Source organism: Variovorax sp. J31P179 (genome assembly GCF_030316985.1).
Taxonomy (GTDB): domain Bacteria; phylum Pseudomonadota; class Gammaproteobacteria; order Burkholderiales; family Burkholderiaceae_C; genus Variovorax; species Variovorax ginsengisoli_B.
The window spans coordinates 165,591-221,977 of the sequence record NZ_JASZYL010000010.1 but is presented as its reverse complement, the minus strand read 5'-3'; the positions used below and the strand labels follow the sequence as shown (position 1 = coordinate 221,977).

51 protein-coding genes (2 of these 51 cut by a window edge) are annotated in these 56,387 nt (G+C 67.9%); 37 read left to right on the top strand and 14 right to left on the bottom strand.

Annotated elements, in window-relative coordinates:
- From QTI17_RS25000 to QTI17_RS24975, 6 genes are all read left to right on the top strand, one after another.
- A protein-coding gene (locus tag QTI17_RS25000) for an ABC transporter permease (protein WP_286523577.1) crosses the window boundary here: on the top strand, positions 1-801 show its 3' portion. Its footprint begins 180 nt before the window's first position; only the last 801 of its 981 coding nucleotides appear in the window; its start codon lies beyond the left edge, outside the window; the stop codon is at positions 799-801.
- On the top strand, positions 802-2,055 hold the full coding sequence (locus tag QTI17_RS24995) for a M20 aminoacylase family protein (RefSeq protein WP_286536361.1): 1,254 nt from the start codon (positions 802-804) through the stop codon (positions 2,053-2,055). It begins immediately after the preceding gene.
- Positions 2,056-2,082: 27 nt separating this feature from the next.
- Positions 2,083-3,666, top strand: a complete 1,584-nt coding sequence (locus QTI17_RS24990) for an ABC transporter substrate-binding protein (protein WP_286536360.1) — start codon at positions 2,083-2,085, stop codon at positions 3,664-3,666.
- A 68-nt stretch (positions 3,667-3,734) separates the two neighbouring features.
- A complete protein-coding gene (locus tag QTI17_RS24985; protein ID WP_286536359.1) occupies positions 3,735-4,646 on the top strand; it encodes an ABC transporter permease in 912 nt (303 codons plus the stop codon).
- A gap of 16 nt (positions 4,647-4,662) precedes the next feature.
- A complete protein-coding gene (locus QTI17_RS24980; protein ID WP_286523571.1) occupies positions 4,663-5,655 on the top strand; it encodes an ABC transporter ATP-binding protein in 993 nt (330 codons plus the stop codon).
- Entirely contained in the window at positions 5,652-6,644 is a 993-nt protein-coding gene (locus tag QTI17_RS24975) for an ABC transporter ATP-binding protein (RefSeq protein ID WP_286536358.1), read from the top strand. Before QTI17_RS24980 ends, QTI17_RS24975 begins: the two co-directional genes overlap by 4 nt.
- An 18-nt stretch (positions 6,645-6,662) precedes the next feature.
- Here QTI17_RS24975 and zwf read toward each other — a convergent pair whose 3' ends face one another.
- The gene (gene zwf, locus QTI17_RS24970; protein WP_286536357.1) at positions 6,663-8,132 is read right to left on the bottom strand and encodes a glucose-6-phosphate dehydrogenase; all 1,470 of its coding nucleotides are present in this window, start codon (positions 8,130-8,132) and stop codon (positions 6,663-6,665) included.
- A gap of 154 nt (positions 8,133-8,286) precedes the next feature.
- On the opposite strand from zwf, the gene QTI17_RS24965 reads away from it, so the two are divergent.
- The 4 genes from QTI17_RS24965 to QTI17_RS24950 are packed head-to-tail and all read left to right on the top strand — an operon-like array spanning position 8,287 to position 13,222.
- Positions 8,287-9,288: an ABC transporter substrate-binding protein gene (locus QTI17_RS24965; protein ID WP_503011103.1), complete on the top strand. Its 1,002-nt coding sequence runs from the start codon at positions 8,287-8,289 to the stop codon at positions 9,286-9,288.
- 4 nt (positions 9,289-9,292) lie between these two features.
- Positions 9,293-11,503 (top strand): ABC transporter permease, encoded by a 2,211-nt coding sequence (locus QTI17_RS24960; protein WP_286536355.1) that lies wholly within the window; start codon positions 9,293-9,295, stop codon positions 11,501-11,503.
- A gap of 13 nt (positions 11,504-11,516) precedes the next feature.
- Positions 11,517-12,563 (top strand): ABC transporter ATP-binding protein, encoded by a 1,047-nt coding sequence (locus QTI17_RS24955; RefSeq protein ID WP_286536354.1) that lies wholly within the window; start codon positions 11,517-11,519, stop codon positions 12,561-12,563.
- Positions 12,564-12,586: 23 nt separating this feature from the next.
- The gene (locus tag QTI17_RS24950; protein ID WP_353506727.1) at positions 12,587-13,222 is read left to right on the top strand and encodes an HAD family hydrolase; all 636 of its coding nucleotides are present in this window, start codon (positions 12,587-12,589) and stop codon (positions 13,220-13,222) included.
- On the opposite strand, the gene QTI17_RS24945 is transcribed toward QTI17_RS24950, so the two are convergent.
- Positions 13,168-13,836 (bottom strand): lipocalin family protein, encoded by a 669-nt coding sequence (locus tag QTI17_RS24945; RefSeq protein ID WP_286536352.1) that lies wholly within the window; start codon positions 13,834-13,836, stop codon positions 13,168-13,170. The genes QTI17_RS24950 and QTI17_RS24945 overlap by 55 nt on opposite strands.
- 112 nt (positions 13,837-13,948) lie before the next feature.
- Between QTI17_RS24945 and tal the strand changes: the two genes are divergently transcribed.
- The 3 genes from tal to QTI17_RS24930 all read left to right on the top strand — a co-directional run bounded on the left by tal (position 13,949) and on the right by QTI17_RS24930 (position 16,884).
- Positions 13,949-14,896, top strand: coding sequence for a transaldolase (gene tal, locus QTI17_RS24940; protein ID WP_286536350.1), 948 nt, complete (start codon positions 13,949-13,951; stop codon positions 14,894-14,896).
- A complete protein-coding gene (pgi, locus tag QTI17_RS24935; RefSeq protein ID WP_286536349.1) occupies positions 14,896-16,452 on the top strand; it encodes a glucose-6-phosphate isomerase in 1,557 nt (518 codons plus the stop codon). Before tal ends, pgi begins: the two co-directional genes overlap by 1 nt.
- An 81-nt stretch (positions 16,453-16,533) precedes the next feature.
- A complete protein-coding gene (locus tag QTI17_RS24930; RefSeq protein WP_286523555.1) occupies positions 16,534-16,884 on the top strand; it encodes a DUF805 domain-containing protein in 351 nt (116 codons plus the stop codon).
- Positions 16,885-16,965: 81 nt separating this feature from the next.
- Here the strand turns inward: QTI17_RS24930 and groL are convergent, their stop codons facing one another.
- The 6 genes from groL to QTI17_RS24900 all read right to left on the bottom strand — a co-directional run bounded on the left by groL (position 16,966) and on the right by QTI17_RS24900 (position 23,503).
- Entirely contained in the window at positions 16,966-18,621 is a 1,656-nt protein-coding gene (gene groL / locus QTI17_RS24925; RefSeq protein ID WP_286523554.1) for a chaperonin GroEL, read from the bottom strand.
- Between the two features lie 47 nt (positions 18,622-18,668).
- A complete protein-coding gene (gene groES / locus QTI17_RS24920) occupies positions 18,669-18,959 on the bottom strand; it encodes a co-chaperone GroES (RefSeq protein ID WP_286536348.1) in 291 nt (96 codons plus the stop codon).
- A 275-nt stretch (positions 18,960-19,234) separates the two neighbouring features.
- Entirely contained in the window at positions 19,235-19,483 is a 249-nt protein-coding gene (locus QTI17_RS24915; protein ID WP_286536347.1) for a hypothetical protein, read from the bottom strand.
- 91 nt (positions 19,484-19,574) lie between these two features.
- Positions 19,575-21,230, bottom strand: a complete 1,656-nt coding sequence (gene pgm, locus QTI17_RS24910) for a phosphoglucomutase (alpha-D-glucose-1,6-bisphosphate-dependent) (RefSeq protein WP_286536346.1) — start codon at positions 21,228-21,230, stop codon at positions 19,575-19,577.
- Positions 21,231-21,258: 28 nt separating this feature from the next.
- Entirely contained in the window at positions 21,259-21,921 is a 663-nt protein-coding gene (locus QTI17_RS24905; protein ID WP_286536345.1) for an HAD family hydrolase, read from the bottom strand.
- A 10-nt stretch (positions 21,922-21,931) separates the two neighbouring features.
- Positions 21,932-23,503 (bottom strand): phospholipase D family protein, encoded by a 1,572-nt coding sequence (locus QTI17_RS24900; protein WP_286536344.1) that lies wholly within the window; start codon positions 23,501-23,503, stop codon positions 21,932-21,934.
- A 168-nt stretch (positions 23,504-23,671) separates the two neighbouring features.
- Here QTI17_RS24900 and QTI17_RS24895 point away from each other — a divergent pair, with 168 nt between their 5' ends.
- Both QTI17_RS24895 and QTI17_RS24890 read left to right on the top strand, forming a co-directional pair.
- Positions 23,672-25,807 (top strand): TonB-dependent receptor domain-containing protein, encoded by a 2,136-nt coding sequence (locus QTI17_RS24895; protein WP_286536343.1) that lies wholly within the window; start codon positions 23,672-23,674, stop codon positions 25,805-25,807.
- Positions 25,808-25,830: 23 nt separating this feature from the next.
- Positions 25,831-26,454, top strand: coding sequence for a phosphoribosyltransferase (locus QTI17_RS24890; RefSeq protein WP_286536342.1), 624 nt, complete (start codon positions 25,831-25,833; stop codon positions 26,452-26,454).
- A gap of 220 nt (positions 26,455-26,674) precedes the next feature.
- Here QTI17_RS24890 and metK read toward each other — a convergent pair whose 3' ends face one another.
- Entirely contained in the window at positions 26,675-27,856 is a 1,182-nt protein-coding gene (gene metK / locus QTI17_RS24885) for a methionine adenosyltransferase (protein ID WP_286523542.1), read from the bottom strand.
- Between the two features lie 183 nt (positions 27,857-28,039).
- Between metK and QTI17_RS24880 the strand changes: the two genes are divergently transcribed.
- A complete protein-coding gene (locus QTI17_RS24880; RefSeq protein WP_286536341.1) occupies positions 28,040-28,918 on the top strand; it encodes a lysophospholipid acyltransferase family protein in 879 nt (292 codons plus the stop codon).
- Complete coding sequence (locus tag QTI17_RS24875) at positions 28,915-29,802, top strand: LpxL/LpxP family acyltransferase (RefSeq protein ID WP_286536340.1); 888 nt, start codon at positions 28,915-28,917, stop codon at positions 29,800-29,802. Before QTI17_RS24880 ends, QTI17_RS24875 begins: the two co-directional genes overlap by 4 nt.
- Here the strand turns inward: QTI17_RS24875 and QTI17_RS24870 are convergent.
- Positions 29,796-30,710 (bottom strand): alpha/beta fold hydrolase, encoded by a 915-nt coding sequence (locus tag QTI17_RS24870; RefSeq protein ID WP_286536339.1) that lies wholly within the window; start codon positions 30,708-30,710, stop codon positions 29,796-29,798. The genes QTI17_RS24875 and QTI17_RS24870 overlap by 7 nt on opposite strands.
- Before the next feature lie 47 nt (positions 30,711-30,757).
- Positions 30,758-31,516 carry a ribosome biogenesis GTP-binding protein YihA/YsxC gene (yihA, locus tag QTI17_RS24865; protein WP_286536338.1) on the bottom strand — a complete coding sequence of 253 codons (759 nt, stop codon included), beginning with the start codon at positions 31,514-31,516 and terminating at the stop codon, positions 30,758-30,760.
- A 70-nt stretch (positions 31,517-31,586) separates the two neighbouring features.
- Between yihA and QTI17_RS24860 the strand changes: the two genes are divergently transcribed.
- The 5 genes from QTI17_RS24860 (at position 31,587) to msrQ (ending at position 37,666) form a co-directional block, all read left to right on the top strand.
- On the top strand, positions 31,587-32,261 hold the full coding sequence (locus tag QTI17_RS24860) for a c-type cytochrome (RefSeq protein WP_286536337.1): 675 nt from the start codon (positions 31,587-31,589) through the stop codon (positions 32,259-32,261).
- A 105-nt stretch (positions 32,262-32,366) separates the two neighbouring features.
- Positions 32,367-34,517 (top strand): cytochrome c biogenesis protein ResB, encoded by a 2,151-nt coding sequence (locus tag QTI17_RS24855; protein WP_286536336.1) that lies wholly within the window; start codon positions 32,367-32,369, stop codon positions 34,515-34,517.
- Complete coding sequence (gene ccsB / locus QTI17_RS24850) at positions 34,514-35,830, top strand: c-type cytochrome biogenesis protein CcsB (RefSeq protein ID WP_286523531.1); 1,317 nt, start codon at positions 34,514-34,516, stop codon at positions 35,828-35,830. The genes QTI17_RS24855 and ccsB overlap by 4 nt, the downstream gene beginning before the upstream one ends.
- A 107-nt stretch (positions 35,831-35,937) precedes the next feature.
- Complete coding sequence (gene msrP / locus QTI17_RS24845) at positions 35,938-36,936, top strand: protein-methionine-sulfoxide reductase catalytic subunit MsrP (protein ID WP_286536335.1); 999 nt, start codon at positions 35,938-35,940, stop codon at positions 36,934-36,936.
- A gap of 70 nt (positions 36,937-37,006) precedes the next feature.
- Positions 37,007-37,666, top strand: a complete 660-nt coding sequence (gene msrQ / locus QTI17_RS24840; protein ID WP_286536334.1) for a protein-methionine-sulfoxide reductase heme-binding subunit MsrQ — start codon at positions 37,007-37,009, stop codon at positions 37,664-37,666.
- On the opposite strand, the gene lysA is transcribed toward msrQ, so the two are convergent.
- Both lysA and lptM read right to left on the bottom strand, forming a co-directional pair.
- Positions 37,656-38,936 (bottom strand): diaminopimelate decarboxylase, encoded by a 1,281-nt coding sequence (lysA, locus tag QTI17_RS24835; RefSeq protein ID WP_286536333.1) that lies wholly within the window; start codon positions 38,934-38,936, stop codon positions 37,656-37,658. The genes msrQ and lysA overlap by 11 nt on opposite strands.
- Positions 38,933-39,142 carry an LPS translocon maturation chaperone LptM gene (gene lptM, locus QTI17_RS24830; protein ID WP_286536332.1) on the bottom strand — a complete coding sequence of 70 codons (210 nt, stop codon included), beginning with the start codon at positions 39,140-39,142 and terminating at the stop codon, positions 38,933-38,935. Before lptM ends, lysA begins: the two co-directional genes overlap by 4 nt.
- Before the next feature lie 86 nt (positions 39,143-39,228).
- On the opposite strand from lptM, the gene QTI17_RS24825 reads away from it, so the two are divergent.
- Together QTI17_RS24825 and cyaY are read left to right on the top strand one after the other, a co-directional pair.
- Entirely contained in the window at positions 39,229-41,127 is a 1,899-nt protein-coding gene (locus QTI17_RS24825; protein ID WP_286536331.1) for an acyltransferase family protein, read from the top strand.
- A 46-nt stretch (positions 41,128-41,173) separates the two neighbouring features.
- Positions 41,174-41,506, top strand: a complete 333-nt coding sequence (cyaY, locus tag QTI17_RS24820) for an iron donor protein CyaY (RefSeq protein WP_286536330.1) — start codon at positions 41,174-41,176, stop codon at positions 41,504-41,506.
- Between the two features lie 145 nt (positions 41,507-41,651).
- Here the strand turns inward: cyaY and QTI17_RS24815 are convergent, their stop codons facing one another.
- Positions 41,652-44,054, bottom strand: coding sequence for a penicillin-binding protein 1A (locus QTI17_RS24815; RefSeq protein WP_286536329.1), 2,403 nt, complete (start codon positions 44,052-44,054; stop codon positions 41,652-41,654).
- Between the two features lie 241 nt (positions 44,055-44,295).
- Between QTI17_RS24815 and QTI17_RS24810 the strand changes: the two genes are divergently transcribed.
- From QTI17_RS24810 to QTI17_RS24750, 13 genes are all read left to right on the top strand, one after another.
- Entirely contained in the window at positions 44,296-45,375 is a 1,080-nt protein-coding gene (locus tag QTI17_RS24810) for a pilus assembly protein PilM (RefSeq protein WP_286523516.1), read from the top strand.
- The gene (locus tag QTI17_RS24805) at positions 45,372-45,986 is read left to right on the top strand and encodes a PilN domain-containing protein (RefSeq protein WP_286523515.1); all 615 of its coding nucleotides are present in this window, start codon (positions 45,372-45,374) and stop codon (positions 45,984-45,986) included. The genes QTI17_RS24810 and QTI17_RS24805 overlap by 4 nt, the downstream gene beginning before the upstream one ends.
- Positions 45,987-45,992: 6 nt before the next feature.
- The gene (locus QTI17_RS24800; protein WP_286536328.1) at positions 45,993-46,676 is read left to right on the top strand and encodes a type IV pilus inner membrane component PilO; all 684 of its coding nucleotides are present in this window, start codon (positions 45,993-45,995) and stop codon (positions 46,674-46,676) included.
- On the top strand, positions 46,673-47,212 hold the full coding sequence (locus tag QTI17_RS24795; protein ID WP_286536327.1) for a pilus assembly protein PilP: 540 nt from the start codon (positions 46,673-46,675) through the stop codon (positions 47,210-47,212). The genes QTI17_RS24800 and QTI17_RS24795 overlap by 4 nt, the downstream gene beginning before the upstream one ends.
- Positions 47,209-49,323 carry a type IV pilus secretin PilQ gene (locus tag QTI17_RS24790; RefSeq protein WP_286536325.1) on the top strand — a complete coding sequence of 705 codons (2,115 nt, stop codon included), beginning with the start codon at positions 47,209-47,211 and terminating at the stop codon, positions 49,321-49,323. Before QTI17_RS24795 ends, QTI17_RS24790 begins: the two co-directional genes overlap by 4 nt.
- A 22-nt stretch (positions 49,324-49,345) precedes the next feature.
- A complete protein-coding gene (locus tag QTI17_RS24785; RefSeq protein ID WP_286536324.1) occupies positions 49,346-49,891 on the top strand; it encodes a shikimate kinase in 546 nt (181 codons plus the stop codon).
- A gap of 55 nt (positions 49,892-49,946) precedes the next feature.
- Complete coding sequence (aroB, locus tag QTI17_RS24780) at positions 49,947-51,047, top strand: 3-dehydroquinate synthase (RefSeq protein ID WP_286536323.1); 1,101 nt, start codon at positions 49,947-49,949, stop codon at positions 51,045-51,047.
- Between the two features lie 19 nt (positions 51,048-51,066).
- On the top strand, positions 51,067-52,197 hold the full coding sequence (locus QTI17_RS24775) for a deoxyguanosinetriphosphate triphosphohydrolase (protein WP_286536322.1): 1,131 nt from the start codon (positions 51,067-51,069) through the stop codon (positions 52,195-52,197).
- The gene (locus QTI17_RS24770; RefSeq protein WP_286536321.1) at positions 52,194-53,456 is read left to right on the top strand and encodes an MFS transporter; all 1,263 of its coding nucleotides are present in this window, start codon (positions 52,194-52,196) and stop codon (positions 53,454-53,456) included. The genes QTI17_RS24775 and QTI17_RS24770 overlap by 4 nt, the downstream gene beginning before the upstream one ends.
- A complete protein-coding gene (locus QTI17_RS24765) occupies positions 53,453-54,025 on the top strand; it encodes a DUF1415 domain-containing protein (protein WP_286536320.1) in 573 nt (190 codons plus the stop codon). The genes QTI17_RS24770 and QTI17_RS24765 overlap by 4 nt, the downstream gene beginning before the upstream one ends.
- The gene (locus QTI17_RS24760) at positions 54,022-54,882 is read left to right on the top strand and encodes a class I SAM-dependent methyltransferase (protein ID WP_286536319.1); all 861 of its coding nucleotides are present in this window, start codon (positions 54,022-54,024) and stop codon (positions 54,880-54,882) included. Before QTI17_RS24765 ends, QTI17_RS24760 begins: the two co-directional genes overlap by 4 nt.
- Before the next feature lie 41 nt (positions 54,883-54,923).
- Entirely contained in the window at positions 54,924-55,619 is a 696-nt protein-coding gene (locus QTI17_RS24755) for a transposase (RefSeq protein WP_286536318.1), read from the top strand.
- A gap of 182 nt (positions 55,620-55,801) precedes the next feature.
- Positions 55,802-56,387 carry the beginning of a glutamate synthase-related protein gene (locus QTI17_RS24750; RefSeq protein WP_286536317.1) on the top strand. The gene runs 4,157 nt beyond the window's last position, so only the first 586 of its 4,743 coding nucleotides appear in the window; the start codon lies at positions 55,802-55,804; its stop codon lies off the right edge, out of view.

Here is a 56,387-nt window from a genome sequence, read left to right as displayed (position 1 = left end):
TTCGTGCAGTTCTGGCACTTCCTGGTCAATGCGGCGCAAGGCGAGTTCGGCCTCAGCCTGCGGCAGGGCGCCAAGGTCTCGCGGCTGATCGGCGAGCGCTTCCCCGCGACGCTCGAACTGTCGCTGGTGGCTGCGGTGCTGGCGTTGGTCATCGGCATCCCGATGGGCGTCTACACGGCGCTGCGGCGCGGCAGCGTCACCAGCCAGGTCTTCATGACGCTGTCGCTGCTCGGCGTCTCGCTGCCGACCTTCCTGATCGGCATCCTGCTGATCCTGGTGTTCGCGGTGCACCTGGGCTGGTTCCCGAGCTTCGGCCGCGGCGAGACGGTGCAGATGGGCTGGTGGAGCACCGGCCTGCTGAAGTCCGATGGCTGGATGCACATCGTGCTGCCCGCGATCACGCTGGCGATCTTCCAGCTGACGCTCATCATGCGGCTGGTGCGCGCCGAGATGCTCGAAGTGCTGCGCGCCGACTACATCAAGTTCGCGCGGGCACGGGGCCTGTCCGACCGCGCGATCCATTTCGGTCATGCGCTCAAGAACACGCTGGTGCCGGTGATGACCATCACCGGGCTGCAGCTCGGCGGCCTGATCGCGTTCTCGATCATCACCGAGTCGGTATTCCAGTGGCCCGGCATGGGGCTGCTGTTCATCCAGGCAGTGACCTTCGCCGACATCCCCGTGATGGCCGCGTACCTCTGCCTGATCGCCCTCATCTTCGTCGTCATCAATCTCGTGGTCGATCTGCTCTATTTCGTGGTCGATCCGAGGTTGAGGATCAGCAACGCCGGAGGCCACTGAATGACTGAACCCCGACTGCAGGCGGCCGGCAGGCCCTTTGCGCACATCGCGCGCCTCCATCCCGAACTGACCGCGTTCCGGCGCGACCTGCACGCGCATCCCGAACTCGGCTTCGAAGAGGTCTACACCTCGGGCCGCGTCCACGAGGCGCTGAAGGCCTGCGGCGTGGACGAGATCCACACCGGCATCGGCAAGACCGGCGTGGTGGGCGTGATCCGTGGCCGCAGCACGGCCAGCGGCCGCATGCTGGGCTTGCGCGCCGACATGGATGCGCTGCCGATGGCCGAGGACAACGACTTCGAGTGGCGCTCGGGCAAGCAGGGCCTGATGCATGGCTGCGGCCACGACGGCCATACCGCGATGCTGGTTGGCGCCGCGCGCTACCTGGCCGAGACGCGCAACTTCGACGGCACCGCGGTGCTCATCTTCCAGCCCGGCGAGGAAGGTTTCGCGGGCGCCCGGGTGATGATCGAGGACGGACTGTTCGACCGCTTTCCGGTCGACTCGGTCTATGCCATGCACAACTGGCCCGGCATGCCGGCCGGCACGGTCGGCATCAATCGCGGCGCGATGATGGCGGCGGCCGATCGCATCACCATCGAAGTCACGGGCAAGGGCGGCCACGGGGCTCATGCCTATCTGACGGTCGACCCGGTGGTGGTGTCGGCCCACATCATCACGGCGGTGCAGAGCATCGTGTCGCGCAATGTGCGGCCGATCGATGCCGCGGTGGTCAGCATCTGCGCCGTGCACGCCGGCGACCTGGGCGCGATGAGCGTGGTGCCGGGCAAGGCGACGCTGGTCGGCACCGTGCGCACCTTCAGTTCGCGCGTGCAGGAGCAGGTCGAGCGGCGCCTGGTCGAACTCAGCAGCGCGGTGGCCGCGGGCTTCGGCGCCACCGCCCAGGTGAAGTTCGAGCGCATCTATCCGGCCACCATCAACACGGCCCCCGAGGCCCAGTTCGCTGGCGACGTCGCGCAGGCCCTGGTGGGCGCGCACAACGTCGAGCGCAACATGGAGCCCAGCATGGGCGCCGAAGATTTCTCCTTCATGCTGCAGAAGAAAGCCGGCGCCTACCTGCGCATCGGTCAGGACGCCCGCGGCGGCGCTTTTCTGCACAACAGCCAGTACGACTTCAACGACGAGATTCTGCCGTTGGGCGCCGCCTTGCACGCGGGCCTGGTCGAGCAGGGCATGCCGCTGGCCGCCAAGGCCGGCACCACAAAAAACAGGACCGTCTCGACGGCCGCCTGAATCTTTCCAACCCGAGGAGTGCTTCCCATGAGTCTGAAGAAAAGCGTGGTCGCGGCCGCGATCCTGTCCGTGCTGGCGACCGCGAGCCTGATGGCCGGTGCCCAGACGATCCGCATCGCCAACCAGGGCGACGCGTTGTCGCTCGATCCGCATTCGCTCAACGAATCGCTGCAGCTCAGCGTCGCGGCCAATGTCTACGAGACCCTGACCGGCCGCAACAAGGACCTGAGCCTGGCGCCGCTCCTGGCCACCAGCTGGAAGCAGACCTCGCCCAACGTCTGGCGCTTCGAATTGCGCAAGGGCGTGCAGTTCCACGACGGCACGCCGTTCACCGCCGACGACGTGGTCTTCAGCTTCGCCCGCGCCAAGGGCGACGGCTCCGACATGAAGGCCACGCTGAGCGACATCAAGGAAGTGCGCAAGGTGGGCGACCTGGCGGTCGAGATCGAGACCAATGGCGCCTTCCCGATCCTGCCCGACGTGATCTCGCTGACCATGATCATGAGCAAGAAGTGGTGTGAGGAGAACGGCGCCGCCAAGCCGGTCGACAAGCGCAAGGGCATCGAGAACACCGCGTCGTTCAAGGCCAACGGCACCGGTCCGTTCCGCGTCCGCGAGCGCCAGCCCGATGTCCGCACCGTGTTCACGCGCAACGCCAACTACTGGGGCAAGATCGAAGGCAACGCGCAGGAGATCATCTTCACGCCGATCGCCAATCCGGCGACCCGCGTCGCCGCGCTGGTGTCGGGCCAGGTCGACGTGATGGAGCCCGTGCCGGTGCAGGACATCGCACGCATCACGGCCAGCCCCAATGCCCGCGTGATCACCGGCCCCGAGCTGCGCACCATCTTCATGGGCATGGACCAGAAGCGCGACGAGCTGCTCTATTCGAGCGTCAAGGGCAAGAACCCGTTCAAGGACAAGCGCGTGCGCCAGGCCTTCTTCCAGGCCATCGACATCGTCGGCATCCAGAAGACCGTGATGCGCGGCGCCTCGCGCCCGACCGCCTTGCTGGTCGGCCCGGGTGTCAACGGCTGGAGCGAGCAGCAGGACAAGCGCCTGCCCTTCGACGTCGACGCCGCCAAGAAGCTGCTCACCGATGCGGGCTACCCGAACGGCTTCGAAGTCACGCTGAACTGCCCGAACGACCGCTACGTGAACGACGGCCAGATCTGCCAGAGCGTGGCCTCCAACCTCGCGAAGATCGGCGTCAAGATCAACCTCGCGACCGAGACCAAGGGCACGTACTTCCCGAAGATCCTGCGCCGCGACACCAGCTTCTACCTGCTGGGCTGGACCCCGACCACCTATGACGCGCACAACGCGCTGTCGTCGCTCACCGCCTGCCCGGACGACAAGGGCACGGGCCAGTTCAACCTGGGCGCCTACTGCAATCCCAAGCTCGACGAGCTGACCAAGAAGATCCAGTCGGAAAGCGACAAGGGCAAGCGCGACGCGATGATCAAGGAAGCCTTCACGATCCACATGGACGACGTCGGCCACCTGCCGCTGCACCAGCAGTCGCTGGCCTGGGGCGTGAGCAAGAAGGTCGAGCTGACGCAGCTGGCCGACAACTTCATGTACTTCAAGTGGATGAGCATCAAGCCGTAATGCCATGGCGGGCCGCCTTCGGGCGGCCCGCTCGCTTCCGGCCATAGACGCCATCTTTTCGCTCCCCGATGAAAAAAACCCTAGCGCGCTGGCTCGACAGCGATGTCGGACACAGCTTCCGCAACTCGCCGGTCGCGATGATCGCCGCCGTCATCGCGTTCCTGTGCCTGTTCTGCGCCGTCTTCGCCGGCTGGGTGACGCCCCACAATCCCTTCGACCTGGCCACGCTCGAACTCGGCGATGCCCGCCTGCCGCCAGCCTGGAGCGCCGAGGGCTCCACCAAATACCTGTTTGGCACCGACGACCAGGGCCGGGACATTCTCTCGGCCGTGATCTACGGCGCCCGCATCTCGCTGGTCGTCGGCATCGTCTCGGTGGTGCTGTCGGTCCTGGTCGGCGTGATGCTCGGCCTGCTCGCCGGCTTCTGGGGCGGCTGGCTCGATGCCTTCCTGATGCGGGTCTGCGACGTGATGCTGTCGTTCCCGCCGATCCTGATCGCGCTGCTGATGGCCGGCGTCGGCCGGGCGCTGTTTCCCGACGCGCCGACCTCGGTCGCCTTCGGCGTGCTGATCGTCGCCATCTCGCTGACCGGCTGGGTGCAGTACGCCCGCACCGTGCGCGGCTCGACGCTGGTCGAGCGCAGCAAGGAGTACGTGCAGGCGGCGCGCGTGACCGGCGTTTCGCGCTGGCGCATCATGATGCGCCACGTGCTGCCGAACGTCATGGGGCCGGTGATGGTGCTGGCCACGATCCAGGTCGCGACCGCGATCATCACCGAAGCCACCTTGTCGTTCCTGGGCGTCGGCGTGCCGCCGACCTCGCCCTCGCTGGGCACCTTGATCCGGACCGGCAACGACTACCTGTTCTCGGGCGAATGGTGGATCACGGTGTTCCCGGGCGCGATGCTGGTGCTGATCTCTCTCAGCGTCAACCTGCTGGGCGACTGGCTGCGCGATGCCTTGAACCCGCGCTTGCGCTGAAGCTGGAGCCCCGCACATGAGTCTTCTGCAAGTTCGGAACCTGGTCGTCGAGTTCCCGCACCGCCGCGGCACGCTGCGCGCGCTCGACGACATTTCCTTCGAGATCGCGCCGGGGGAGATCCTCGGCGTGGTGGGTGAGTCCGGTGCCGGCAAGTCGCTCACCGGCGCCGCCATCATCGGCCTGCTCGAGCCGCCGGGCCGCGTGGCCGGCGGCGAGATCCTTCTTGAAGGGCAGCGCATCGACAACCTCGGCCACGAGGCGATGCGCCACATCCGCGGGCGCAAGATCGGCGCGATCTTCCAGGATCCGCTGACCTCGCTGAATCCGCTGTACACCGTGGGCCGGCAGCTGGTGGAGACCATCCGCGCGCACCTGCCGGTGAGCGAGAGCGAGGCGCGGCGGCGCGCCATCGGCCTGCTGCAGGACACGGGCATCCCGGCGGCGGAACAGCGCATCGACCACTTTCCGCACCAGTTCTCGGGCGGCATGCGGCAGCGCGTGGTGATCGCACTGGCGCTGGCGGCCGAGCCGAAGCTGATCGTCGCCGACGAGCCGACCACGGCCCTCGACGTCTCGATCCAGGCGCAGATCATCGAACTGCTCAAGGGCATCTGCAAGGATCGCGGCGCTGCGGTGATGCTGATCACCCACGACATGGGCGTGATCGCCGAGACCTGCGACCGCGTGGCCGTGATGTATGCGGGCCGGGTGGCCGAGATCGGGCCGGTGCACGAGGTGATCCACCAGCCCGCCCACCCCTACACCGCGGGCCTGATGGCCGCCATTCCAGACATGACGATGGACCGCGAACGCCTGAACCAGATCGATGGCGCGATGCCGCGCCTCAACGCGATCCCGCGCGGCTGCGCCTACAACCCGCGTTGCCCGCGCGTGTTCGACCATTGCATGACCGAGCGCCCGGACCTGTTTAACGCCGGCGCGACCCGCGCCGCCTGCTGGCTGCACGAGGTGCACACCGCGTCGCCGGCCTATGGGGGCTTGGCATGACGGCGCTGGTCCAGGCGCACGACCTGGCGAAGAGCTTCGATGTCTCGCCGCCCTGGCTCAACCGGGTGCTCGAGCGCAAGCCGCGCGTGCAGCTGAAGGCGGTCGACGGCGTGAGCTTCTCGATCGAGCGCGGCAAGACGCTGGCGCTGGTGGGCGAGTCCGGTTGCGGCAAGAGCACGGTGGCGCGCCTGCTGGTCGGCCTCTACGAGCCGACCCGTGGCGGCATGCAGTTCGACGGCCAGGACGCGCACGCCGCCTTCAAGACTCCCGCGGGGCGCATCCTGCGCCGGCGCGTGCAGATGATCTTCCAGGACCCGTACGCGAGCCTCAATCCGCGCTGGATCGTCGAGGACATCGTCGGCGAGCCGCTGCGCGAGCACGGTATCCTGAAGGAAGGCCCGGCACTCAAGGCGCGCGTGGGAGAGCTGCTGCAGTCGGTCGGCCTGAGCCCGCTCGACATGGTGAAGTACCCGCACCAGTTCTCCGGTGGCCAGCGGCAGCGGATCTCGATCGCGCGGGCGCTGGCGACCCAGCCCGAGTTCCTGGTCTGCGACGAACCGACCTCGGCGCTCGACGTCAGCGTGCAGGCGCAGGTGCTCAACATCATGAAGGACCTGCAGCGCGCGCAGGGCCTGACCTATCTCTTCATCTCGCACAACCTGGCGGTGGTGCGGCATGTGGCCGACCAGGTCGGCGTGATGTATCTGGGTCGGCTGGTGGAGGTGGCGGACAAGGCGCAGCTGTTCGCGACGCCGCAGCATCCCTACACCCGGATGCTGCTCGATGCGATCCCGCAGATGAAGCACACCGGCCGCCGCCGAACGCCGGTGCAGGGCGAAGTGCCCAATCCCCTGAACCCGCCGAGCGGCTGCACCTTCCATCCGCGCTGCCCGCTGGCCAACGAGCGCTGCAAGACCGAGCGGCCGCCGCTGCAGATGCTGCGCGGCGTGCAAGTCGCCTGCCACGCGGTGGAAGAAGGCCGAGACTGAGACCTTGCGGGACTGGGGCTACTGCTCTTCGCCCCAGGCGTAGCCGTCTCTGGCGATCATCGCGCTCGACGCGCTCGGCCCCCAGGTGCCGGCCGCATACGGGCGCGGCGCGCCTTCGGCGGCCCAGCTGTCGATCAGCGGCTCGACCCAGCGCCAGGCTTCTTCCTGCTCGTCGCTGCGCACGAACAGGTTCAGCCGGCCGTCGATGACGTCGAGCAGCAGCCGCTCGTAGGCACCGACGCGCTCGGTGCCGAAGCGCTTGTCGAAGTCGAGGTCGAGCTGCACCGGCGCCAACTGCGGGCCGGCATGGCGGTCGCCGTTGCGTTGCCGCTTGTCCTGCGCCTGGGCCAGCAGGTGCAGTTCGAGCCCGTCCTTGGGCTGCAGGTTGATCACCAGCTTGTTGGCCGCGTTGAGGGGCGCCCGATAGATCGCGTGCGGGGTCTCGCGGAAGCTGACCTCGATGCGCGCATCGCGCGAGCCCAGCCGCTTGCCGGTGCGGATGTAGAGCGGCACGCCGGCCCAGCGCCAGTTGGCGATCTCGGTGCGCAGCGCGACGAAGGTCTCGGTGCGGCTCTCGGGGTCGACGCCGGGCTCGTCGCGGTAGCCCTGGACGCGCTCGCCGTAGGCGGTGCCGGCTGTGTACTGGCCGCGGATCGCGTGCATCCCGATCGATTCGGCGGTCCAGGGCTTGAGCGCCCGCAGCACCTTGAGCTTCTCGTCGCGGATGGCGTCGGCGTGGGCGTTGATCGGCGGCTCCATGCCGAGCGCGCAGACCAGCTGCAGCGCATGGTTCTGCACCATGTCGCGCAGGGCGCCGGTCTGGTCGTAGAAGGCGCCGCGCTTCTCGACGCCGAGGTCTTCGCCGATCGTGATCTGGATGTTGGCGATGTATTCGCGGCGCCAGATCGGCTCGAACAGCGCGTTGCCGAAGCGCATCGCGAACAGGTTCTGCACCGAGGGCTTGCCCAGGTAGTGGTCGATGCGGAACACCTGCTGCTCGGTCAGCACCTTGCGCACCGCACTGTTGATCTCGCGGTTCGATGCCAGGTCATGGCCGAGCGGCTTCTCGAGCACCAGCCGCACGTGCGGGCCGTTGAGCCCGGCGACGGCCAGCTGCTCGACCGCCTGCGTGAAGAGCCCGGGCGCGGTCGCAAGGTACATCACGACGGTGTCGGCATTGCGCTGCTTCAGCAGTTCGCCGAGCTTGGCGTAGTCCTCGGGCTTCGAGAGGTCCATGCGCTGGAAGTACAGCATCGAGGCGAACTGCTTGAACTCCTCGGGCGAGGGCCGCTTGGCGCCCTCGACCGCCGCGAAGCGCGACTGGATCAGTTCGCGGTAGGCGTCGTCGGTGAGGTTGTCGCGCGCCACGCCGATGATGCGCCCGCCTTCGGGCAGGCTGCCGTGGCGGAAGGCCTGGAACAGCGCCGGCATCAGCTTGCGCCATGCGAGGTCACCGGTGCCGCCAAAGAGGACGAGGTCGAAACTCATGGATACATCCGTGGTGTTGTTGAGGGCCGAGCATGCACTTTCAGCGAATGGTACTTGTACCGATCGTTGCGACGATGACTACACGCTAAGCTGAAACGAAACAGGGAGGACCTTATTACTCTGGAGCAGGGTCCTGATGAAGAAAATTATTGCGATGACCGCGGCGGCTGCGCTGCTGGGCGCCACGGGCGCCGCTTCGGCCCAGACCGTCAACGTCATCTGCTCGGTGCAGGCCGAATGGTGCAACATGATCGCCACGGTCTACGCACGCACCACCGGCGTCAAGCTCAACATGTCGCTCAAGGGCTCGGGCGAGGCGCTGGCGCAGCTGATCGCCGAGAAAGAGAACCCCAAGACCGACGTCTGGTTTGGCGGCACCGGCGACCCGCATCTGCAGGCGGCCGAATCGGGCCTGACGCTCGAATACAAGTCGCCCAGCCTGCCGCAGCTCTATCCGTGGGCGCAGCAGCAGGCCCAGCAGTCGGGCTGGAAGACCGTCGGCATCTACTCGGGGCCGCTGGGCTTCGGCTACAACACCGAACTGCTGCAGAAGAAGAAGCTGGCCGTGCCGCGCAGCTGGGCCGACCTGCTCAAGCCCGAGTACAAGGGCGACATCCAGGTCGCCAACCCGGCCTCCAGCGGCACCGCCTACACGATGATCGCGACCCTGGTCCAGCTGATGGGCGAGGACAAGGCCTTCGAGTACCTCAAGGGCCTGCACAAGAACGTCGGCCAGTACACGCGCTCGGGCACCGGACCGATCAAGGCGGTGGCGCGCGGCGAGACCGCGGTGTCGATCAGCTTCGTCCACGATGCGCCGCAGGAGCGGATGCAGGGCTTCCCGGTCCAGACCGTGACGCCGTCCGAAGGCACCGGCGCCGAGATCGGCTCGATGAGCATCGTCAAGGGTGCGCGCAACCTGGCCGAGGCCAAGAAGTTCTACGAATGGGCGCTGACGCCGCAGGCCCAGACCTTCGGCGCCGCGGCCAAGCAGTTCCAGCTGCCGTCGAACAAGGCGACGCCGGTCGACGCCAACGTGCCGGACTTCAAGAAGATCAAGATGATCGACTACGACTACGCCAAGTACGGCGCCAGCGCCGAACGCAAACGCCTGATCGCGCGCTGGGAGAAGGACGTCAATTCGCTGCCGCGCTGAGAGCATGTCTTCTCGGCGCCCCAATGCCCCGGTCTGGACCTGCGTCGCGGCGGGGCTGCTGGCCTACTTCGTGCTGCCCTGGTATGCGATCCAGGACACCAGCTGGTGGGAGGCGCTGCCGCAGGTCTTCGGTTCCGCCGAAGGCGCCAGCGGCGTCATGCAGGCGCTGCTGCAAGCCCGCAGCTGGCTCTGGATCGGGTTGATCGGGCTGGCGATCTGCGCGCTCGGCGCCCTGTTGCCCGCGGGGCGCACCCAGGGCCGGTTGCTGCTGGTGGGCGGCGCGGTCGGGGCGATCGGCCTGGCGCTCAGCGCCTTCCTGATCGGCGCTCGCGGCTGGACCCTGCCCGTTCTCAACGCCCGGCTCGGCGAGCTGCCGGTCAATCAGTTCGGCATCGGCGCCGGCGGCTTCATCGCGCTCTCGGCGCTGATCCTGCTCGCCGCTTTCGGGCTGGCGCGGCTCGGCTTCTTCAAGGGCGACCTGTTCGTCGCCGGCGCGGTGGTCGGCTGCGGCGTGCTGATGGCGCTGTTCATCGCCTACCCGGTCAGCAAGGCGCTGGCCGGTGCCTTCCTGGACGAGGACGGCCGCGCGTCCTTCGCGGCCTTCGTGGCGCGCATCGGCACCGAGCGGGTCTGGGGCCTGGGCTGCCTGGCCGGCGGCGTGCGCTGCGGCGTGGCCTGGAACACGCTGGTGCTGGCCTTGCTGACGGCCGCCGGCACCACCTTCCTCGGCACGCTGATGGCGCTGATGGCCGAGCGCGGCAGCCGGCGCTGGCAGGCGCCGCTGCGGGTGCTGGCGCTGCTGCCGATCATCACGCCGCCGTTCGTGGTCGGGCTCGGCCTGATCCTGCTGTTCGGACGCGCCGGGGTCGTCAACCAGCTGCTCGAGAGCGCCTTCGGCATCGAGCCCACGCGCTGGTTCTACGGCATGCCGGGCGTGCTGGTGGCACAGCTCTTCGCCTTCACGCCGATCGCCTTCATGATCATGCGCGGCGTGGTGCAGGGTGTCTCGCCCAGCCTCGAGGAGGCGGCGCAGATGCTGCGCGCCGACCGCCGCCGCACCTTCTTCACCGTCACCTTGCCGCTGCTCAAGCCCGGGCTCGCGAACGCCTTCCTGGTCGGCTTCATCGAGAGCATCGCGGACTTCGGCAATCCGGTGGTGGTGGGCGGCCAGTTCTCGGTGCTGTCGACCGACATCTTCTTTGCCATCGTCGGTGCCCAGTACGACCAGGGCCGCGCCGCCTCGCTGGCGTGGGTGCTGACGCTCTTCGCGCTCGGCGTGTTCGCGCTCCAGCGCGCCGTGCTCGGCAAGCAGAACTACACCACGGTCAGCGGCAAGGGCGACGCCGGCATCGCGATGGCGCTGCCGGCCGGCGTGCGCCGCACCATCTACGGCATCGCGCTGCCATGGATCGCCTTCACGGTGGTGGTCTACCTGTTCGCCTTCGCGGGCGGCTTCGTCCAGACCTGGGGCCGCGACTACACCTTCACGCTGAACCATTTCAAGACCGCGTTCGCGCTCGAATGGGGGCAGTTCGGCATCGTCTGGGCCGGCACCGCATGGAACTCGCTGATCACCACGGTCAAGCTGGCCGGCATCTCGGCGCCGCTCACCGCGGGGCTCGGCCTGCTGATCGCCTGGCTGCTGGCGCGCAACGAGTTCAAGGGGCAGGGCGCGTTCGAATTCGCGGCGCTGCTGGCCTTCGCGATTCCGGGCACGGTGCTCGGCGTGAGCTACATCCTGGCCTTCAACGTGCCGCCGCTGGAGCTCACCGGAACCGGCCTGATCATCGTGCTGTGCTTCATGTTCCGGAACCTGCCGGTCGGCGTGCGGGCGGGCACGGCGGCCTTCAAGCAGCTCGACCGCTCGCTCGACGAGGCCTCGCTGATGCTGCGGGCCTCGACCTCGCAGACGCTGTTCAAGGTGGTGCTGCCGCTGCTGAAGCCGGCCCTCGTGGCGGCGCTGGTCTACAGCTTCGTGCGGGCGATGACCACGGTGAGCGCGGTGATCTTCCTGGTCACGGCCGAGAACGAACTGGCGACCACCTACATCATCGGTCGGGTCGGCAATGGCGACTACGGCATCGCGCTGGCCTACTGCACGGTGCTGATGATCCTGATGTCGGTCGCGATCGCGGCGGTGCAGCTGCTGGTCGGCGAACGCAAGCTGGGGCGGCGCAAGCAGGGCGTGCCGAGCATCGCGGTGGCCGCCCATTGAACACGGAGGACCCATGAGCCACGGCATCGAACTGCGCAACATCACCAAGCGCTACGGCAGCAATGCGCGCGCGCCGCTGGCCGTCAAGGGCATCAGCTTCGAGGTGCCCGCGGGCACCCTGACCACCATCCTCGGACCGTCGGGCTGCGGCAAGACCACCACGCTGCGCATGATCGCCGGGCTCGAGTCGCCGACCTCGGGCACGATCCTCATGGGTGGGCGCGACGTGACCACGCTGGGGCCGGCCGAGCGCAACGTCAGCATGATGTTCCAGAGCTACGCCCTGTTCCCGCACATGAACGTGATCGAGAACGTCGGCTACGGCCTGCGCATGAGCGGCCTGCGCAAGCCCGAGGCGGCGGCGCGGGCCCGAGAGGCGCTCCGGGGCGTCGGGCTGGTCGACTTCGACCAGCGGCTGCCGAGCGAACTGTCGGGCGGGCAGCAGCAGCGTGTCGCGCTGGCGCGGGCGCTGGTGCTGGAACCGGCCGTGCTGCTGTTCGACGAGCCGTTGTCCAACCTCGACGCCCGGCTGCGCCGCGAGATGCGCGAGGAGATCCGCAACCTGCAGCAAAGATTGCAACTGACGGTCGCCTATGTCACCCACGACCAGAGCGAGGCGCTCGCGGTCAGCGACCAGATCATCGTGATGGACCACGGCGTGATCGCGCAGCAGGGCACGCCGGAGCAGCTCTACGGCCACCCGACGAGCGAATTCGTGGCCGGGTTCATGGGCGAGGCGATGGTGTTCCCGGCGCTGGCCCAGCCCGACGGCCGGGTCGAGCTCGGCCCCTTGACCCTGACGCCGCGCTACGACGTCGCGCCGGGCTTCGTCAAGGTCGCGGTGCGTCCCGAGGCCTGGCTGATCGGCGCCGCCATCGGCCTGCCGGCGACCTTGCGCAAGGCGGCCTACCTGGGCAGCTTTTACGAATATGCTTTCGACACCGCGCTGGGCCCGGTGTTCGTGGTGTCGTCCGACCTCACGCGGCCGCTGGCCGCCGGTGCGCAGACCACCCTGTCCCTCGCCAGCCATGGCGTTTCCGTCGTCCCCGTTGCCTTATGAATGTCGTTTTCGATCTCGGAGCCGTGCTTCTGACCTGGGAGCCTGTCGCGCTCGTCCAGAACCAGCTGGCGCCCCACGCGCCCACGGCGGAGGCCGCGCACGCGCTCGCGCGCAAGATGTTCCATCACGAGGACTGGCTGGGTTTCGACCGCGGCACCCACAGCCTGGACGATGCCATCGGCCGGATGGCATTGCGGCTGGCGCTGCCGGCCGACCGCTTGAGCGAAGTCCTGGCGCCCATGGGCGAGCGGCTCGAGCCGATCCCGGTCACGGTCGAATTGCTGGCAAGCCTGCGGGCGCGCCGGGATGCCGGGGAGGATCTGCGGCTGTACTACCTGTCGAACATGCCGTCGCCGTACGCCCGGGTGCTCGAGTACCGGCATCCCTTCTTCCAATGGTTCGATGGCGGCATTTTTTCGGGCGATGTCCAGATGATCAAGCCGCAGCGCGAGATCTATGAACTGCTCGCCGCCCAGTACCGGCTGGCGGCCGCCGAAACCGTGTTCATCGACGACTCGCTGGCCAACGTGCTCGCGGCGCGCGAACTCGGCTGGCAAGCCATCCATTGCGAGCGGCCCAGCGCCTTGCCGGGCCAACTGGCCGGCTACCTGCCGGTCAGCTCGACCTTGTCGACATCGAAGCCCAGCGTGCGGGCGTAGTCCAGCTCGGCCTGCAGCGCGGCGTCGTCGAGCCGCGGCACCCGCGAGAGCACCCACAGGTACTTGCGGTTCGGCGTGCCGACCAGGGCCACCTGGTAGTCGCGGTCGAGCTTGAGGATCCAGTAGTCGCCCCAGACCAGCGGCAGCCAGCCCAGCCACTCGGGTGCGAAGCGCACCTCGAGGCGCCCGGCGCCGGGCTGGCCGGCGACCGGCACCTGCCGTGCCGAACCGACGGATTCGTCGAAGCTGCCGTCGGCCAGGATGCAGCGGTTGCGCACCTCGACGCTGCCGTCCTCCAGGGGTGTGTACTCGGCCGAGACGGCGCCGGTACATTGTTTCTGGAACCGGTTGGGGAGCCGCGCCTGCTCGTGCCACAGCCCTGCATAGCGCTTGAGATCCACCGGCGCCACCACCTGCAGCGGCGCGCGCATCAGGGGCGCGCCATCGGCCGGGCCGGCGACGGTCTGCGCCCTTGCCGTGCGCGAGTTGGTGAGGGCCAGCAGGGTCAGCGCGCCGCCGACGCAGAAGGCCGCCGCAAGGGTTCCGATCGAAGCGCTGTGGGCGCGGTCGTCGAAGGCGGCGGGCGGCGTTGCACGAGGGGGGCGGTAGGGCATGGGCTTCTCCGGAAAGGCGATCAATCGAAAGTCGAGCCTAGCGGGCGGCGAGTGGCCGCCGCGTCAGTCGCGGACCACACGCCATGTAGTGCTGCGGCGGGATAATGGCCGCATGAACCAACTCGATGCCCTCCGCCAATGGACCACCGTGGTCGCAGACACCGGTGATTTCCGCCAGCTCGCCCAGTTCAAGCCGCAGGATGCGACCACCAATCCGTCGCTGATCCTGAAGGCGGTCCAGAAGGCGGACTACCGTCCTCTGCTGGACGAGGTGGTCGGGAAACACAAGGGGGCACCGGTCGACGAGGTCATCGACCGCCTGCTGGTGCGTTTCGGCACCGAAATCCTGTCGATCATCCCGGGCCGGGTGTCGACCGAGGTCGATGCGCGCCTGAGTTTCGACACGCAGGCGACCATCGATCGGGCCGAGCGCATCGTCGCGCTCTATCGGGCCGAGGGCATCGATGTGCCCAAGCGCCTGCTGATCAAGATCGCCTCGACCTGGGAAGGCATCGAGGCGGCGCGGCAGCTCGAACAGAAGGGCATCCACTGCAACCTGACGCTGCTGTTCTCGTTCGCCCAGGCGGTGGCCTGTGGGGCTGCCAAGGTGCAGCTGATCTCGCCCTTCGTCGGCCGCATCTACGACTGGCACAAGAAGTCGCAGGGCAGCCAGTGGAACGAGGCCGCCAATGCGGGCGCCAACGATCCGGGCGTGAAATCCGTGCGCCAGATCTTCGACTACTACAAGAAGAACGGGATCGCGACCGAGGTGATGGGCGCCAGCTTCCGCAACGTCGGCCAGATCGCCGCGTTGGCCGGCTGCGACCTGCTCACCATCAGCCCCGAACTGCTGGCCGAACTGGCCGCCAGCGAGGCCCCGCTTTCGCATGCACTCGACGCCGAGGCGGCCCAGCGCCTGGAGATCCCGAAGGTGTCGCTCGACCAGGCCGCGTTCCGCTTCGCGCTGAACGAGGACGCCATGGCGACCGAGAAGCTGGCCGAGGGCATCCGTGCCTTCGCGGCCGATGCCGTGAAACTCGAAAAACTGATGGAGGCGTGATGACCCACATTCGCTGCGACGGCACGGCGGCCTGGGCCGCGCTCCAGAAGCACTACGACAGCGTCGGCCTGGGCTTCGACATCCGCCAGGCCTTCGCGAGCGATCCGGGGCGTTTCGCGGCGCTGAGCCAGTCGGCACCGCACGTCTTCGCCGACCTGTCGAAGAACCTCCTCGATGCGCGCACCGAGCAGCTGCTGCTCGACGTGGCGCGCGAAACGGGGCTGGAGGCGCACCGCGACGCGATGTTCGCGGGGCGCCACATCAACGCGACCGAAGACCGCGCGGTGCTGCATACCTTGCTGCGCCGGCCGGCTTCGGCGCCGGTTGGCGGCGACTTGGCCGCGGCCTTCGGCGACGTCCAGGCCACGCTCGATGCGATGCTCGCCTACGCCGAGAAAGTGCGCGCCGACTCGACCATCACCGACGTCGTCAACATCGGCATCGGGGGTTCCGACCTCGGGCCGCAGATGGCGGTGCTGGCGCTCGACCAGTTCGTCGCGCCGGGCAAACGCTTTCATTTCGTCTCGAACGTCGATGGCCACGAACTGGCCGGCATCCTGCGCGGGCTGGCGCCCGAGCACACGCTGTTCCTGATCGCCTCGAAGACCTTCACCACCGCCGAGACCATGGCCAACGCGCAGTCGGCCAAGCGCTGGTTCGAGCAGTCGGGCGGGGTCGACATCGCGCGCCACTTCGCGGCGCTCACCACCAATGTCGCGGCCGCCAAGGCCTTCGGCATCGACACCACCTTCGGTTTCTGGGACTGGGTCGGCGGCCGCTATTCGATGTGGTCGGCCATCGGGCTGCCGATCGCGCTGGCCATCGGCGCGGACGGCTTCCGGGGCCTGCTGGCCGGCGCCCACGCGATGGACGAGCACTTCCGCACCGCCCCGCTGGCGCAGAACCTGCCGGTGCGGCTCGGCCTGCTCGACGTCTGGTATCGCAATTTCCATCGGTTCACGACCCGCAGCATCGCGCCTTACCACAGCGCGCTGAAGCGCCTGCCGGCCTACCTGCAGCAGCTCGAGATGGAAAGCAACGGCAAGCAGGTCGACATGGCTGGCCAGCTGCTCACCTTCGGCACCTCGCCGGTGTTGTGGGGCGAGCCCGGAACCAACGGGCAGCATGCGTATTTCCAGATGCTGCACCAGGGCACCGACGTGACGCCGCTGGAGTTCATCGCGGTGCGCGATGCGGCGCACGATCTCCCTGGCCACCATTCCAAGCTGCTGGCCAATGCGCTGGCGCAGGCGCAGGCGCTCATGGTCGGCCAGCGCGACGCCGGCGGCCACAAGAATTTCCCCGGCAACCGGCCGAGCACCTTCTTCGTCTTCGAGCAGCTGACGCCGGAGTCGCTCGGCGCCTTCCTGGCCCTGTACGAGCACCGCGTGTTCACCAGCGGCGCGCTCTGGGGCATCAACAGCTTCGACCAGTGGGGCGTCGAGCTCGGCAAGGTGCTGGCCAGGGACATCGAGCCGCGGCTGGCGTCGGGCGACGTGGCGGGGCTGGACGCCTCGACGGCCGGGCTGCTGGCGCGGCTTCGCCCGCGCGCCTAGCTTTCGTCATCACCCGGAGCAGGCTGCTCGATATGATGATTGCGGGGTTGTCCCGTGGGAAAACATCAAGAGGAATTGCTCATGAACTTTCAACAGGCGGTCCAGACCTGCTTTCGCAAGTACGTCGAGTTTTCCGGCCGGGCGACCCGGCCCGAATACTGGTGGTTCATCCTGGCCTATGTCATCTCGGCCTTCGTGGCGGGTTTCATCCACGAGTTCCTGTACTACCTCGTGGTGCTGGCCTTCCTGCTGCCCCTGCTGGCGGTCGGCGCGCGCCGCCTGCATGACGTGGGCCGCAGCGCCTGGTTCCTGCTGCTCGGCCTGGTGCCGGTGATCGGCACCCTGGTGCTGCTCTATTTCATGGTCCAGCCCAGCCAGCCCGAGTCGAACGCCTACGGGCCGCCGTCCGGCGCCATGCCGGCCGGCGTCTGAAGCCGCGCCACCACCGGAACGAAAAAAAGCCCCGCAGCGCAAGCTGCGGGGCTTTTTGATTGGCTTGGCGCCGGGGGCCGATTACATGCCCATGCCGCCCATGCCACCCATGCCGCCCATGTCGGGCATGCCGCCGCCGCCAGCACCGGCCTCATCCTTCGGTGCGTCGGCGACCATGGCTTCGGTCGTCAGCAGCAGCGAGGACACCGAAGCGGCGTTCTGCAGTGCGGTGCGGGTCACCTTGGTCGGGTCCAGGATGCCCAGTTCGAGCATGTCGCCGTAGGTGTCGTTGGCGGCGTTGAAGCCGTAGTTGCCCTTGCCGGCCAACACAGCGTTCACCACCACCGAGGCTTCGCCGCCGGCGTTGTTGACGATCTCGCGCAGGGGCGCTTCGATGGCCTTGAGCACCAGCTTGATGCCGGCGTCCTGGTCAGCGTTGTCGCCCTTGAGCGAGTCGCCCACGGCTTGCTTGGCACGCAGCAGTGCCACGCCGCCGCCGGCCACGACGCCTTCTTCCACTGCAGCGCGGGTGGCGTGCAGGGCGTCTTCGACGCGCGCCTTCTTTTCCTTCATTTCGACTTCGGTGGCAGCGCCGACCTTGATCACGGCAACACCGCCGGCCAGCTTGGCCACGCGCTCTTGCAGCTTTTCGCGGTCGTAGTCGCTGGTCGCTTCTTCGATCTGCACGCGCACTTGCTTGACGCGGGCTTCGATGTCGCCGGCAGCGCCGGAGCCGTCGATGATGATGGTGTTTTCCTTGCCCACTTCGATGCGCTTGGCCTGGCCGAGGTCGGCCAGGGTCACCTTCTCGAGGGTCAGGCCCACTTCTTCAGCGATGACCTTGCCGCCCGTCAGGATGGCGATGTCTTCCAGCATGGCCTTGCGGCGGTCGCCGAAGCCAGGTGCCTTGACGGCCACGACCTTCAGGATGCCGCGGATCGTGTTCACGACCAGGGTCGCCAGGGCTTCGCCTTCGACTTCTTCGGCAATGATCAGCAGCGGACGGCCAGCCTTGGCGACTTGTTCCAGCGTCGGGAGCAGGTCGCGGATGTTGCTGATCTTCTTGTCGAACAGCAGCACGAAGGGATTGTCCAGAATCGCGGATTGCTTTTCGGGGTTGTTGATGAAGTAGGGCGACAGGTAGCCGCGGTCGAACTGCATGCCTTCGACGACGTCGAGTTCGCTGTCGAGCGACTTGCCGTCTTCGACGGTGATCACGCCTTCCTTGCCGACCTTGTCCATCGCGTCAGCGATGAGCTTGCCGATGGTTTCGTCGCTGTTGGCCGAGATCGAGCCGACTTGCGCGATTTCCTTCGAGGTGGTGGTGGCCTTCGAAGCCTTCTTCAGCTCGGCGACCAGGGCGGTGACCGCCTTGTCGATGCCGCGCTTCAGGTCCATCGGGTTCATGCCGGCGGCGACCAGCTTGAAGCCTTCGCGAACGATGGCCTGGGCCAGCACGGTCGCGGTGGTGGTGCCGTCACCGGCGTTGTCCGAAGTCTTGGAGGCCACTTCCTTCACGAGCTGGGCGCCCATGTTCTGGAGCTTGTCCTTGAGTTCGATTTCCTTGGCGACCGACACGCCGTCCTTGGTCACGGTGGGGGCGCCGAAGGAGCGCTCGAGCACCACGTTGCGGCCCTTGGGGCCCAGGGTCACTTTGACTGCGTTGGCGAGGATGTTCACACCTTCGACCATGCGCGCGCGGGCTTCGCCGCCGAAGACTACGTCTTTTGCTGCCATGAGATTTCTCCGAGATTCAGTTGATTGGGGGTTGAAGAGAGAAGTGCTTACTTCTCGACGACCGCGAACAGGTCGTCTTCCTTCATGACCAGCAGTTCGTCGCCATCGACCTTGACGGTCTGGCCGCTGTACTTGCCGAACAGGACGCGGTCGCCGACCTTGATGTTCATCGAGATCAGGTCGCCCTTGTCGTTCTTCTTGCCAGGACCGACGGCCAGGACTTCACCCTGATCGGGCTTTTCGGCGGCGTTGTCGGGGATCACGATGCCCGAGGCGGTCTTGGTTTCGCTTTCAATGCGCTTGACGATCACGCGATCGTGCAAAGGACGAAGTTTCATTGCTTGCATCTCCTGATGGGAACGGGTTTGGGTCGGGCGTCGGCGTTGTGCCGATACCACATCGTTGGGCAGAAGGCGCTGTTAGCACTCAACTGCAACGAGTGCTAATCATAAGGGTGTTTTTTGGCTTTTCAAGGCGGGGGACTGTTTTTGCAGGCGCGTCGCGCCGCCGCGCCGGGGCCGCCCGAATGCCGGGAGGCGCGGGGCGCAATTCGTCCGACTGGCGGACCGAGGCACGCCTCGCCGACCGTGGTCCGGCATTGCGCCGGGCCGTTTCAGCCCCGCGGGGCGCCGGGCCGAAGCAGCGCTGCCAGCCTGGCGACGCCCCCGGTGCCGCTGGCCGCGCGGCCGATGAAGGCGCCCGCCGCGGCGCCGATCAGCGCCTTGCCGATCAGCGAGCGGCTGCGGCCCGTGGCCATCATGAGCAACAGACCGACGCCCAGCACGATCAGGTGCTCGCCCGGCAGGTCCGGCCGGTTGGCGTCTGCTTCCTTGACGGTCTTGATCAACGAGTCGAGATTCATGAGGTCTCCGCAACTGAAAAGCCGTTCATAGACCGGGCGCCAAGGCTTCGGTGTAGGCGACGGCCGGCGGCTGCATCCGCCGGTCGTGCCTTCACGGCGCCGGCGAGATCGCCGCGTCGACGATGGTCTGGGCCTCGGCCAGGATCCGCTGCAGGTGCTCGGCGCCGCGGAAGCTCTCGCCGTAGATCTTGTAGATGTCCTCGGTGCCCGACGGCCGGGCGGCGAACCAGCCGTTCTGCGCGATCACCTTGATGCCGCCGATCGCGCCGCCATTGCCGGGGGCATGGCTCAGCACGCTCTCGATCGGCTCGCCGGCCAGTTCGGTGGCGTGGAGCTGCTGCGGGCTCAGCGCCGACAGCTGTTTCTTCTGCTGACGGCTGGCGGGCGCATCGATGCGGTTCGAGACCGGGCTGCCGAACTCGTTCGCCAGCTCGGCGTAGAGCGCACCGGGGTCGCGGCCTGTTCGGGCGGTGATCTCGCCGGCCAGCAGCGCCGCGGTGATGCCGTCCTTGTCGGTGGTCCAGACCGAGCCGTCGCGGCGCAGGAAGGTGGCACCGGCGCTTTCCTCGCCGACGAAGCCGAGCGAGCCGTCGACCAGGCCGTCCACGAACCACTTGAAGCCCACCGGCACTTCGTAGAGCCGGCGGCCGAGCCGCTTCGCCAGGGCATCGATCAGCCGTGTCGAGACCACCGTCTTGCCGACCGCCGCATCGGCGCCCCACAGCGGGCGGTGGCGGAACAGATAGTCGATCGCGACCGACAGGTAGTGGTTGGGCTGGAGCAGGCCGGCGCTGCGAGTGACGATGCCATGGCGGTCGTGGTCGGTGTCGCAGGCCACGCCGACGTCGAAGCGGTCCTTGATGTCGAGCAGCCGCTGCATCGCGTAGGTCGACGACGGGTCCATGCGGATCTGGCCGTCCCAGTCGAGCGTCATGAAGGCGAAGCGCGGATCGACCGTCTCGCTGACCACGCTGAGGTCGATCCGGTAGCGCTCGGCGATCGCGCCCCAGTAGTGGACCCCGGCACCGCCGAGCGGGTCGACGCCCATGCGCACGCCCGCTTCGCGGATCAGGGCCATGTCGATCACGTTGTCGAGGTCGCCGACGTAGGCCGCCACGAAGTCATGGCGGTGCGTGGTGGCGGCCTTCAGAGCCCGCTCGTGCGGCATCCGGCGCACGCCCGCGAGCCCTTTCTCGAGGAAGCCATTGGCCGCCTCCTGCACCGGGCCCGTGATGTCCTGGCCGGCCGGTCCGCCATTGGGCGGGTTGTACTTGAAGCCGCCGTCGCGCGGCGGATTGTGCGACGGCGTGACCACGATGCCGTCGGCCAGCCCGCTGGTGCGGCCGCGGTTGTAGGTGAGGATGGCATGCGAGAGCGCGGGGGTCGGCGTGTATTCGTCGCCGCTGGCCAGCATCACCTCGACGCCGTTGGCGGCCAGCACCTCGAGCGCGCTGGCCGCCGCGGGGGCCGACAGCGCGTGCGTGTCGATACCGAGGTAGAGCGGCCCGTCGATGCCCTGGGCCCGCCGGTGGTCGCAGATCGCCTGGGTCATCGCCAGCACGTGCCATTCGTTGAACGAACGCTCGAAGGCGCAGCCGCGATGGCCCGAGGTGCCGAAGGCGACGCGTTCGGTCGCGACCCCCGGGTCGGGGCGCTCGGCGAGATAGGCGGCGAGCAGCGCGTCGACGTCGACGAGGCTGTCCACGGGGGCCGGCTGGCCGGCGAGAGGGCTGAGTCGTGAGGCCATGAAAGCTCCTGGTCGATGTCCGAGTGTCTCAAAGGATGGGCCATTGGCGCATCTCGATGATGCGTTCGATGGTGATGTCGGGGGCCGGATGACCGGCCAACGCCTGCGGGGCGAGCGCGTACTGGCCCTGGCGCGGAAAGACCGTGGTCAGCCGTTCGCCCCATCCGGCCTTCATCGCCGAGAGGATGCGCGGCTTGTCGTCGATCATCACGTAGCGGCGGGCCGGATAGCGCTCCTGCACCGCATCCAGCATCAGCTCCTTGTGGATGTAGATCAGCACCCGCCCATCGACCGCCTGCCACAGGCCCGAGCGCTGCACCTTGCGCGGCTGGAAGACCGCGTCGCCATCCGACAGGATCACCGGCAGGCCGAAGCGCTGCAGGTGCGCGATGACTTGCAGGGCACCGGGATAGAGCCGTTCGGCGAAAGGGTAGTCGAGCAGGAAGCTCGACATCCGCAGCAGCCGCGGATCGCTCATGTCGGCGCCGGGCCCGCCCAGGCGATAGCGTTGCAGCGCACCCAGGTAGTCGGTGTAGCCGAGCTCGTCGCGCAGTTCCTCGAAACCGCGCCAGTAGCGCTCGGCCCCCACGGGGCCGAGGTCGTCGACCAGGCGGCGGCGCAGGTCGTCGAGCACGCCGTCGAAGTCGAGCAGCGTGTTGTCGACGTCGAGCAAGAAGACGATGTCCTGCATTGGCGATCTCCTAGAGCAGGTCGCTCGGCACGAACCACGAGAACAGCAGCAGCTTGATCTTCACCAGCATGCTGGCCTCGGGCTCGTCGTCGTACACCGCGTTCTCGCCATCGGTGCTGACCCATTGGATCTTGTCGGTGCCGGGTTTCAGCCGCAGCTCGTACGCGCTTTCGACATTGTCGACCTGGTAGGCGTCGAGCAGGCGGTGCGCGACCTCGAAGCTCTCCAGGCGCACCCCGAGCTCGGTGTTGATGTGGGCCGAACGGGGATCGAAGTTGAGCGAGCCGATCAGCGACCACTCGCGGTCGATCAGCGCCAGCTTGGCATGCAGGCGCCCGCGCGACTGGCGGAACACCTTGCGCAGGTTCAGGCTGCGCTTGATCTGCTCGGAGCTCACTTCGTAGAGGCGTACGCCGAGGCGGAGCATCTCGACCCGGTAGTTGTTGTAGTTGATGTTGACCAGCGGCTCGTCGGTGTCGGCCAGCGAGTTGGTGGCGACGCTGATGCGGACGTCGCGGGCGCGCAGCCGGGCGAGCTGCGCCATGCCCTCCTCGCCGGGCAGGAAGTAGGGCGACACGATGTCGACGCTGAAGCGCGCCAGGTCGAGCTGCACCCGCATGCGCTCGGCCACGGTCGGGGGGCGGCGTTCGCTGGCCCACTCGCCGTCGTCGGTCTGCAGCGCCTTGGTGGGCGAGTCCGACACCGCGTTGGCCCGCGCCGGGATCATCTCGAACCGGCCCTGGGCGATCAGGCTGCCGAGCGGCGGGTCGCCGAACATGTCGGTCTCGGGCGGTGCCGGGGGCAACGGCGCTTCCTTGCGCGAGGTCCGCCGGTCGAACTCGGCCCGCAGCTCGGCGGTCGATTCGATCGCCGGCACGATGGTGTGCAGCGGGTAGACCACCTCGCTGTTCCAGTAGTTGTCGAAGATGGTCTGCAGCTCGGTCACGACCGGTCCGGCCAGCAGCATGTCGAGGTCGATGAAGTTGGCGCCCTCGCTGCGCAGGAAATACTCGTCCGCCAGGTTGCGCCCGCCCACGATCGCGAAGGCGCCATCGGCCATGAAGAGCTTGTTGTGCATGCGGTGGTTGAGCCGACGGAAATCGGCCGCGAAACCCATCCAGCGGGTGGCCGAATGGTCGCGGCCGGCCACGAAGGGGTTGAACAGCCGGATCTCCACGTTCGGCCAGGTGGCCAGGCCGAGCAGCAGCGGATCCAGCTTGGTCGTGTAGAAGTCGTCCAGCAGCAGCCGCACCCGGACCCCGCGCCGGGCGGCGTCGCGCAGCTCTCGCAGGATCAGCTTGCCGGTCTTGTCGTTGCCCAGCAGGTAGTACTGCAGGTCGAGCGAGGACTGGGCGCGCCGGATCAGCTCCAGCCGCGCGTCCAGCGCGAAGGCGCCCTGCGCCAGCACCCGCGCGCCCGACAGGCCTTCGGGCGAGCTGCCGAAGGGCGCGGCGAGCCGGCCCAGTTCGTTGGACGTCGAGGCCGCAATGGCCGGGACATAGGGCGATGCGGGGACAGCCGGCAGCCCGGCGCAGGCCGACAGCAGGCAGGCGAGGGCGAGGACCAGACAGCGAAGCAGCATGGGGGAGACCGCGGCAAGGCGACCGGAAGGGGCTCCGCCCCGGATGGACGGCCCGCGGATCGTAGCCGTCCGACCATATTGTTGCGTCAGGTCGGGTATCGGGTTTCTTCGCGCGATAGGGTGTTGCCCACCCGGGAGCGGCGAAGCGCACAACGCAGAATCGCCGCGATGAGATTCTCTGCCGTCCCCACCGCTTGCCTCCTGCTCGCAGCCTGGTTCCCGGCCCAGGCCCAGGAACAGGACCAGGCCCGGGACACCGGAAGCGCACCGACGCTGGGCGAGATCACGGTCTCCACACCGGCCGGCCCGACGCCACTTTTCGATGTCGCCGGCTCGGTCGACCGGGTGGAGGGCGCGGCCATGCGCGACAGCCGGCTCGGCGTGAACCTGTCGGAAAGCCTGAGCGGCGTGCCCGGGCTGCAGATCCAGAACCGGCAGAACTACGCGCAGGACCTGCAGATCTCGATCCGCGGCTTCGGCGCCCGCTCCACCTTCGGCGTGCGCGGCGTGCGGCTGTATGTCGACGGCATTCCGGCGACCTTGCCCGACGGCCAGGGCCAGACCTCCAACATCGACATCGGCTCCGTGGACCACGTCGAGGTGCTGCGCGGCCCGTTCTCGGCGCTCTACGGCAACTCCTCGGGCGGCGTGGTGCAGACCTTCACCGAGACCGGCGAGGGGCCGCCCAAACTCGGCTTCTCGATGGCCGCGGCGAGCTTCGGCACGACCCGTACCGGGGTCATGGCCAGCGGCTCCTCCGGTGCGGTCGACTACCTCCTGAGCGCCGGGCGCTTCGAGACCGACGGCTACCGCGACCACAGCGCGGCCGATCGCGACATCGTCAACGGCAAGTTCGGCCTCGCGCTCGACGACGGCAGCCGACTGACGCTGGTCGCCAACAGCGTGCACCTGAATGCGCAGGACCCGCTGGGGCTGACGGCCGAGCAGTACGCGCTGAACCGGCGCAGCGCGGCCGTCGCGACGCAGTTCGACACCCGCAAGAGCGTCGACCAGACGCAGGCCGGCCTGACCTACGAGCGCCGCCTCGACGGCGACAACGCGCTGCGCATGATGGTCTACGGCGGCGAGCGCAAGACCTCGCAGTACCAGGCGATCCCGCCCTCCGCTCAGTCGAGCCCGACCAGCGCCGGGGGCGTGATCGGGCTGGACCGCGACTTCGGCGGGGCCGACCTGCGCTGGATCTCGCAGATGCGGCTGGCCGACCGGCCGTTCGAGCTCGTCGCCGGGCTGGAATACAACAAGCTGCGCGAGCACCGCACCGGCTACGAGAACTTCCTGGGGCCGGTCGCGCGGCCGGTGCTGGGCGTCCAGGGCCGGTTGCGGCGCAACGAGATCAACGAGGTCTACAACCTCGACCCCTACCTGCAGGGCAACTGGCGCTTCGCCGATCGCTGGACGCTCGAGGCCGGCGTGCGCCGCAGCAGCGTGGACTTCGATTCGCAAGACCACTACATCGTCGGCGCCAACGGCAACGACAGCGGCAGCGCGCGCTACACCGAGACGCTGCCGGTGGCGTCGCTGCGCTACGAGGCCACGCGCGACCTCGCCCTCTACACCTCGGTGGGCCGAGGCTTCGAGACGCCGACGCTGAACGAGCTCTCGTACCGTCCCGACGGGCAGGGCGGGCTCAACTTCGCGCTGCAGCCGGCGGTCAACGACAGTGTCGAAGTGGGCGCCAAGGCGCGCCTGGCGGGCGGCCTGCTCACGGCGGCGCTGTTCAAGACCCGGACCAGCGACGAAATCGTCACCGCCACCAACATCGGCGGCCGTGCCACGTTCCAGAACGCAGGCCGCACCATGCGCGACGGCTTCGAGCTGGCCTGGCAGCACGAGACCGAGGACCACTGGCGCACCCAGCTGGCCTACACCTGGCTCGACGCCCGCTACAGCGACACCTTCTGCGCCGCGGTGCCGTGCACGGCGGCGGGCCTGGTGCCGGCCGGCAACCGGATTCCGGGCATCGCACCGCAAGCGCTGTTCGCCTCCTACGGCTGGGTGCCGCCCCAGGGCTGGCGTGCCGGCACCGAGCTGCGCGCGCTCTCGAGCATCGAGGCCAACGACCGCAACACGGTCAGCGCACCGGGCTACGCGGTGGTCGCGCTGTTCGCGGGCTACCTCATGCAGTGGCAGCGCTGGGACCTGAATGCCTTCGCGCGCATCGACAACCTGTTCGACCGCCAATACATCGGCTCGGTGATCGTCAACGAGGGCAATGCCCGCTACTACGAGCCGGCACCGGGGCGCAACTGGACGATCGGCATGAGTGCGGCGTATCGTTTCTGAGTCCCGGACAGTGGGAGCAGACCATGGAATTCAAGGATCGACGCGACGCCGGCCGTGCGCTCGCCAAGGCACTGGAAGCCTGGCGCGGGCGGCCCGGCGTATTGGTGCTGGCGCTGCCGCGCGGCGGCGTTCCGGTGGCCTGGGAAGTCGCCCGCGCGCTCGGTGCGCCACTCGATGTGCTGGTGGTGCGCAAGCTGGGTTTTCCCGGGCAGGAAGAGTATGCAATGGGCGCCATAGCACCCGGCGGCGTGCGCGTCATGGGCGAGGCGGACGCTGGCTGGCCGGTCTCGGCACGGGAGCTCGAAGCCGTCGTCGCGCGTGAACAGGCCGAGCTGGTGCGGCGTGAGCAGCGCTACCGCGGCGGACGACCGCCGCTCGATCTGGCCGGTCGCGTCCTGATCCTGGTGGACGACGGCCTCGCGACCGGTGCAACCATGCGCGCTGCGGTGCAGGCGGCGCGCGCCGGCAATCCGAAGCAGGTCATCGTCGCCGTGCCGGTGGCTTCGACCGAGGCCGTGCAAAGCCTGAGTGCGCTGGCCGACGAGGTGGTGTGCCTCTTCACGCCGGAGCACTTTCGTGCGGTGGGCCTCTGGTACCAGGACTTCACGCAGACGAGTGACGAAGAGGTGGACAGGCTGCTGGCGTGAGGCTGCCAGGAGACGGCGGGGTCGAGCAGGGGCGGGCCCACGCCGACGGCGTACTCTGCTCCGCGAATGTCCCCCGCCCTTCGGGCTCCTCCTTTATTTCGCTGCGCAGAGCACGCCCTCGCCACCGCCCGGGATGCACCCGAGCCAAACCCGGCCCAAAGAAAAAGCCTGCGAATGCAGGCGCATCCGCAGGCTCGGGGAGGCTGAATGCCCGACGGGATCAGAGGCCGGCGGCAGCGCGCAGCGCCTGCGCGTTGGCCGTGCTTTCCCAGGTGAACTCGGGCTCTTCGCGGCCGAAGTGGCCGTAGGCGGCCGTCTTGCCGTAGATCGGGCGCAGCAGGTCGAGCATCTGGATGATGCCCTTGGGACGCAGGTCGAAATGCTCCTGGACCAGTGCGGCGATCTTCTCGTCGGAGATGACGCCGGTGCCTTCGGTGTAGACCGTCACGTTCATCGGCTTGGCGACGCCGATCGCGTAGGCGACCTGGATCTGGCACTGGCGCGCCAGGCCGGCGGCCACGATGTTCTTGGCCACGTAGCGCGCGGCATAGGCGGCCGAGCGGTCGACCTTGCTCGGGTCCTTGCCCGAGAACGCGCCGCCGCCGTGCGGGCAGGCGCCGCCGTAGGTGTCGACGATGATCTTGCGGCCGGTCAGGCCGCAGTCGCCCTGCGGGCCGCCGATGACGAAACGGCCGGTCGGGTTGATCAGATAGCGCGTCTCCTTGAGCCACTCCTTGGGCAGCACGGGCTTGATGATCTCCTCGATCACGGCTTCGACGAACGAGGCCTTCATCTTGGTCGGCGTCTCGCTCTGGTCGGGGTGGTGCTGGGTCGAGAGCACCACGGTGTCGATGCTGTGCGGCTTGCCGTCGACATAGCGCATCGTGACCTGGCTCTTGGCGTCGGGACGCAGGAAGGGCAGGCGGCCGTCCTTGCGCAGCTGGGCCTGGCGCTCGACCAGCCGGTGGGCGTAGTAGATCGGCGCGGGCATCAGCTCGGGCGTCTCGTCGCAGGCGTAGCCGAACATCAGGCCCTGGTCGCCGGCGCCGGTGTTGAGGTGGTCGTCGCTGGCGTGGTCGACGCCCTGGGCGATGTCGTTGGACTGCTTGTCGTAGCAGACCATGACGGCGCAGCCCTTGTAGTCGATGCCGTAGTCGGTGTTGTCGTAGCCGATGCGCTTGATGGTGTCGCGCGCCACCTGGATGTAGTCGACGTGCGCGTTGGTCGTGATCTCGCCCGCGAGCACCACCAGGCCGGTGTTGGTCAGCGTCTCGGCGGCCACGCGCGAGCGCGGGTCCTGTTCGAAGATCGCGTCGAGGATCGCGTCCGAGATCTGGTCGGCCACCTTGTCGGGATGGCCTTCGGAGACGGATTCGGAAGTAAAGAGGAAATCGTTCGCCATGTGTTTCAAACTCCGTAGCAGGTCAATTGGCGCGTTGCCAACCCGTTTCGGAGCTCTGGCGAACGCTTTAGCAGTAGTGTTTAACGTCGCCCTGCAAGTAGTTCCATAACTCGGCGACAATTTGCATTCTATCCGAGCCGCGCTGTACCCTGCGCGCGCGTCCCTCTCCATCCCCATGTTTCGATGATTGCCTTGTTCAGATTGCTCGCTCGTGTTCCGCTGCCCGTGATGCATGCGGTGGGCGGCTGGTTGGGCTGGCTGGTCTGGTGGTTCGCACCCGACTACCGCCGCCGTTTCCGCGAGAACGCCGAGGCGGCGGGCTTCACGCCGGCGCAGTACCGCCCCGCGATCGCCGCCGCCGGCGCCATGGTCGGCGAGCTGCCCTGGGTCTGGGCCCGTCCGCGCGACGAGAGCCTCTTGCCGCACATCGTGCGCTGGGACGGCATCGAGGCCTTCGAGGCCGCGCTGGCCGCGCGCAAGGGCGTGATCCTGGTGTCGCCGCACCTGGGCAGCTGGGAAACCTTCGGCCAGGCGGTGGGCGAGCGCTTCTTCAAGGACTACGGTCCGATCACGGCCCTGTTCCGGCCGGCGCGCAAGAAATTCATGGCCGACCTGATCGCCGGTTCGCGCGACCGGCCCGGGCTGCAGACCCTGCCGACCACCGTCTCCGGCGTGCGGGGCCTGATCCGAACGCTGCGCGGCGGCGGCTACACCGGGCTGCTGCCCGACCAGGTGCCGCCGCTGGGCCAGGGGGTCTGGGCACCGTTCCTGGGCCGGCCGGCCTACACGATGACCCTGCTGCCGCGGTTGGCGCAGCAGACCGGTGCCCGGGTCTTCCTAGGGGTCTGCGAGCGGCTGCCGCGCGGCGCCGGCTATGCGATCCGGTTCGTGCCCTTCGACGGCACCGCGATGAGCGACCCCAAGGCCACGCCGGAGGCCGCCGCCACGGCGATGAACGAAGGCATCGAGAAGCTGATCCGCGCCCTGCCGGGGCAATACGTCTGGGACTACGCCCGCTACAAGCAGCCGCGCGCCGAGGCGGCGGTGGAGGCGGCGACATGAGCAAGCTCACTTCGAAGCTCGGCATCGGCTTCATGCGGGCACTGGCGCACGTGCCGTTCCCGCTCGTGCGCGGCTTCGGGGCGGTGCTCGGGCGCGTGCTGCACGTGCTGGCAGTGCCGCGGCGGCGCGTGGTCGACACCAACCTGGCGCTGTGCTTTCCGACCCGGTCGGAGGCCGAACGGCGCCGCATGGCGCGTCAGACCTTCGTCTACGTGGCGCAGTCCTGGTTCGACCGCAGCTGGCTCTGGCATGCGCCGGAGGCGGTGGTGGCGCGCCGCCTCAAGGTGGTGGGCGCGGCCGACGTGATCGAGGAGATCGCCCACGGCCACGAGCCGATGATCCTGTTCGCGCCGCATTTCTACGGCCTCGACGCGGCCGCCACGGCGCTCACGATGCACACCGACCGGCCGTCGACCACCATCTACACCACGCAGCGCGATCCGATGATCGACCAGTGGGTCAGCGAGGGCCGCAAGCGCTTCGGCAACGTGATCACGCTGAACCGGGTCGACGGCATCAAGCCGATCGTCGCCGGCCTGCGCAAGGGCGGCCTGCTGTACCTGCTGCCGGACATGGACTTCGGCCGCGACCAGACGGTGTTCGTGCCCTTCTACGGCGTGCAGGCGGCCACCGTGCCCTCGCTGTCGCGCTTCGCGCGGCTGGGGCGGGCCAAGGTGGTGCCGGTGGTCTCGAAGCTCACCCCCGACGGCTACGAGATCGAGGTGCTGCCGGCCTGGAAAGACTTCCCGAGCGATGACCCGGTGGCCGACACCGCCCTCATGAACCAGCGCCTGCAGGGCTACATCGACACCATGCCGTCGCAGTATTACTGGGTGCATCGGCGCTTCAAGACCCGGCCCGAGGGCGAGAAACCAGTTTATTGAGTCCGGCGCAGGAAGGCCTCGATCTCGCCGGCGACGAACTTGGGCTGCTCATGCACCACCCAGTGCGTAGCGCCCGGCACCCGGACGACGTCGAGTTTCGGCACATAGTCCTCCAGGCCTTCCAGCAGACCGGGCAGCAGCGCCTTGTCGTCGAGCGCCCACAGGACCAGGGTGGGTGCGGCGACCGTGAGCTTGTCGTGGGGCATCTCCGGCATCGCGGGCGCCGGCTGGCCGGGCATGGCCGGCTTCAGCGGTGTGACGCGATACAGGTTGCAGGCGCCCTTGAGGCCCGCATCCCAGACCTTGCGGTACTGGTCCTTGACCGGCTCCGTGAGCCAGCCGAAGCCATCGGCGCCGGCCTTCATGCCGAGGAACATCGGCCACATGCGGCGGTAGTCGTCGGCCGCCAGCAGCGCCTCGGCATCCGGCCGGGCCAGGAAGTTCATGTAGGCGCTCGCGGCCTGCTGGTCCGGGTTGTTCTGCAACTCGCGGGCGAAGGTGCCGGGATGCGGCGAGTTGATGATCACCAGGCGTCCCAGCCGGTCGCCGTGCCGATTGCCGAAACCCCAGCCGAAGGCGCCGCCCCAGTCGTGCGCCACCAGCACCTCGATGCGGCCGGCCGGGTTCTCGCTGGCCGCCAGTTCGGCGAGGTCCTGCACCAGGAGGTGGGCCCGGTAGGCCGAGACCTCGGTGGGCGCGCTCGACTGTTCGAAGCCGCGCAGGTTCGGTGCGATGCAACGGAAGCCGCCGTGTTCGGGCGCGGCGAAGTGCTCGAGCAATTCGTCCCAGATGAACGCGGCCTCGGGAAAACCGTGCAGGAACACCATCAGCGGCCGGTCGGGCGCGCCGGCCGCGCGGCAGCTCAGGGTGGTGCCGTTCGGCAGTGCGCGGGCGAAAGTCTCGATCACAGGCTGTCTCCTTCGTTGTCCATGCGGCGAGGAGGCCAGCGCCGGATTCAGGGCTGCTCGTCGATGGGGGCTTGCTCGGATGCCGGCTCGGAAGGCGGCGCGGGCTGCCCGTCTTCCGGGTGCGCCCAGCGCCACAGCAGCTCGGCCGCCTCGTCCACGCCGTGCTGCTTCAGGGCCGAGAACAGTTTGACCTCGCCGCCGCCGGCCTGCAGTCGCGCAATCGACAGCGCCTTGGCGCCGTCCGAGCGCGTGAGCTTGTCCGACTTGGTGAGCAGCACCAGGAACTTGAGCCCCTGCTCGACCCGCGGCCGGATCACGTCGAGCAGGATGTCGTCGAGCTCGGTCAGGCCGTGGCGCGGATCGCACATCAGCACCACGCCGCGCAGGTTCGGACGGGTCATCAGGTAGTTGCCCATCACGCGCTGCCAGCGCAGCTTGGCCTCCTTGGGCACGGCCGCATAGCCATAGCCGGGCAGGTCGGCGAGCACGGCGTCGTCGACCTTCTGCTTGCCGACGCCGAACAGGTTGATGTGCTGGGTCCGGCCCGGTGTCTTCGAGGCGAAGGCCAGCCGGGTCTGCTGGGTCAGGGTATTGATGGCGGTCGACTTGCCGGCATTCGAGCGGCCGACGAAGGCGATCTCGGGCAGGTCGAAGGTCGGCAGATGCTCGAGCTGGGGGGCGCTCGTGAGGAAGTGGGCAGTGTGCAGCCAGCCGCGCGCCACACGGGCGCGTTCGGCCGCCTGGGGGTCGACGGTGGTCGCTTTGCGGGAGTAGCTGGCGGCGGGCTTCCGCGGCGGGGTGGTCATCGATGGGCTTTCGGTACGGGGCGCCATTGTAGAATCGCCGGGTTTTGCGCCATAAATCCAAGCCCCCGATATGAAGTTGTTTGCCAAATTTCTGCTTGCAGCCCTGTTGGGCGCCGCCGCCAGTGCCAGCTTCGCGGCTGACGAGCCCGCTGCAAAGCCGGCTGCCGAGGCGCCCGCCAAGGCACCGAAGCCCGACCCCGCCAAGGGCGATACGGTCTTCAATGCCACGCCGGCAAACAGCCAGAGCTGCGCCTCGTGCCACAACGCGGACGGAAATTCGGCCATCGCGGCGAACCCCAAGCTGGCGCAGCAGCACCCCGAATACATCCTCAAGCAACTGCAGGACTTCAAGTCCGGCAAGCGCAAGAGCGCGATCATGAAGCCCATGGCCACGGCGCTGTCGGACGACGACATGCGCAACATCGCCTGGTTCGTGACCTCGAAAAAGATCAAGCCGGGCTTCGCCAAGGAGAAGGACCTGGTCGGCCTGGGCGAGCGGATCTTCCGCGGCGGCATCGCCGATCGCCAGATCCCGGCCTGCGCCGGCTGCCACAGCCCGAACGGCGCCGGCATCCCGGCCCAATACCCGCGCCTGGGCGGCCAGCACGCCGAATACACTGCGCAGCAGCTGACCCTGTTCCGCGAAGGCACCCGCCTCAATTCGCCGGTCATGACCGGGGTGGCGGCCAAGCTCAGCAACAAGGAAATCACCGCGGTCGCCGACTACATCGCCGGCCTGCGCTGAACGCCGGGCCTCCAAGCCTGAACCAACCGCCAATAACAAACTCCTAACAAGGCGGGTCCATCCGGCAGGATGGCCCGCCTTGTTTGCTTTCCACGCCTCGCACCGATGTCAGTCTCCACCCACGGCCTTCGCGTCCGCCGCGGCCCCCACGCGGTCCGCGCGGCGGTGGAGCTGTTCTCGTCGATGCGCTTCGCGATCGCGCTGCTGACCATCATCTGCATCGCCTCGATCATCGGCACCGTGCTGAAGCAGCACGAGCCGGTCGGCAACTACGTGAACCAGTTCGGCCCCTTCTGGGCCGAGCTGTTCCGCGCCGCCAGGCTCGACTCCATCTACAGCGCCTGGTGGTTCCTGCTGATCCTGCTGTTCCTGGTGGTCAGCACCTCGCTGTGCATCGCGCGCAACACACCGCACATCCTGCGCGACCTGAAGACCGTGAAGGAAGGCATCCGGGCCCAGAGCCTGAAGGCCTTCGGACAGCGCGCCGAGGCCGTGCTGGCCGAGACGCCCGACAGCGCCGCCAAGCGCATCGGCGAGCTGCTGGCCGGCGGCGGCTGGAAAGTCAAGCTGCAGCACCGCGAGGCCGAAGGGCAGAGCCAGGGCTGGATGGTCGCCGCGCGCGCCGGCGGGGCCCACAAGCTCGGCTACATCGCCGCCCACGGCGCGATCGTGCTGGTCTGCATCGGCGGCCTGTTCGACGGCGACCTCGTCGTGCGGGCCCAGACCTGGTTCAACGGCAAGAGCGTCTACACCGGCGGCGGCCTGATCAAGGACGTGGCGCCCGAGCATCGCCTGTCGCCGCGCAACCCGACCTTCCGCGGCAACATCCTGGTGCCCGAGGGCGCGCAATCCAGCGTCGCGATCCTGAACCAGGCCGACGGCGTGCTGCTGCAGGACCTTCCGTTCTCGATCGAGCTCAAGAAGTTCATCGTCGAGTACTACTCGACCGGCATGCCCAAGCTGTTCGCCAGCGAAGTGGTGCTGCACGACCGCGAGACCGGCGAGCAGCTGCCCAGGCGCATCGAGGTCAACCACCCGGCCAGCTACAAGGGCGTCGAGATCTACCAGTCGAGCTTCGACGACGGCGGCTCCAGCGTGAAGCTCAAGGCGGTGCCGATGGGCGCGGCCGCCAAGCCCTTCGAGATCGACGGCACCATCGGCGGCAGCAGCGAGATCACCAACGGCAACGACCGGCTCACGCTCGAGCTGGTGGCGCTGCGCGTCATCAACGTCGAGAACTTCGCCGACGGCGGCGGCGCCATGACCAGCGGCGCCGACGTCCGCAAGGTCGACCTGCGGCACGACCTCGAGTCGCGCCTTGGCGCGGCCAACAAGACCAACAAGCCCAAGGTGCTGCGCAACATCGGCCCCAGCATCGGCTACAAGCTGCGCGACGCTTCGGGGCAGGCGCGCGAGTTCCAGAACTACATGGTGCCGGTCGACACCGGGGACGGCCAGCCGGTGTTCCTGCTCGGGGTGCGCGAGCGGCCCGAGGACCCCTTCCGCTACCTGCGCGTGCCGGCCGACGAGCAAGGCTCGATGGAAGGCTTCGTGCGCATGCGCGCCGCCCTGGCCGATGCCAAGTTGCGCGACCGCGCCCTCGACCGCTACATCGCGCGCGCCACCGATCCCAAGCGGCCCGAGCTGGCCGCCCAGCTGCGCGCCTCCGCGGCCCGGGCGCTGGCCCTGTTCGCGGGCACCGAGCGGGCCAAGGTCGACGCGGTCAGCAGCGGCGGCTGGCAGGCGGTGGCCGAGTTCATGGAGGCCAACGTGCCCGAGGCCGAGCGCGAACGCGCGGCCGCCGTGCTGGTGCGCATCCTCAATGACGTGCTGTTCGAGGTGCTCAACCTGAGCCGCGAGCAGGCCGGCCTGGCCGCCATGCCGCCCGACGAGAAGTCGCAGCTTTTCCTTACGCAGGCGGTGCTGGCGATCAGCGACGCCCACTTCTATCCGGCCCCGGTCGCGATGATGATGTCCGACTTCAAGCAGGTCCAGGCCAGCGTCTTCCAGGTCGCGCGAGCCCCTGGCAAGAACATCGTCTATCTCGGCTGTCTGTTGCTGATCGTGGGCATTTTTGCGATGCTGTACGTGCGCGAGCGCCGGCTCTGGGTGTGGCTCGCGAAGGACGGCGACGACGCCCGGGGCACGGCGGCGACCCTGGCTTTCTCGGTCAACCGCAAGACCATCGACAGCGACCGCGAATTCGAGCACTTGAAGCACAAGCTGCTCGCCATCACGAAAGACACCGCGTCATGACGACCACCACGCTCACTCTCAACGACAGCTGGCTCTCCCGCCGCAACGCCCTCGACTGGGTGTTCGCGCTGCTGGTGCTGGCGGGCGCCGTCTTCGCCTTCTCGCGCTACCACGGTGCGATGGACTACTACGAGCAGACGATCCTGGTGGCGGCCGTGCCCGCCGCCGTCTGGCTGGGCTGGTTCTGGCGGCCGCTGCGGGTGCTGGCGATCGTGGTCGCGGCCGCCGCACTGCTGGCCATCGCGTCCTACCAGGGCGACCTGGCGCGGGCCGACAGCGTCTTCTGGCTCAAGTACTTCCTGTCGAGCCAGTCGGCCATCCTCTGGATGAGCGTGCTGTTCTTCATGAGCACGATCTTCTACTGGATCGGCTTCTTCGGCGGCCGGCAGGGCGACGCCATGGACCTGATCGGCTCGCGGCTGGCCTGGGCCGCGGTCACGATGGCGCTGATCGGCAGCATGGTGCGCTGGTACGAGAGCCACCAGCTCGGCCCCGACATCGGCCACATTCCGGTCAGCAACCTGTACGAGGTGTTCGTCCTCTTCTGCTGGCTCACCGCCACCTTCTACCTGTATTTCGAATGGCGCTATCGCACCCGCGCGCTGGGTGCCTTCGTGATGCTGGTGGTCAGCGCCGCGGTCGGCTTCCTGCTCTGGTACACGCTGGTGCGCGACGCCCACGAGATCCAGCCGCTGGTGCCGGCGCTGCAGAGCTGGTGGATGAAGCTGCACGTGCCGGCCAACTTCATCGGCTACGGCACCTTCTCGCTCGCCGCCATGGTGGCCTTCGCCTACCTGATCAAGGAGCAGGCCGCCGAGACCCGCTGGTACAAGCTGACGCCGATCTGGCTGCTCGGCGTGGCGCTGTGCTTCGTGCCGGTGGCGTTCCGCCAGCGCGTGCAGGAGGCTGGCGGCAGCTACTGGGTCGGCTATGCCGCGATCTCGGCGCTGATCGCCGCCGGCATCCTGATGGGCCGCAAGCGCATCGCGGCGCGGCTGCCGGCCAACGAGGTGCTCGACGACGTGATGTACAAGTCGATCACGGTCGGCTTCGCCTTCTTCACCATCGCCACCGTGCTGGGCGCGCTGTGGGCGGCCGATGCCTGGGGCGGCTACTGGAGCTGGGACCCGAAGGAAACCTGGGCGCTGATCGTCTGGCTCAACTACGCGGCCTGGCTGCACATGCGGCTCGTGAAGGGCCTCCGAGGCACCGTGGCGGCCTGGTGGGCGCTCGGCGGCCTGGCCGTGACCACTTTCGCGTTCCTCGGCGTCAACATGTTCCTGAGCGGGCTGCACAGCTACGGCACGCTCTAGCGCGGTCTTTGCGCGTGGAATGATCCGGGGGCGTGCCTGGCGCGTAACCGGATCGGCATCGGCAACGAACTCCCCCTGACTGAGCGTTTTCAGGCGAAAGGCATTTCATGTTGATTCATTCCCGCGACGACGGCTTCCTCCACCCGCGTTCGAGCGAGATCACGCCCAAGGGCGTCTACGAAGGCCGGCGCGACATGCTGCGCTGGATGGCCGGCGGTGTCGCTGGCGCGGCCATGGCCTCCTGGGCGGCGCGTGACGCACTGGCGCAGGCGGCGGCACCGGGCAAGCTGGCGCCGCTCGCGGGCGCGAAATCGGCGGTGCCTGGCGCCCAGACGATGGAAAAGCTGACCGACTACAAGGACGCCACCAGCTACAACAACTTCTACGAGTTCGGCACCGACAAGGGCGATCCGGTGAAGAACGCCGGCACCCTGAAGACCCGGCCCTGGACCGTCGAGGTCGAAGGCCTGGTCAAGAAGCCCGGCAAGTACGGCATCGAGGACCTGCTCAAGCTCAGCGCCCAGGAAGAGCGCATCTACCGGCTGCGCTGCGTCGAGGGCTGGTCGATGGTGATCCCGTGGGTCGGCTATTCGCTGTCGGAACTGATCAAGAAGGTCGAGCCGCAGGGCAACGCCAAGTACGTCGAGTTCCTGACGCTGGCCGATCCCAAGACCATGCCCTTCGTCGGCTCGCGCGTGCTCGACTGGCCCTATGCCGAGGGCCTGCGCATGGACGAGGCGATGCATCCGCTGACCTTGCTGACTTTCGGCATGTACGGCGAGGTGCTGCCGAACCAGAACGGCGCCCCGGTGCGCATCGTGGTGCCCTGGAAGTACGGCTTCAAGAGCGCCAAGTCGATCGTCAAGATCCGCTTCGTCGAGAAGGAGCCGGGCACGGCCTGGAACAAGGCCGCGGCCAACGAGTACGGCTTCTATTCCAACGTCAATCCGAACGTCGACCACCCGCGCTGGAGCCAGGCGACCGAGCGGCGCATCGGCGATGGCGGGGGGCTGTTCGCCAAGCGCGCGAAGACCCAGATGTTCAACGGCTACGAGGCCCAGGTCGGCCAGTTGTATGCCGGCATGGACTTGAAGAAGAATTATTGAGACCTCGCGGGACAGACCAAGAAACCGCGCAGCGGTTTTTGCGCTGTCCCCAACCGATCAAAAGACATTCATGAACAAGCTGCTGATGCACCCGGCCGCCAAGCCGGTGGTGTTCGTGCTCTGCCTGCTGCCCTTCGCCTGGCTGTTCTACGGCGCGCTGACCGACGGCCTCGGCGCCAACCCGGCCGAGTACCTGATCCGCTCCACCGGCGACTGGACCTTGCGCTTCATCTGCATCGTGCTGGCCGTGACGCCCTTGCGCGTCATCGCCAAGGCGAACGCGCTGGCACGCTTTCGGCGCATGCTGGGCCTGTTCGCGTACTTCTATGTCGTGGTGCACCTGTTGAGCTACAGCTGGTTCGACATGGGGTTCGAGATGGCCGACATCGCCAAGGACATCGCCAAGCGACCGTTCATCCTGGTCGGCTTCTCGGCCTTCGTGCTGCTGACGCCGCTGGCCGCGACCTCGTTCAACCGCGCCATCAAGGCGCTGGGCGCGAAGCGCTGGCAGGCGCTGCACAAGCTGGTCTACGGCATCGCCGCGCTCGGCCTGCTGCACTTCTTCTGGATGCGGGCCGGCAAGAACAACTTCGCCGAAGTGTTCGTCTACGCCGGGATCATCGCCGTGCTGCTCGGCTGGCGCGTGTGGAACTTCGCGCGCAAGAAGAGGGAAGGCGGCCAGGCGCCGCGGCCGATCGCCGCCGCACCCCGGGCGCCGGTCAGTCGTTGATGCGCTCGCTCGCGAGCTGGTCGTCGATCGATTCGCGGCGCCGGATCAGCGTCGCCTGCGTGCCGCTCACCAGCACTTCGGCCGCGCGGCCGCGCGTGTTGTAGTTGCTGGCCATGGCCATGCAGTAGGCGCCCGCGGACAGCACCGCGAGCAGGTCGCCCGACGCCACCTGGAGCGCGCGGTCGCGGCCGATCCAGTCGCCGCTCTCGCAGACCGGGCCGACCACGTCGTAGGTCGTGGCCGGGCCGGCGCGCTCGGCCAGCGGCACGATCTGGTGGAAGGCCTGGTACATGGCCGGACGGGGCAGGTCGTTCATGGCCGCATCGACGATGCAGAAGTTCTTTTCCTCGCCCGGCTTGAGGTACAGCACCTCGGTCACGCAGACGCCGGCGTTGCCGACCAGCGAGCGGCCGGGCTCGACGATCAGCCGGCGCTGGCCGAAGCCGCGCGCGTCGAGCCGCACGAGCAGCTGCTGCCAGAGCGCATCGGCGGCGGGCGGCGTGTCGCCGTTGTAGTCGATGCCCAGGCCGCCGCCGAAGTCGAGATGGTGCAGCGGCACGCCGGCCGCCTCGATCGCCTCGACCAGGTCGAGCACGCGCTCGAGGGCCTCTAGGTAGGGCGAGGCGTCGGTGATCTGGGAGCCGATGTGGCAGTCGATGCCGACCACCTGCAGGCCCTGCAGCGAGGCCGCGTGCCTGTAGATCGGGACTGCGCGGTCGTGGGCGACGCCGAACTTGTTGCCTTTGAGCCCGGTCGAGATGTAGGGATGGGTCTTCGGATCGACGTTGGGATTGATGCGGATGCTGACCGCGGCGCGGCGGCCTTCTTCGAGCGCGACCGCATTGAGCACGTCGAGCTCGGCTTCGCTTTCGACATTGAAGCAGCCGATGCCGGCCGCCAGCGCCTGCCGCATCTCGGCCCGGGTCTTGCCGACGCCCGAGAAGATCACCTTGGCCGGATCGGCGCCGGCGGCCAGCACCCGCGCCAGTTCGCCGCCGGAGACGATGTCGAAGCCGCAGCCGGCCTCGGCGAAGACGCGCAGCACGCCCAGCGAGGAATTGGCCTTGATCGCGTAGCAGACCATCGCATCGCGGCCCTCGAAGCCGCGCTGGTAGGCGGCGAGGGCGTCGAGCATCCATTGCTTCGAGTAGACGAACAGGGGGGTGCCGTATTGCTGCGCCAGTTCGGCGAGCGGCCGGCCTTCGACCTGCAGGGCGCCGTCGTGGCGCGCGATGTGGGGATGGCCCGGGAGCCGTGCGGCGGCGTTCACTGGCTGGCTCCTGCGGGGGCGCTGCTGGCGGCTGCCGGCGGCTTGGCCGGGGCATCGCCGGCGGCGCTGGCGGGCGGCGTGGGCAGCAGCAGGCCGGGCAGCGTGGTGCGTTCCTTGGCGAGCGGATCGGTGGGCAGGTACAGCGAGCCCTTCTGGCCGCAGGCCGCGAGGCCGACCCCGACGAGCGCGAGGCCAAAGGCGCTCACTAGAATTTGGCGAACATTCAACATGGCGAAATTGTACTTTTCGACCTGAACACGCCTTGCAACCCCTGCGCCAACCGTCATCGCCCATGCTGGGCTACAAGCCCGAAATCGACGGATTGCGTGCCCTCGCCGTCCTGTCGGTGATCGGTTTCCATGCGTTTCCAACGATCTTTCCAGGCGGATTCGTCGGCGTGGATGTCTTCTTCGTCATCTCCGGCTACATCATTACGCGCCTGTTGAATGCCGAGTGGAAGGCGAACGGCTCGATCGACCTGTCGGCGTTCTATGCACGGCGTGTTCGCCGAATCTTCCCGATGCTCGTGGTGGTGGTCGCCTGCACCCTGGTGGCGTCGAACCTCCTGCTGCAGGGCGTCGGAGAAGTGGAAGCAGTCGGGCGATCCGCGGCGGCGTCCCTGCTCTTCGTGGGCAATCTTTATTTTCAAGCGAATACCGGGGGCTATTTCGACCCGGTCGTCGAGCGCCTGCCATTGCTGCATCTGTGGTCGCTCGGCGTCGAAGAACAGTTCTATCTGCTGTGGCCGGTCTTGATGGTGCTGGTGCTGCGCCGGCGTCCCGGTCGCTTGTTCGGAATCGTCGCGGCCTGCGCGCTGTTCTCGTTCCTGCTCGCGCTCGGCCTGGGCCTGTTCAGCCCGAATGCCGCCTTCTACCAGATGCCCGCCAGGTTCTGGGAGCTGGCAGCCGGCGGCTTGATCGCGCTGCGAAGCTGGCAGCGCCCCGCCTCCGGCCGGCTGCTTTCGATCACTGCCATCGGCCTTTTGATGTCGGCGGTCGTCCTGCCTGGCGCGCTGCCCGGCGGCGTGCGCGTTCCACTCGCCGTGACTGCTGCGGCAATGCTCGTGTACGCGAGCCATGCGAACGCCGACCTCGGTCGGGTCGGCGCCGTGCTGCGCTCCGGGCCGGCGCTGTTCTTCGGGCTGATTTCCTATTCGCTCTACCTGTGGCACTGGCCGCTGCTTGCGCTGGCACGGGCAGTGCATCCGGGTCAGGCGCCGGCGCTCACGCGCGCCATGCTGTGTGCGGCGGCGGTAGGACTCGCATGGGCCAGCTTCCGCCTGGTCGAGAAGCCGCTCAGGCATCCCGCACGGACCACGCCGAATCGCCAACTGGTCTTCGCGGGGCTGCTGACATCACTGGTGCTCGCCTATTGCAGCGTCGTCTTCACCGACGCCATGGCGACAGGTCCTGGCACAGACAGTCCGGCGGAGCGCATCAGCCGGGACTTCCCCGAAAACCGCTTTCGATGCCATTCGACCGGCGACGAGGCCGTCACCCAGGTTCCGAAACGCGGCTGCAATTCGGCCGTGGACAAACCGGTGCGGGTCGCCATCTGGGGCGACTCCTACGCGCTCGCATGGCAACCGTTCGCGTGGGCGCTGGCGGCGCAAGAGGGCGGTGCCGCGATCAGTTTCTCAAGGGACGCCTGTCCGCCGGCGATCGACTACGACAATCGAAAGCAGTTGCTGGAAGCGCAGCGCTGCAAGGCGTTCAACGCGCTGGCGATCAGCGAAGTCGAAGCAGTCGATACCTTGATCTTGTCCGCGGCCTGGTTGGCCCATGCCGGCGAGGATGATTTCGCGCGCCAGATCGAGCAGACCGTGGCCCGCGTCGCGCCCCGGGTCCGGAATGTCCTCATCCTGGGCCCTACGCCCTATTTGAACGAGTCCGCTTCCGCATGCCTGGACTCGCCGCAGGCCGAGGCCTGTTCGGTGAGTCGACAGGAATTCGACCGCCAGGCCGCGCCCTCGCGGACCTTCATCAGAAGCTTGCAGGCGATGCACGCCAATGTCACCTACGTCGAGCCCGCAGGATTCTTCTGCGATGCCAATCGCTGCCCGGCGATCAAGGACGGCTATGGCCTCTACTGGGACAGGAACCATGTCTCCTCCACGGCGGTGCGCAAGTTCTCGGAGGGTTTCCTCGCAGCACATTCGACGGGCCCGTTGGCCACACCGCCGATGAACTGAGGCCGGATGCAGGAAAATGAGTCCTGTTCCAAGACCGAGAGCCTCGATGACCGACCCCGAATACATGGACCGCGCGGAAGCCGCACTGGCAGCGATCGAGCGCAGCTGCGACCGAATCAACGACGAGAGCGACGTCGACATCGACAACCAGCGGGTCGGGGGAATGATCACGATCATCTTCGGCAACGGCAGCCAGCTGATCGTCAACCTGCAGAAGCCGCTGCAGGAGATCTGGCTCGCCGCGCGTTCCGGCGGCTACCACTACCGGCACGACGGCCGCGCCTGGGTCGACACCAAGACCGGCGAGGAATTCTTCGACAACCTGTCGCGCGAGGCGACCCGGCAATCAGGCCAGCCGCTCCAGTTCATCGCCGGCTGAGCGAGACGGCGTAACGATCTCCCTCGGCCGGCGCAGCCCGGCCCGTTGGTGAAACACCGCGGAACTGGCTTTGCCGGGCCGCTGGTGTTGCCCCCGGTAGGGGGTGGGCGCCCCACACGAAGTGAGGGGCAACCTGGGGGCGAGCCTAATTCCTGAAGAGGTCCAGGATCCGGCTGCGCTCCTCCACCGGCGCCGGCGCGCTGATCGGCGGTGCCGCGATCGCCTCCGCCGGCTGCGTCGGTCCGCTGTCGACGCCCAGGCTGGCGACGCCGCGGCCCGGCGCGTAGTCGTCGTAGTACCACTCGCCGCCGACATTCACCACGCCCGGCGGCGCCGGCACCTCGGCCACCGGCACGCCCTTGATCGCGGTCTCCATGAAGTTGATCCAGATCGGCAGGCTCAGCCCGCCGCCGGTCTCGCGGTCGCCCAGCTTGCGCGGCGTGTCGTAGCCCATCCACGCGACTGCCGCCATGGTGGGCTGGAAGCCCGCGAACCAGGCATCGAGCGAGTCGTTGGTGGTGCCGGTCTTGCCGTAGATGTCGGTCCGCTTGAGCGTCGCCTGCGCCTTGGCCGCGGTGCCGCCGCTGGCCACCGACTGCAGCAGGCTGGCCATGAGGAAGGCGTTGCGCTGCGGCACCGCGCGCAGGGTCTCGTTGAGCAGCGGCGGCTGCTTGTCGACCAGCACCTTGTCCTTGTGGTCGGTCACCCGGGTCACGAGGTAGGGGTTGACGCGATAGCCGCCGTTGGCGAACACCGAGTACGCGGTCGCCATCTGCATCGGCGTCACCGAGCCCGCGCCCAGCGCCATCGGCAGGTAGGCCGGGTGCTTCTCGCGCTCGAAGCCGAAGTTGGTGACCCAGTCCTGGGCGTAGCGGGTGCCGATCGACTGCAGGATGCGGATCGACACCATGTTCTTCGACTTCATCAGCGCCCGGCGCATCGACATCGGGCCTTCGAAGGTGCCGTCGTAGTTCTTCGGCTCCCAGGGCTGGCCGCCGGTGGTGCCGGCATCGAAGAAGAGCGGCGCATCATTGATCACGGTGCTGGGCGTGAAGCCCTTCTCGAGCGCGGCCGAATAGATGAAGGGCTTGAAGCTCGAACCCGGCTGGCGCCAGGCCTGCGTGACGTGGTTGAACTTGTTCTTGTCGAAGTCGAAGCCGCCGATCATCGCCTTGACGGCGCCGTCGCGCGGATCCATGGCGACGAAAGCGCCTTCCACCTCGGGCAGCTGGGTGATTTCCCAGGCGCCCTTCGGGGTCTTCACGACCCGGATCACGGCGCCGCGCCGGATCCGGATGTTGGGCGGCGCCTTGTCCGACAGCCCGGACTGTGCCGGCTTCAGGCCGTCGCCGGTGATCTGGACCGCGTCGCCGTTGCCGCGCACCGCCTGGATCTCCTTGGCGTTCGCCTTCAGCACCACGGCCGACATGACGTCGCCGTTGTCGGGGTGGTCGGCCAACGCATCGTCGACCGCTTCGTCGAGCTCCTTGGGGTCGTTCGGAAGGTCGACGAATTTTTCGGGGCCACGGTAGATCTGGCGCCGCTCGTAGTCCATGATCCCGCGCCGCAGCGCACGGTAGGCCGCCGCCTGGTCGGCCGCGACCAGCGTGGTGTAGACCTTGAGCCCGCGCGTGTAGGTGCTGTCGCCGTACTGCGCGTACATCAGCTGGCGCACGGTCTCGGCCACGTACTCGGCGTGCAGCCGCGTCGGGTCGGCGGCGTCGCGCAGGTGCAGTTCCTCCTTGCGGGCCTGGGCGGCCTGGTCGGCGTTGATGAAGCCGGCCTCCTGCATGCGGTCGATCACGTACAGCTGGCGGCCGCGGGCGCGGGCCGGGTTGTTGACCGGGTTGTTGGCGCCCGGTGCCTTCGGCAGGCCGGCGAGCATCGCCGCCTGGGCGATCGTGATGTCCGACAGCGGCTTGCCGAAATAGGCCTCGGAGGCGGCCGCGAAGCCGTAAGCGCGGTTGCCCAGGTAGATCTGGTTGAGGTAGATCTCGAGGATCTGGTCCTTGCTCAGCAGGTGCTCGAGCTTGAAGGTCAGCAGCACTTCGTAGATCTTGCGGGTCAGCGTCTTTTCGGAGCTGAGGTAGACGTTGCGCGCCACCTGCATCGTGATGGTCGACGCGCCCTGGCTCTTGGCCCGGTTCATGTTGGCCATGCCGGCCCGCAGCATGCCCTTGTAGTCGACGCCGCCGTGCTCGTAGAAGCGGGCGTCCTCGGCGGCCAGCACCGCATCCTTCATGATCTTCGGGATGGTCGCGATCGGCGTCAGGTTGCGGCGCTCTTCGCCGAACTCGCCGATCAGGATCCCTTCGGCCGAAAACACCCGCAGCGGCAGCTTGGGACGGTAGTCGGCGAGCTCGGAGATGTCAGGCAGGTTGGGGTAGGCGACCGCCAGCGCGACCGCGATCACGCAGATCAGCGCGACCGTCCCGGCCACCACGAGGCCGAGGCTCCACAGGATCAGGCGAAGCAACCATTTCAGCCAGGCCGGGCGTTTGGGAACGGGAGCCTTCGCAGGCCCTTTGGGTCGAGAGTTTTCGGGCATTGAGGCTGTTGGAGTCTGAGCGCATTATAAAAACGCGCCGCCGTAGGACGGCGCCGCGGTAGCAGTTAGGACCCAAGTACTCTTATTTGTGACGCAAGTTGCAGTTCCGAACTGTTACGTCGACTTTTGACAACGATTGCTCACTCACTGGGGATTCGGCGCTTGGATTGGCTTGCACCTTGCTGCTAGCATGCAACCACTCGCAATTATTTCCAATCGTTACAAACGGATGGGATCGAACTTGACTGCTCTCGGATCGTTGTTTCGCCGCCAGCCCGCGCCTCTGCTCGGGCTCGACGTCAGTTCGTCCAGCGTCAAGCTGGTCGAACTCGGCCGTGACGCGAGCGGCAAGCTGGTGCTCGAGCGCTGTGCGATCGAGCCCCTCGAACGCGGCTGGATCACCGACGGCAATGTCGAGAAGTTCGACGAAGTCGCGGAGGCCGTGCGGCGCGTGGTCCGCAAGAGCGGCACCCGCACCAAGAATGTCGCGCTGGCCCTGCCGCCATCGGCCGTGATCACCAAGAAGATCATCCTGCCCGGCGGCATGAGCGAGCAGGAGCTCGAGATCCAGGTCGAGTCGGAAGCCAACCAGTACATCCCGTTCTCGCTGGACGAGGTGAGCCTCGATTTCTGCGTCATCGGGCAGAGTGCCAACTCGGCCGGCGATGTCGAGGTGCTGATCGCCGCCTCCCGCAAGGAAAAGGTGCAGGACCGCCAGGGCCTGGCCGAGGCCTCGGGTCTCAAGGCCGTGATCCTCGACGTCGAGTCCTATGCCTCCCGGCTGGCGACGGCGCGCCTGATCGAGCAACTGCCCGGCCAGGGCCAGGACGCCGTGGTCGCGCTGTTCGAGGTCGGTGCCTTCACCACCAGCATGCAGGTGCTGCGCAACCAGGAAGTCCTGTATGACCGTGACCAGGCTTTCGGCGGCGCCCAGCTGACCCAGCTCATCGTTCGCCAATACGGCTTCTCGGCCGAGGAAGCCGAGGCCAAGAAGCGCAGCGGCGAACTGCCCGACGACTACGCGGCCGGCGTGCTCAAGCCCTTCGTGGCCAGCATCGCACAGGAAATCGCCCGGGCGCTGCAGTTCTTCTTCACGAGCACGCCGCACAACCGCGTCGACTACGTTCTGCTGGCGGGCGGATCGGCGGGCCTGCCCGGCCTCACGAGCGCAGTCACGCGCCAGACCTCGTTCGCCTGCTCGCTGGTCAACCCGTTCGACGGCATGGAGATCGGCAGCAGCATCCGCGAGAAGAAGGTGCGGCGCGAGGCGGCCTCCTACCTGACGTCCTGCGGCCTCGCGATGCGGAGGTTCCTGCAGTGATCCTGATCAATCTGCTTCCGCACCGCGAAGCCGCGCGCAAGCGCCGTCGCGAGACTTTCTATGCCACGCTGGGTCTTTCCGCCGTGCTGGGCGGGCTCATCGCGGTCACCGCGTTCCTCTGGTTCCAGGCCCAGATCTCGAACCAGCAGTCGAAAAACGCGCTGCTGAAGACCGAGATCACCAAACTCGAGACGGAGATCAAGGAGATTTCCACGCTGCAGGCCGAGATCGCCGCCTTGCGCGCCCGCCAGACGGCGGTCGAAGACCTGCAAGGCGACCGCAACTTGCCCGTCCACCTGCTCAACGAGCTGGTCCGGCAGCTGCCGGACGGGGTCTACATCACCAGCATGAAGCAGGAAAACCAGACCGTCACGCTGCAGGGCATGGCGCAGTCGAACGAGCGGGTCTCCGAGCTGCTCCGCAACCTGGGCAACAGCAGCCCGTGGCTGGTCAAGCCCGAGCTCATCGAGATCACTTCGGCGACGGTGAGCCTGAGTGCGCGCGATCAGCGGCGGGTCGCCAACTTCAGGATGCGCATCGGCCTCAAGCGGCCGACCGACGCCCAGAAACCACCCGCCGGCGCGCCCGCGGCCATCAAGGCGAAGGGGTAAGCGCTCATGGCAAAGAAACGCCCTTCCGAGAGGTTCGACCTCGCACTGGCCCTGCGCCGCTTCAGCCAGCAGTTCCAGGGGCTGAACCCCAACGATCCGTCGGTCTGGCCACCGGTGCCGCGGTACGCCCTGTGCGTCGCCGTGGTCGCGGCGGTGCTGGCGGCGCTGTGGTTCGTCTGGCTCACCAATTCGAACGACGAGCTCGATGCCGAGCGCGCCAAGGAAGTCACCCTCAGGGCCGACTACCAGAAGAAGGTGGCGCAGGCCGCCAACCTCGATCTGCTCAAGAAGCAGCGCGAGCAGGTGCAGCAATACGTCACGCTGCTCGAGAAGCAGCTGCCCAGCAAGGCCGAGATGGATGCGCTGCTGTCGGACATCAACCAGGCCGGCCTGGGCCGCAGCCTCCAGTTCGAGCTGTTCCGTCCGGGTCAGATTTCGGTCAAGGACTACTACGCCGAGCTCCCGATCGCGGTCCGCGTGACCGGCCGCTACCACGACATGGGTGCCTTCGCCGCCGACATCGCGAACCTGTCGCGGATCGTGACGCTGAACAACCTCTCGGTGGCGCCGCAAAAAGACGGCGTGCTGGTCATGGACGCCACGGCGCGCACCTATCGCTACCTCGACGAGGAGGAGCAGGCGGCGCAGAAGCGCGCAGCGGCCGCGGCTGCGGGGGCCAAGAAGAAATGAGAACGCTCAGCTGTCTATGGATCGCGGTCGCAGCCGTCGGGCTGACCGGCTGCTTCGGCTCGGAGCAGGAAGACCTCCAGCGCTGGATGGCCGAACAGCGCGCGCAGGTGAAGCCCAGCGTGCCGCCGATCACCGAACCGAAGAAGTTCACGCCGCAGGCGTACACCGAGGCCGCGGCCTTCGACCCGTTCAACATTCAGAAGCTGACGCAGGCGCTGCGCCGGGACTCGGCCCAGCCCAGCACCTCGGGCCTGATCGCGCCCGAACTGGCGCGTCGCAAGGAAGCGCTCGAGGCCTTCCCGCTCGACTCCATGGCGATGGTCGGCAGCCTGAGCCGCAATGGCCAGCCGGTGGCGCTGATCAGCGTCGACAAGCTGCTCTACCAGGTGCGGGTCGGCAACTATCTGGGACTCAACTACGGGCGCATCACCCGTATCAGCGAAACCGAACTCGGCTTGCGTGAAATCGTGCAGGACGCTGCCGGTGAATGGATCGAACGCGTCGCGACGCTGCAGTTGCAAGAGAAGGCGAAATGAACCAACAAAAATCTATGCTTGCGCAGTGGCTGCGCGTGGCCGGTGCCGCGATCGTGGCCTTCGGTGCCGCGGCAGTCGTTCATGCGCAGAACGCGATCGAATCGGTCACGAGTTCTATGCAGTCCGGCGCCGAGGTGATCCGGGTCGACTTCACCCAGCCGCTGGCCGCGGCGCCGACCGGCTTCGCGATCCAGTCGCCGGCCCGTGTCGCGCTTGATTTTCCGGGCGTGACCAACGCCATCGGCCGCAACGCGATCGAGGTCAACCAGGGCAACCTGCGCTCGGTCAACGTGGTCCAGGCCGGCGATCGCACGCGCCTGGTCCTGAACCTGAAGCAGGCCACCGCCTACAAGACCGAGATCCAGGGCAAGTCCCTGCTGGTCTCTCTGGAACCGGTCGCGGGTGCCGCACTGGCCGCTTCGACGCCGTCCGCCTTCGCCGAGAACCGCAATCGCGACATGCTGCCCCTGCGCGATGTGGATTTCCGCCTGGGCAGCGACAACACCGGCCGCGTGATCGTCGACCTCGCCAACAACCAGGTGGGCGTCGACATCCGCCAGCAGGGCAAGAACCTGGTGGTCGAGTTCACCAAGTCGACCCTGCCCGAAGGCCTGCGCCGTCGCCTCGACGTCTCCGACTTCGGCACCCCGGTGCAGCTCGTGACCACCCAGCAGGTCGGCGACCGCGTCCGGATGGTGATCGAGCCGCGCGGCGAGTGGGAGCACAGCGCCTACCAGAGCGAGAACCAGTTCGTGGTCGAAGTGCGTCCGCGCAAGATCGATCCGACCAAGCTGACGCAGGGCGTCGGCTACAACGGCGAAAAGCTGTCGCTGAACTTCCAGAACATCGAAGTGCGCTCGCTGCTGCAGGTGATCGCCGACTTCACCAACTTCAACATCGTGACCTCCGACTCGGTGACGGGTTCGCTGACCCTGCGCCTGAAGGACGTGCCCTGGGACCAGGCGCTCGACATCATCCTGCAGGCCAAGAACCTGGGCATGCGCAAGAACGGCAGCGTGCTCTGGATCGCACCGAAGGACGAGATCAACGCCAAGGAAAAGATGGAGTTCGAGGCCCAGGCCGCGATCCAGAACCTGGAGCCGCTGCGCACCCAGTCGTTCCAGCTCAACTACACCAAGGCGATCCAGATCGCCCAGGGCCTGACCGGCACCGGCGCCTCCAGCGGCGGCGGCGGCGGCAGCAGCACCACCCGCATCCTGAGCCCGCGCGGCAGCGTGATCGCCGAAGCCCGCACCAACCAGCTGTTCGTCTCGGACATCCCGTCGCGGCTGGTGCAGGTGGCCGAGCTGATCCAGAAGCTGGACATCCCGGTGCGCCAGGTGCTGATCGAGGCCCGCATCGTCGAGGCGTCCGACACCTTCGGCAAGTCGCTGGGCGTGCGCCTCGGCGGCGGCGCGCTGAACAACAACAACGCGATCGGGCCGACGACCTTCATCCCCGGGACCGCCACGACGCCGCCGAACCTGATCTCGACCCCGACGGGCAGCAATTTCGTCAACCTGCCGTCGACCGGTGTCTCCGGCAACGGCAATGCGCCGGGCACCTTCGCGATCTCGCTGTTCAATTCGAGCCTCTCGCGCATCCTGAACCTCGAGATCTCGGCCCTCGAAGCCGACGGCAAGGGCAAGGTGGTGTCGAGCCCGCGTGTCGTGACCGCCGACCAGACCAAGGCGCTCATCGAGCAGGGCACCGAACTGCCCTACCAGGTCGCGACTTCCAGCGGCGCCACCTCGATCGCATTCCGCAAGGCCAACCTGAAGCTCGAGGTGACGCCGCAGATCACGCCCGAGGGCAACATCATCCTGACGCTGGACGTCAACAAGGACACGGTGGGTCAGCCGACCACCGCCGGCTTCGCGATCAACACGAAGCACGTGCAGACCGAGGTGTTGGTCGAAAACGGCGGCACGGTCGTCATCGGTGGTATCTTCGAGCTCACCGAATCCAACGACGAATCGCGCATCCCGGTGCTTGGTGAGGTGCCCTACCTCGGGGCGCTGTTCCGGACGCGCACTCGCACTGCCAACAAAACTGAAATGCTCGTCTTCATCACCCCGAAAATGATCACCGACCGCAACGCTGCGCGCTGACGCGCGGCGTTCGCAGCTTTGCATGGCGGTCGCACTCGTCGGCTTGCCCGGCGCCGGCAAATCCGCGATTGGCCGGCGCCTTGCGCAGCGCCTTCAACTTCCCTTCGTCGACAGCGATCACGTGATCGAGGAGCGGATCGGCTGCTCGATCCGCGACTATTTCGAGCGCGAAGGAGAGGCCAGTTTCCGGGATGTTGAGCAATCCGTGATCGCCGAGCTGGCCGCCGCGCCGCATGGCGTGGTCGCCACCGGTGGCGGCTGCGTCTTGCGCGAGGCCAATCGGCAGGCCCTGCGGGCCGGCTTCCATGTGCTCTACCTGCGCTCGCTGCCCGAGGACCTGTTCCGCCGGCTGCGCCACGACGTCAAGCGTCCGCTGCTGCAGGTGGCCGATCCGCTGGGCCGGCTGCGCGAGCTCCATGACGCGCGCGACCCCCTCTACCGCGAGACCGCCCACGAAACCGTCGAGACCGGCCGGCCGTCGATCTCGGTGGTGGTCAACATCATCGTGATGCAGCTGGAACTCGCCGGCGTGGTGGTGCCCCCCGACCCAGGCCCGCTGACAGACTGACCGGCCTCCGGGGCCGGGCCGGACCCGCGCCGCCGCATGCACCTAAACTCGGGGGATGCCATTGCCAGTCCCTCCCGAACGCGTCGAGATCCAGCTCGGCGAGCGCAGCTACCAGATCCTGATCGGCAGCGACCTGCTGGGCGATCCGCGCAGCTTCGCGGCCGCCCCTTCGGCCGCCAGCGCCCTGATCGTCACCAACACCACCGTGGCGCCGCTCTATGCGGCCACCTTGCGCGAGGCGCTGGCCGGCCGCTACCGCGAGGTGCACGTGCTCGAGCTGCCCGATGGCGAGGCGCACAAGGACTGGCAGACCCTGAACCGGGTCTTCGACGCCCTGCTGGCCCGCGGCGCCGATCGCAAGACGGTGCTGTTCGCGCTGGGCGGGGGCGTGGTGGGCGACATGACCGGATTCGCCGCCGCCAGCTACATGCGGGGCGTGCCCTTCGTGCAGGTGCCGACGACGCTGCTGGCGCAGGTCGATTCGTCGGTCGGCGGCAAGACCGCGATCAACCACCCCCTGGGCAAGAACATGATCGGCGCCTTCTACCAGCCGAAGCTGGTGTTGTGCGACCTGGCGACGCTGGCCAGCCTGCCGCCGCGCGAGCTCAGCGCCGGGCTGGCCGAGGTCATCAAGTACGGGCCGATCTACGACCTGGACTTCCTGGCCTGGATCGAGGCCCACATCGATGCGCTGATCGCCCGCGAGCCCGCGGCGCTGGCGCATGCGGTCAAGCGCAGCTGCGAAATCAAGGCCGAGGTCGTGGGCCAGGACGAACGCGAAGCCGGCCTGCGCGCGATCCTCAATTTCGGCCATACCTTCGGCCATGCGATCGAGTCCGGGCTCGGCTATGGCGAATGGCTGCACGGCGAGGCGGTCGGCTGCGGCATGGTCCTGGCGGCGCAGCTGTCGGCGCGTCTCGGCGGCATCGATGCCGCCTTCGTCGAGCGGCTGACCGCGCTGGTGCGGCGTGCCGGCCTGCCGGTGGTCGCGCCCGCCCTGGGCGCCGAGCGCTACCTGGAACTGATGCGGGTCGACAAGAAATCCGAGGCCGGCGAAATCCGCTTCGTGGTGCTCGACAAGCCCGGTTCGGCGGTCGTGCGCGGCGCGCCCGATGCCATGGTGCGCGAAGTCCTGGCGCAGTGCTGCGCCGCTTGATCTTGCCGGGCTTCTTCCGATGAGCCTCGCGCCCTACGCCAGCGATCCGGCCCGCTCGCGCGGCCGGCGTCATGCCGAGGCGCCGGCGCCGACCCGCGACGACTTCCAGCGCGACCGCGACCGCATCGTGCACTCGACCGCCTTCCGGCGCCTGGTCTACAAGACCCAGGTGTTCCTGAACCACGAGGGTGATCTGTTTCGCACCCGCCTGACGCACTCGCTCGAGGTCGCGCAGCTCGGACGTTCGATCGCGCGGGCGCTGCGGCTCAATGAAGACCTGGTCGAGGCGATCGCGCTGGCCCACGACCTCGGCCACACCCCCTTCGGCCATGCCGGACAGGATGCGCTCGACGCCTGCATGCAGGCGCATGGCGGTTTCGAGCACAACCTGCAGAGCCTGCGCGTGGTCGACGAGCTCGAGCACCGATATCCGCAATACGACGGCCTCAACCTGAGCTTCGAGACTCGCGAAGGCATCCTCAAGCACTGTTCGCGCGCCAATGCCGAGCGGATCGAGGCCGCGGAGCCCGGCGGGGTGGGGCGGCGCTTCTGCGATCGGACCCAGCCCGGCCTGGAAGCGCAACTGTGCAACCTGGCCGACGAGATCGCCTACAACGCCCACGACATCGACGACGGCGTCAGGTCGGGCCTGATCAGCATCGAGCTCCTGGGCGAGGTCGACCTGTTCGATCGCCACCGGCGCGAGGCCTTGGCCGAGCACCCGGGGCTGGAAGGGCGGCGGGTGCTCTACGAGACGATCCGCCGCATGCTGAGCGCCCAGGTCTACGACGTCATCGACGCCACGCGGGGCGCGCTCGAGGCGGCCGCGCCGGCCGACGCCGACGCGGTCCGGCGAAGCGATCCGCTGGTGCTTTTCAGTGCCGGGATGCGGGCCGAATCCACCGCGCTCAAGCGCTTCCTGTTTCGCAATCTGTACCGCCATCCGCAAGTGGTGCAGACCGCCGAACAGGCGCAGGGCGTGGTGCGTGCGCTGTTCGATGCCTACCTGGCGGCGCCGGCGGAAATGCCCGAGGCCTTCGCCCGTCGCGACGACCGGCAGCGCGGCGTGGCGGACTACATCGCCGGCATGACCGATCGGTTCGCGATCCGGGAGTACGAGCGCCTCACGGGGCAGCGGTGGGTGCCATGAGCCCCCTTGCGACCCGTCCCGGGATTCCGGTCGCCGCGCTGGCGGTCGTCGCCGGCGGCGTCGCCGCGGCGCTGCATATCGGCAAGCTGCCGCCGGCGGTGCCCGCCTTGCAGGCCAGCCTGGGCATCGGGCTGGTGCAGGCGGGATTTTTGCTGTCGCTGGTGCAGGTCGCCGGCATGAGCCTGGGGCTTGGTGTCGGGTTGATGGCCGACGCCATCGGTCTTCGACGCAGCATGCTGGCCGGACTGGCGCTGCTCGCCGTCGCCAGTGCGGCCGGTGGCGGTGTCGGCGTCTGGGTCGACGATCCGGCGCAGGCCTTTGCCTGGCTGCTCGCGCTGCGGGCGCTCGAGGGGGTCGGCTTCCTGTTGGCCGTCATGCCAGGGCCGGGACTGATCCGTGCCGTCGCGCCGGTGGGTGCCGACAAGGCCGCCATCGGACTCTGGGGGGCCTACATGCCGCTCGGGGTGGCATTGGCGCTGCTGGTCGGGCCGGCGCTGATCGCCCAGTCCGGCTGGCCCGGTTGGTGGTGCGCCCTGGCGGCGGCTTCGGCCTGCGCGGCCGTCTGGGTCGCGCTGGCGGTGCCGGCCGACGGCGCCCGCGTCCGCGTGGCGTCCGTCGGTTCGGCAGAAGGGTGGGGCGTTCGCCTGCGCGACACACTGAGCGCGGGCGGTCCGTGGACGCTGGCGCTGGCTTTCGCGGTCTACTCCTCGCAATGGATCGCCGTGATCGGATTCCTGCCGGCGATCTATGTCGACGCCGGCGTCCCGAGCGGCTGGAACGCGGCACTGACCGCGCTCGCCGCGGCCCTCAACATCATCGGCAACGTGGTCGGCGGCCGGCTGCTCCAGCAAGGGCTGCCACCGGTTCGGCTGCTGCGCTGGGGCTTCGTCGTGATGGCGCTCGCGAGCGTCGCGGCCTTTCTGCGGATCGGTACGCCCGAGACCGCCTGGAGCCTGCCGCCGGCCCTGCGCTACCTGGCGGTCTGCCTGTTCTCGCTCGGCGGCGGCATGGTGCCGGCGACCTTGTTCATGCTCAGCGTGCGGCTGGCGCCTGGGCCCGCCACGGTCTCGACCACCGTGGGCATGATGCAGCAGGCCTCGTCGTTCGGTCAGTTCGTCGCCCCGCCGGTCGTGGCCTGGCTGGCCCATCGCATGGGCGGCTGGCAATGGACCTGGATCGTCACCCTGTCGTGCTCGCTGGCCGGCCTGGGCCTGGCGGCCCGGCTGGCGCGGCCGGTCTCCAGGAGGGGCACGGCATGATCGACAGCGCTCCGGTCTCCGCTGCGCAAGCCGAGGCCGACACCCGGCGCTGGCTCGAGCGCGCCGTGATCGGCCTCAACCTGTGCCCCTTCGCCAAGGCCGTGCACGTGCGTGGCCAGGTTCACTATGCCGTCTACCTGGCGGGCGACGAATCCGGACTGATCGACGCGCTGCTCGCCGAAGCCCGGGCGCTGGCGGCCAGCGCTGCGTCGGAGCGCGACACCACGCTGCTGATGGCACCGAACACGCTGGCCGATTTCCTCGACTTCAACGATTTCACGGGGCGTGCCGAACGGCGCCTGGCGCGCGCCGGCTTCGACGGCGTGTTCCAGCTGGCGAGTTTTCACCCGCGCTTCCAGTTCGGCGGCACCGAGGCCGACGACATCACCAACGCCACCAACCGGGCGCCTTATCCCACGCTGCACCTGCTGCGCGAAGACAGCGTGAGCCGGGCGGTGGACGCCTTTCCGGAGGCCGAGGCGATCTTCGGCCGCAACATCGAGACGCTCGAAGCGTTGGGCGCCGACGGCTGGGCCGCGCTCGACGTCGGGCCTGGGAGTGCATCATGAACAAGGCGTCGAAGGCGTCCAGGGCCGAGGCGGAAGTGCCGGCCGAATTGCGGCCGGGACAATCGGTCGAGCTGCTGAAGGAACTGCACATCCTCACGCGCGAAGGCCGGCTGAACCAGGATTCGCGGCGCAAGCTCAAGCAGGTCTACCACCTGTTCCAGTTCATCGAGAAGCTGCTGCGCGAGCTCCCTGGCGAAGGGGCCGAGGCGTCGCTGGCCGACCATGGCGCCGGCAAGTCGTACCTCGGCTTCATCATCTACGACCTGTTCTTCAAGCAGGGCGGCGCCGGCCATGTCTACGGCATCGAGACCCGGGCCGAGCTGGTCGAGAAATCGCGCGCGCTGGCCGCGCGGCTGGGCTTCGACCGCATGGCTTTCCTCAATCTCACGGTGGCCGAATCCGCGACCGCGGCGGAGCTGCCGCCGCGGATCGATGTCGTCACCGCGCTCCATGCCTGCGACACGGCCACCGACGACGCGATCGCCTTCGGGCTGGCCAAGCAGGCGCGCTTCATGGTGCTGGTGCCTTGCTGCCAGGCCGAGGTCGCCGCCTGCCTGCGCGAGACCAAGGCGCTGGCGCTGTCCCGCACGCCGCTGGCGGAGCTGTGGCGCCATCCGCTGCACACGCGCGAGATCGGCAGCCAGCTCACCAACGTGCTGCGCTGCCTGTACCTCGAAGCCAGCGGCTACCAGGTCACGGTGACGGAGCTCGTGGGCTGGGAGCACAGCATGAAGAACGAGCTCATCATCGCGCGCCGCACCGGGCAGCGCAAAGCCGGCGCGGCCGAGCGACTGCGCGAGCTGCTCGAGCAGTTCGGCCTGACATCGCTGCTCGAGACGCGCTTCCGACTGGCCTGAGCCGGCGCGCCGCCCGTCACCCTCCTGCGCCGTCCTCCGCCATGGCACGACTGCCCCGCCTCACGCTCGCCGGCCAGCCGCACCACGTGATCCAGCGCGGCAACAACCGGCAGGCGGTGTTCCTGGATCGCGCCGACCGCGAGATGTTCCTCGGCCTGCTGGGCGAGAACGCCGCGCGATTCGGCATCGCGCTGCACGCCTATGTCCTGATGGACAACCATTTCCACCTGCTGGCCACGCCGTCGACGGCCGACGGCCTGCCGCAATGGATGCAGGCCGTGGGGCGGCGCTACGTGCGCTACTTCAACGACCGGCACGGGCGCAGCGGGACCCTGTGGGAGGGGCGCTACAAGTCGACGCTGATCCAGACCGACCGCTACCTGTTCGCCTGCATGGCCTACATCGACCTGAATCCGGTGCGCGCCGGTCTGGTGGCCGAGGCGCGCGAGCATCCGTGGTCGAGCCACGGGCACTACGCCGGCCTGGTGCACGACAAGCTGCTGACGCCGCACCCGCTCTACTGGACGCTGGGCAATACGCCCTTCGCCCGCGAGGCCGCCTATGCCGAAATGGTGCGCGCAGGCGTTCCGGCCGCCGCGCAGGCGCTGCTGACCGAAGCGACGTTGCACGGATGGGCCGCCGGCGACCCTGAATTCGTCGAATCGTTACAAAAAACGACAGGCCGGCGCACGGTCAAGGCACGCGCGGGAAGGCCGCCGCTGCCTCGACAAGCGTAGCGCAAAGTGTCAAATCTCCCGTCAGTGCTTGATCGCTCGCTACCGTTTTTGATATGTCCCTAATTTAAAGTCGACGAGATTCATCGGAAATAAATTGGAATCTGACCCCAATTAAAAGGTTTGGCATTATTTGTGCAAAGCAATATGCTCCTTTTCCCTGCGAAAACTGAAGGAGCACGCCCATGACGACGGCTGCCGAGATCCAGCATCTCCAAGAACACGGTCTTTATTCCGCCGCTGACGAGCACGACGCCTGCGGCGTCGGCTTCGTGGCCCACATCAAGGGCGAAAAGAGCCATGCCATCGTGTTGCAGGGCCTCAAGATTCTCGAGAATCTGGACCACCGCGGCGCAGTGGGCGCCGACAAGCTCATGGGCGACGGCGCCGGCATCCTGATCCAGCTGCCCGACCTGCTGTATCGCGAAGAGATGGCCAAGCAGGGCGTGACCCTGCCGCCGCCCGGCGAGTACGGCGTCGGCATGATCTTCCTGCCCAAGGAGCACGCCTCGCGCGAGGCCTGCGAGCAGGAGATGGAGCGCGCCATCAAGGTCGAAGGCCAGGTGCTGCTGGGCTGGCGCGACGTGCCGGTCAACCGCGAAATGCCGATGTCGCCCAACGTGCGCGCCAAGGAGCCGCTGCTGCGCCAGGTCTTCATCGGCCGTGGCAACGATGTGATCGTGCAGGACGCGCTGGAGCGCAAGCTCTACGTGATCCGCAAGACCGCCAGCGCCAACATCCAGCGCCTGAAGCTCAAGCACAGCAAGGAAT

Coding starts and splice junctions, on each gene's coding strand:
- QTI17_RS24995 (WP_286536361.1), top strand. CDS start 802: ATGACTGAACCCCGACTGCAGGCGGCCGGCAGGCCCTTTGCGCACATC.
- QTI17_RS24990 (WP_286536360.1), top strand. CDS start 2,083: ATGAGTCTGAAGAAAAGCGTGGTCGCGGCCGCGATCCTGTCCGTGCTG.
- QTI17_RS24985 (WP_286536359.1), top strand. CDS start 3,735: ATGAAAAAAACCCTAGCGCGCTGGCTCGACAGCGATGTCGGACACAGC.
- QTI17_RS24980 (WP_286523571.1), top strand. CDS start 4,663: ATGAGTCTTCTGCAAGTTCGGAACCTGGTCGTCGAGTTCCCGCACCGC.
- QTI17_RS24975 (WP_286536358.1), top strand. CDS start 5,652: ATGACGGCGCTGGTCCAGGCGCACGACCTGGCGAAGAGCTTCGATGTC.
- zwf (WP_286536357.1), bottom strand. CDS start 8,132: ATGAGTTTCGACCTCGTCCTCTTTGGCGGCACCGGTGACCTCGCATGG.
- QTI17_RS24965 (WP_503011103.1), top strand. CDS start 8,287: ATGACCGCGGCGGCTGCGCTGCTGGGCGCCACGGGCGCCGCTTCGGCC.
- QTI17_RS24960 (WP_286536355.1), top strand. CDS start 9,293: ATGTCTTCTCGGCGCCCCAATGCCCCGGTCTGGACCTGCGTCGCGGCG.
- QTI17_RS24955 (WP_286536354.1), top strand. CDS start 11,517: ATGAGCCACGGCATCGAACTGCGCAACATCACCAAGCGCTACGGCAGC.
- QTI17_RS24945 (WP_286536352.1), bottom strand. CDS start 13,836: ATGCCCTACCGCCCCCCTCGTGCAACGCCGCCCGCCGCCTTCGACGAC.
- tal (WP_286536350.1), top strand. CDS start 13,949: ATGAACCAACTCGATGCCCTCCGCCAATGGACCACCGTGGTCGCAGAC.
- pgi (WP_286536349.1), top strand. CDS start 14,896: ATGACCCACATTCGCTGCGACGGCACGGCGGCCTGGGCCGCGCTCCAG.
- QTI17_RS24930 (WP_286523555.1), top strand. CDS start 16,534: ATGAACTTTCAACAGGCGGTCCAGACCTGCTTTCGCAAGTACGTCGAG.
- groL (WP_286523554.1), bottom strand. CDS start 18,621: ATGGCAGCAAAAGACGTAGTCTTCGGCGGCGAAGCCCGCGCGCGCATG.
- groES (WP_286536348.1), bottom strand. CDS start 18,959: ATGAAACTTCGTCCTTTGCACGATCGCGTGATCGTCAAGCGCATTGAA.
- QTI17_RS24915 (WP_286536347.1), bottom strand. CDS start 19,483: ATGAATCTCGACTCGTTGATCAAGACCGTCAAGGAAGCAGACGCCAAC.
- pgm (WP_286536346.1), bottom strand. CDS start 21,230: ATGGCCTCACGACTCAGCCCTCTCGCCGGCCAGCCGGCCCCCGTGGAC.
- QTI17_RS24905 (WP_286536345.1), bottom strand. CDS start 21,921: ATGCAGGACATCGTCTTCTTGCTCGACGTCGACAACACGCTGCTCGAC.
- QTI17_RS24900 (WP_286536344.1), bottom strand. CDS start 23,503: ATGCTGCTTCGCTGTCTGGTCCTCGCCCTCGCCTGCCTGCTGTCGGCC.
- QTI17_RS24895 (WP_286536343.1), top strand. CDS start 23,672: ATGAGATTCTCTGCCGTCCCCACCGCTTGCCTCCTGCTCGCAGCCTGG.
- QTI17_RS24890 (WP_286536342.1), top strand. CDS start 25,831: ATGGAATTCAAGGATCGACGCGACGCCGGCCGTGCGCTCGCCAAGGCA.
- metK (WP_286523542.1), bottom strand. CDS start 27,856: ATGGCGAACGATTTCCTCTTTACTTCCGAATCCGTCTCCGAAGGCCAT.
- QTI17_RS24880 (WP_286536341.1), top strand. CDS start 28,040: ATGATTGCCTTGTTCAGATTGCTCGCTCGTGTTCCGCTGCCCGTGATG.
- QTI17_RS24875 (WP_286536340.1), top strand. CDS start 28,915: ATGAGCAAGCTCACTTCGAAGCTCGGCATCGGCTTCATGCGGGCACTG.
- yihA (WP_286536338.1), bottom strand. CDS start 31,516: ATGACCACCCCGCCGCGGAAGCCCGCCGCCAGCTACTCCCGCAAAGCG.
- QTI17_RS24860 (WP_286536337.1), top strand. CDS start 31,587: ATGAAGTTGTTTGCCAAATTTCTGCTTGCAGCCCTGTTGGGCGCCGCC.
- QTI17_RS24855 (WP_286536336.1), top strand. CDS start 32,367: ATGTCAGTCTCCACCCACGGCCTTCGCGTCCGCCGCGGCCCCCACGCG.
- ccsB (WP_286523531.1), top strand. CDS start 34,514: ATGACGACCACCACGCTCACTCTCAACGACAGCTGGCTCTCCCGCCGC.
- msrP (WP_286536335.1), top strand. CDS start 35,938: ATGTTGATTCATTCCCGCGACGACGGCTTCCTCCACCCGCGTTCGAGC.
- msrQ (WP_286536334.1), top strand. CDS start 37,007: ATGAACAAGCTGCTGATGCACCCGGCCGCCAAGCCGGTGGTGTTCGTG.
- QTI17_RS24825 (WP_286536331.1), top strand. CDS start 39,229: ATGCTGGGCTACAAGCCCGAAATCGACGGATTGCGTGCCCTCGCCGTC.
- cyaY (WP_286536330.1), top strand. CDS start 41,174: ATGACCGACCCCGAATACATGGACCGCGCGGAAGCCGCACTGGCAGCG.
- QTI17_RS24815 (WP_286536329.1), bottom strand. CDS start 44,054: ATGCCCGAAAACTCTCGACCCAAAGGGCCTGCGAAGGCTCCCGTTCCC.
- QTI17_RS24800 (WP_286536328.1), top strand. CDS start 45,993: ATGGCAAAGAAACGCCCTTCCGAGAGGTTCGACCTCGCACTGGCCCTG.
- QTI17_RS24795 (WP_286536327.1), top strand. CDS start 46,673: ATGAGAACGCTCAGCTGTCTATGGATCGCGGTCGCAGCCGTCGGGCTG.
- QTI17_RS24790 (WP_286536325.1), top strand. CDS start 47,209: ATGAACCAACAAAAATCTATGCTTGCGCAGTGGCTGCGCGTGGCCGGT.
- QTI17_RS24785 (WP_286536324.1), top strand. CDS start 49,346: ATGGCGGTCGCACTCGTCGGCTTGCCCGGCGCCGGCAAATCCGCGATT.
- aroB (WP_286536323.1), top strand. CDS start 49,947: ATGCCATTGCCAGTCCCTCCCGAACGCGTCGAGATCCAGCTCGGCGAG.
- QTI17_RS24775 (WP_286536322.1), top strand. CDS start 51,067: ATGAGCCTCGCGCCCTACGCCAGCGATCCGGCCCGCTCGCGCGGCCGG.
- QTI17_RS24770 (WP_286536321.1), top strand. CDS start 52,194: ATGAGCCCCCTTGCGACCCGTCCCGGGATTCCGGTCGCCGCGCTGGCG.
- QTI17_RS24765 (WP_286536320.1), top strand. CDS start 53,453: ATGATCGACAGCGCTCCGGTCTCCGCTGCGCAAGCCGAGGCCGACACC.
- QTI17_RS24760 (WP_286536319.1), top strand. CDS start 54,022: ATGAACAAGGCGTCGAAGGCGTCCAGGGCCGAGGCGGAAGTGCCGGCC.
- QTI17_RS24755 (WP_286536318.1), top strand. CDS start 54,924: ATGGCACGACTGCCCCGCCTCACGCTCGCCGGCCAGCCGCACCACGTG.